The sequence below is a fragment of the Mycobacterium sp. SM1 genome, assembly GCF_018361265.1.
Taxonomy (GTDB): domain Bacteria; phylum Actinomycetota; class Actinomycetes; order Mycobacteriales; family Mycobacteriaceae; genus Mycobacterium.
This window is the reverse complement of record NZ_JAFLNH010000001.1, coordinates 2,009,564-2,065,934: the sequence shown is the minus strand read 5'-3', so window position 1 is coordinate 2,065,934 and position 56,371 is coordinate 2,009,564. Positions and strand designations below refer to the sequence as shown.

The 56,371-nt window shown below is 66.2% G+C and carries 52 protein-coding genes, 9 pseudogenes, 1 CRISPR repeat array and 1 other annotated feature (2 of these 63 cut by a window edge); of the genes and pseudogenes, 25 read left to right on the top strand and 36 right to left on the bottom strand.

Going from position 1 to position 56,371, the window contains the following annotated elements; translation table 11 throughout:
* Positions 1–1,465: the 5' portion of a site-specific integrase gene (locus tag MSM1_RS09495; protein WP_307857318.1), read on the bottom strand. 398 nt of this gene lie to the left of the window's left edge; only the first 1,465 of its 1,863 coding nucleotides appear in the window; its start codon is at positions 1,463–1,465; its stop codon lies beyond the left edge, outside the window.
* A 36-nt stretch (positions 1,466–1,501) separates the two neighbouring features.
* Between MSM1_RS09495 and MSM1_RS09490 the strand changes: the two genes are divergently transcribed.
* Positions 1,502–2,251, top strand: a complete 750-nt coding sequence (locus MSM1_RS09490) for a transposase (RefSeq protein ID WP_213441192.1) — start codon at positions 1,502–1,504, stop codon at positions 2,249–2,251.
* A 266-nt stretch (positions 2,252–2,517) separates the two neighbouring features.
* On the opposite strand, the gene MSM1_RS09485 is transcribed toward MSM1_RS09490, so the two are convergent.
* Complete coding sequence (locus tag MSM1_RS09485) at positions 2,518–3,339, bottom strand: site-specific integrase (RefSeq protein WP_307857317.1); 822 nt, start codon at positions 3,337–3,339, stop codon at positions 2,518–2,520.
* 87 nt (positions 3,340–3,426) lie between these two features.
* Here MSM1_RS09485 and MSM1_RS09480 point away from each other — a divergent pair.
* The 3 genes and pseudogenes from MSM1_RS09480 to MSM1_RS22695 form a co-directional block, all read left to right on the top strand.
* Positions 3,427–4,487: pseudogene (locus MSM1_RS09480) on the top strand (IS3 family transposase); the annotation flags it as partial.
* Positions 3,456–3,587, top strand: a sequence feature (AL1L pseudoknot). Its footprint overlaps the pseudogene before it by 132 nt.
* Before the next feature lie 22 nt (positions 4,488–4,509).
* Complete coding sequence (locus MSM1_RS09475) at positions 4,510–5,445, top strand: tyrosine-type recombinase/integrase (protein ID WP_236054838.1); 936 nt, start codon at positions 4,510–4,512, stop codon at positions 5,443–5,445.
* Positions 5,445–6,620 (top strand): annotated as a pseudogene (locus MSM1_RS22695) (tyrosine-type recombinase/integrase); the annotation flags it as partial. The gene MSM1_RS09475 and the pseudogene MSM1_RS22695, both read left to right, overlap by 1 nt.
* An 87-nt stretch (positions 6,621–6,707) precedes the next feature.
* Here MSM1_RS22695 and MSM1_RS09465 read toward each other — a convergent pair.
* Together MSM1_RS09465 and MSM1_RS09460 are read right to left on the bottom strand one after the other, a co-directional pair.
* Positions 6,708–8,534, bottom strand: a complete 1,827-nt coding sequence (locus MSM1_RS09465) for a site-specific integrase (RefSeq protein WP_213441017.1) — start codon at positions 8,532–8,534, stop codon at positions 6,708–6,710.
* Positions 8,531–9,571, bottom strand: coding sequence for a tyrosine-type recombinase/integrase (locus MSM1_RS09460; protein WP_213441190.1), 1,041 nt, complete (start codon positions 9,569–9,571; stop codon positions 8,531–8,533). The genes MSM1_RS09465 and MSM1_RS09460 overlap by 4 nt, the downstream gene beginning before the upstream one ends.
* A 99-nt stretch (positions 9,572–9,670) precedes the next feature.
* On the opposite strand from MSM1_RS09460, the gene MSM1_RS09455 reads away from it, so the two are divergent.
* The 3 genes and pseudogenes from MSM1_RS09455 to MSM1_RS22420 all read left to right on the top strand — a co-directional run bounded on the left by MSM1_RS09455 (position 9,671) and on the right by MSM1_RS22420 (position 10,630).
* Positions 9,671–10,036, top strand: coding sequence for a hypothetical protein (locus tag MSM1_RS09455; protein WP_236054835.1), 366 nt, complete (start codon positions 9,671–9,673; stop codon positions 10,034–10,036).
* Between the two features lie 171 nt (positions 10,037–10,207).
* Positions 10,208–10,411: pseudogene (locus MSM1_RS21750) on the top strand (FAD-dependent monooxygenase); the annotation flags it as partial.
* A gap of 84 nt (positions 10,412–10,495) precedes the next feature.
* Entirely contained in the window at positions 10,496–10,630 is a 135-nt protein-coding gene (locus tag MSM1_RS22420; protein WP_282100828.1) for a hypothetical protein, read from the top strand.
* A gap of 193 nt (positions 10,631–10,823) precedes the next feature.
* On the opposite strand, the gene MSM1_RS09450 is transcribed toward MSM1_RS22420, so the two are convergent.
* The 3 genes from MSM1_RS09450 to MSM1_RS09440 form a co-directional block, all read right to left on the bottom strand.
* On the bottom strand, positions 10,824–11,384 hold the full coding sequence (locus MSM1_RS09450) for a YbjN domain-containing protein (protein WP_213441189.1): 561 nt from the start codon (positions 11,382–11,384) through the stop codon (positions 10,824–10,826).
* A 164-nt stretch (positions 11,385–11,548) separates the two neighbouring features.
* Positions 11,549–12,910 carry a D-inositol-3-phosphate glycosyltransferase gene (gene mshA, locus MSM1_RS09445; RefSeq protein ID WP_307857316.1) on the bottom strand — a complete coding sequence of 454 codons (1,362 nt, stop codon included), beginning with the start codon at positions 12,908–12,910 and terminating at the stop codon, positions 11,549–11,551.
* A 47-nt stretch (positions 12,911–12,957) separates the two neighbouring features.
* Positions 12,958–14,274, bottom strand: coding sequence for an ROK family transcriptional regulator (locus tag MSM1_RS09440; RefSeq protein ID WP_213441187.1), 1,317 nt, complete (start codon positions 14,272–14,274; stop codon positions 12,958–12,960).
* 180 nt (positions 14,275–14,454) lie between these two features.
* On the opposite strand from MSM1_RS09440, the gene MSM1_RS09435 reads away from it, so the two are divergent.
* Complete coding sequence (locus MSM1_RS09435; protein ID WP_213441186.1) at positions 14,455–15,207, top strand: SDR family NAD(P)-dependent oxidoreductase; 753 nt, start codon at positions 14,455–14,457, stop codon at positions 15,205–15,207.
* Here MSM1_RS09435 and MSM1_RS09430 read toward each other — a convergent pair.
* Entirely contained in the window at positions 15,185–16,573 is a 1,389-nt protein-coding gene (locus tag MSM1_RS09430; protein WP_213441658.1) for an Ig-like domain-containing protein, read from the bottom strand. The genes MSM1_RS09435 and MSM1_RS09430 overlap by 23 nt on opposite strands.
* Positions 16,561–17,655 carry a UDP-N-acetylmuramate dehydrogenase gene (locus MSM1_RS09425; protein ID WP_213441185.1) on the bottom strand — a complete coding sequence of 365 codons (1,095 nt, stop codon included), beginning with the start codon at positions 17,653–17,655 and terminating at the stop codon, positions 16,561–16,563. The genes MSM1_RS09430 and MSM1_RS09425 overlap by 13 nt, the downstream gene beginning before the upstream one ends.
* Positions 17,656–17,681: 26 nt before the next feature.
* Between MSM1_RS09425 and MSM1_RS09420 the strand changes: the two genes are divergently transcribed.
* From MSM1_RS09420 to MSM1_RS22935, 3 genes and pseudogenes are all read left to right on the top strand, one after another.
* A complete protein-coding gene (locus MSM1_RS09420; RefSeq protein ID WP_213441184.1) occupies positions 17,682–18,194 on the top strand; it encodes a DUF2505 domain-containing protein in 513 nt (170 codons plus the stop codon).
* Between the two features lie 93 nt (positions 18,195–18,287).
* Complete coding sequence (locus MSM1_RS09415) at positions 18,288–18,659, top strand: hypothetical protein (protein ID WP_213441183.1); 372 nt, start codon at positions 18,288–18,290, stop codon at positions 18,657–18,659.
* Positions 18,660–18,868: 209 nt separating this feature from the next.
* Positions 18,869–20,234 (top strand): annotated as a pseudogene (locus tag MSM1_RS22935) (IS1380 family transposase); the annotation flags it as partial.
* Positions 20,235–20,312: 78 nt separating this feature from the next.
* On the opposite strand, the gene MSM1_RS09400 reads toward MSM1_RS22935, so the two are convergent.
* From MSM1_RS09400 to MSM1_RS09375, 6 genes and pseudogenes are all read right to left on the bottom strand, one after another.
* Complete coding sequence (locus MSM1_RS09400) at positions 20,313–20,630, bottom strand: hypothetical protein (protein ID WP_213441180.1); 318 nt, start codon at positions 20,628–20,630, stop codon at positions 20,313–20,315.
* Between the two features lie 237 nt (positions 20,631–20,867).
* Positions 20,868–21,695: pseudogene (locus MSM1_RS09395) on the bottom strand (transposase); the annotation flags it as partial.
* Between the two features lie 119 nt (positions 21,696–21,814).
* Positions 21,815–23,173: a terminase gene (locus tag MSM1_RS09390; RefSeq protein WP_213441178.1), complete on the bottom strand. Its 1,359-nt coding sequence runs from the start codon at positions 23,171–23,173 to the stop codon at positions 21,815–21,817.
* 175 nt (positions 23,174–23,348) lie between these two features.
* A complete protein-coding gene (locus MSM1_RS09385) occupies positions 23,349–24,242 on the bottom strand; it encodes an IS3 family transposase (protein WP_213441177.1) in 894 nt (297 codons plus the stop codon).
* On the bottom strand, positions 24,239–24,550 hold the full coding sequence (locus MSM1_RS09380) for a transposase (RefSeq protein ID WP_213441176.1): 312 nt from the start codon (positions 24,548–24,550) through the stop codon (positions 24,239–24,241). The genes MSM1_RS09385 and MSM1_RS09380 overlap by 4 nt, the downstream gene beginning before the upstream one ends.
* Positions 24,540–24,932, bottom strand: coding sequence for a hypothetical protein (locus MSM1_RS09375; RefSeq protein WP_213441175.1), 393 nt, complete (start codon positions 24,930–24,932; stop codon positions 24,540–24,542). Before MSM1_RS09375 ends, MSM1_RS09380 begins: the two co-directional genes overlap by 11 nt.
* 362 nt (positions 24,933–25,294) lie before the next feature.
* Here MSM1_RS09375 and MSM1_RS09370 point away from each other — a divergent pair, with 362 nt between their 5' ends.
* From MSM1_RS09370 to MSM1_RS09360, 3 genes are read left to right on the top strand one after another with little or no spacing between them, the layout of a single operon-like run.
* Positions 25,295–25,672, top strand: coding sequence for a hypothetical protein (locus tag MSM1_RS09370; protein ID WP_213441174.1), 378 nt, complete (start codon positions 25,295–25,297; stop codon positions 25,670–25,672).
* Entirely contained in the window at positions 25,656–26,384 is a 729-nt protein-coding gene (locus MSM1_RS09365) for a RelA/SpoT domain-containing protein (protein WP_213441173.1), read from the top strand. Before MSM1_RS09370 ends, MSM1_RS09365 begins: the two co-directional genes overlap by 17 nt.
* Positions 26,385–26,393: 9 nt before the next feature.
* Entirely contained in the window at positions 26,394–26,711 is a 318-nt protein-coding gene (locus MSM1_RS09360; RefSeq protein WP_213441172.1) for a hypothetical protein, read from the top strand.
* On the opposite strand, the gene MSM1_RS09355 is transcribed toward MSM1_RS09360, so the two are convergent.
* Positions 26,703–26,885, bottom strand: coding sequence for a hypothetical protein (locus MSM1_RS09355; protein ID WP_213441171.1), 183 nt, complete (start codon positions 26,883–26,885; stop codon positions 26,703–26,705). The two genes, MSM1_RS09360 and MSM1_RS09355, sit on opposite strands and share 9 nt — an antisense overlap.
* Before the next feature lie 121 nt (positions 26,886–27,006).
* On the opposite strand from MSM1_RS09355, the gene MSM1_RS09350 reads away from it, so the two are divergent.
* Entirely contained in the window at positions 27,007–27,222 is a 216-nt protein-coding gene (locus MSM1_RS09350) for a hypothetical protein (RefSeq protein ID WP_213441170.1), read from the top strand.
* Here MSM1_RS09350 and MSM1_RS09345 read toward each other — a convergent pair.
* Positions 27,219–27,452 (bottom strand): annotated as a pseudogene (locus MSM1_RS09345) (transposase); the annotation flags it as partial. The gene MSM1_RS09350 and the pseudogene MSM1_RS09345 overlap by 4 nt on opposite strands.
* A 49-nt stretch (positions 27,453–27,501) precedes the next feature.
* A pseudogene (locus tag MSM1_RS21745) lies at positions 27,502–27,915 on the bottom strand (integrase); the annotation flags it as partial.
* A gap of 84 nt (positions 27,916–27,999) precedes the next feature.
* Between MSM1_RS21745 and MSM1_RS09335 the strand changes: the two are divergent.
* Positions 28,000–29,040, top strand: a complete 1,041-nt coding sequence (locus MSM1_RS09335) for a tyrosine-type recombinase/integrase (RefSeq protein ID WP_213441018.1) — start codon at positions 28,000–28,002, stop codon at positions 29,038–29,040.
* Positions 29,037–30,863, top strand: a complete 1,827-nt coding sequence (locus tag MSM1_RS22690) for a tyrosine-type recombinase/integrase (RefSeq protein ID WP_213441654.1) — start codon at positions 29,037–29,039, stop codon at positions 30,861–30,863. Before MSM1_RS09335 ends, MSM1_RS22690 begins: the two co-directional genes overlap by 4 nt.
* 39 nt (positions 30,864–30,902) lie before the next feature.
* Here MSM1_RS22690 and MSM1_RS22685 read toward each other — a convergent pair.
* From MSM1_RS22685 to csm4, 7 genes and pseudogenes are all read right to left on the bottom strand, one after another.
* Positions 30,903–31,373, bottom strand: a pseudogene (locus MSM1_RS22685) (tyrosine-type recombinase/integrase); the annotation flags it as partial.
* 1,049 nt (positions 31,374–32,422) lie between these two features.
* Positions 32,423–32,704, bottom strand: coding sequence for a site-specific integrase (locus MSM1_RS09320; RefSeq protein ID WP_282100879.1), 282 nt, complete (start codon positions 32,702–32,704; stop codon positions 32,423–32,425).
* 52 nt (positions 32,705–32,756) lie between these two features.
* A CRISPR array of direct repeats spans positions 32,757–33,241; the repeat unit is 36 nt; unit sequence GTTTCCGTCCCCTCTCGGGGTGAATGGTTTGCCGAC.
* Between the two features lie 51 nt (positions 33,242–33,292).
* Positions 33,293–33,634 (bottom strand): CRISPR-associated endonuclease Cas2, encoded by a 342-nt coding sequence (gene cas2, locus MSM1_RS09315; protein ID WP_213441169.1) that lies wholly within the window; start codon positions 33,632–33,634, stop codon positions 33,293–33,295.
* A gap of 4 nt (positions 33,635–33,638) precedes the next feature.
* On the bottom strand, positions 33,639–34,652 hold the full coding sequence (gene cas1 / locus MSM1_RS09310) for a CRISPR-associated endonuclease Cas1 (protein WP_213441168.1): 1,014 nt from the start codon (positions 34,650–34,652) through the stop codon (positions 33,639–33,641).
* A gap of 14 nt (positions 34,653–34,666) precedes the next feature.
* The gene (gene csm6 / locus MSM1_RS09305; RefSeq protein WP_213441167.1) at positions 34,667–35,917 is read right to left on the bottom strand and encodes a type III-A CRISPR-associated CARF protein Csm6; all 1,251 of its coding nucleotides are present in this window, start codon (positions 35,915–35,917) and stop codon (positions 34,667–34,669) included.
* Positions 35,914–37,041 (bottom strand): type III-A CRISPR-associated RAMP protein Csm5, encoded by a 1,128-nt coding sequence (gene csm5 / locus MSM1_RS09300; RefSeq protein WP_213441166.1) that lies wholly within the window; start codon positions 37,039–37,041, stop codon positions 35,914–35,916. The genes csm6 and csm5 overlap by 4 nt, the downstream gene beginning before the upstream one ends.
* Positions 37,041–37,847, bottom strand: a complete 807-nt coding sequence (gene csm4, locus MSM1_RS09295; protein ID WP_213441165.1) for a type III-A CRISPR-associated RAMP protein Csm4 — start codon at positions 37,845–37,847, stop codon at positions 37,041–37,043. The genes csm5 and csm4 overlap by 1 nt, the downstream gene beginning before the upstream one ends.
* On the opposite strand from csm4, the gene MSM1_RS09290 reads away from it, so the two are divergent.
* Entirely contained in the window at positions 37,783–39,105 is a 1,323-nt protein-coding gene (locus MSM1_RS09290; protein ID WP_213440672.1) for an ISL3 family transposase, read from the top strand. The two genes, csm4 and MSM1_RS09290, sit on opposite strands and share 65 nt — an antisense overlap.
* A gap of 239 nt (positions 39,106–39,344) precedes the next feature.
* Here the strand turns inward: MSM1_RS09290 and cas10 are convergent.
* Positions 39,345–40,904 (bottom strand): annotated as a pseudogene (gene cas10 / locus MSM1_RS09285) (type III-A CRISPR-associated protein Cas10/Csm1); the annotation flags it as partial.
* Positions 40,904–41,689, bottom strand: coding sequence for a CRISPR-associated endoribonuclease Cas6 (cas6, locus tag MSM1_RS09280; protein ID WP_213441164.1), 786 nt, complete (start codon positions 41,687–41,689; stop codon positions 40,904–40,906). The pseudogene cas10 and the gene cas6, both read right to left, overlap by 1 nt.
* 405 nt (positions 41,690–42,094) lie before the next feature.
* Between cas6 and MSM1_RS09275 the strand changes: the two genes are divergently transcribed.
* The 3 genes from MSM1_RS09275 (at position 42,095) to MSM1_RS22680 (ending at position 45,181) form a co-directional block, all read left to right on the top strand.
* Complete coding sequence (locus MSM1_RS09275; protein WP_213441163.1) at positions 42,095–42,913, top strand: carbon-nitrogen hydrolase family protein; 819 nt, start codon at positions 42,095–42,097, stop codon at positions 42,911–42,913.
* 287 nt (positions 42,914–43,200) lie between these two features.
* Entirely contained in the window at positions 43,201–43,953 is a 753-nt protein-coding gene (locus tag MSM1_RS09270; protein ID WP_307857315.1) for a DUF2993 domain-containing protein, read from the top strand.
* Positions 43,954–44,032: 79 nt separating this feature from the next.
* On the top strand, positions 44,033–45,181 hold the full coding sequence (locus tag MSM1_RS22680) for a DUF2993 domain-containing protein (protein ID WP_213441162.1): 1,149 nt from the start codon (positions 44,033–44,035) through the stop codon (positions 45,179–45,181).
* Positions 45,182–45,231: 50 nt separating this feature from the next.
* Here the strand turns inward: MSM1_RS22680 and deoC are convergent, their stop codons facing one another.
* From deoC to MSM1_RS09235, 6 genes are all read right to left on the bottom strand, one after another.
* Complete coding sequence (deoC, locus tag MSM1_RS09260; RefSeq protein ID WP_213441161.1) at positions 45,232–45,909, bottom strand: deoxyribose-phosphate aldolase; 678 nt, start codon at positions 45,907–45,909, stop codon at positions 45,232–45,234.
* Positions 45,909–46,346, bottom strand: coding sequence for a DUF2599 domain-containing protein (locus MSM1_RS09255; RefSeq protein ID WP_236054831.1), 438 nt, complete (start codon positions 46,344–46,346; stop codon positions 45,909–45,911). Before MSM1_RS09255 ends, deoC begins: the two co-directional genes overlap by 1 nt.
* A 4-nt stretch (positions 46,347–46,350) precedes the next feature.
* Positions 46,351–46,641 (bottom strand): DUF2516 family protein, encoded by a 291-nt coding sequence (locus MSM1_RS09250; protein WP_213441644.1) that lies wholly within the window; start codon positions 46,639–46,641, stop codon positions 46,351–46,353.
* A 136-nt stretch (positions 46,642–46,777) separates the two neighbouring features.
* On the bottom strand, positions 46,778–47,392 hold the full coding sequence (locus MSM1_RS09245) for a heparin-binding hemagglutinin (protein WP_213441160.1): 615 nt from the start codon (positions 47,390–47,392) through the stop codon (positions 46,778–46,780).
* A 174-nt stretch (positions 47,393–47,566) separates the two neighbouring features.
* Positions 47,567–47,980, bottom strand: a complete 414-nt coding sequence (locus MSM1_RS09240) for a helix-turn-helix domain-containing protein (RefSeq protein ID WP_213441642.1) — start codon at positions 47,978–47,980, stop codon at positions 47,567–47,569.
* Positions 47,981–48,080: 100 nt separating this feature from the next.
* On the bottom strand, positions 48,081–49,421 hold the full coding sequence (locus tag MSM1_RS09235; RefSeq protein WP_236055861.1) for a DUF445 domain-containing protein: 1,341 nt from the start codon (positions 49,419–49,421) through the stop codon (positions 48,081–48,083).
* Between the two features lie 163 nt (positions 49,422–49,584).
* Between MSM1_RS09235 and MSM1_RS09230 the strand changes: the two genes are divergently transcribed.
* From MSM1_RS09230 to MSM1_RS09220, 3 genes are all read left to right on the top strand, one after another.
* The gene (locus tag MSM1_RS09230) at positions 49,585–50,286 is read left to right on the top strand and encodes a TetR/AcrR family transcriptional regulator (protein ID WP_213441158.1); all 702 of its coding nucleotides are present in this window, start codon (positions 49,585–49,587) and stop codon (positions 50,284–50,286) included.
* Positions 50,287–50,295: 9 nt separating this feature from the next.
* Positions 50,296–51,306 carry a prenyltransferase gene (locus MSM1_RS09225; RefSeq protein WP_213441157.1) on the top strand — a complete coding sequence of 337 codons (1,011 nt, stop codon included), beginning with the start codon at positions 50,296–50,298 and terminating at the stop codon, positions 51,304–51,306.
* 154 nt (positions 51,307–51,460) lie between these two features.
* Positions 51,461–52,324 carry a cyclopropane mycolic acid synthase family methyltransferase gene (locus MSM1_RS09220; protein ID WP_213441156.1) on the top strand — a complete coding sequence of 288 codons (864 nt, stop codon included), beginning with the start codon at positions 51,461–51,463 and terminating at the stop codon, positions 52,322–52,324.
* Between the two features lie 146 nt (positions 52,325–52,470).
* On the opposite strand, the gene MSM1_RS09215 is transcribed toward MSM1_RS09220, so the two are convergent.
* From MSM1_RS09215 to MSM1_RS09205, 3 genes are all read right to left on the bottom strand, one after another.
* Positions 52,471–53,334 (bottom strand): 3-hydroxybutyryl-CoA dehydrogenase, encoded by an 864-nt coding sequence (locus MSM1_RS09215; protein WP_213441155.1) that lies wholly within the window; start codon positions 53,332–53,334, stop codon positions 52,471–52,473.
* Positions 53,335–53,473: 139 nt separating this feature from the next.
* The gene (aceA, locus tag MSM1_RS09210; RefSeq protein WP_213441154.1) at positions 53,474–54,760 is read right to left on the bottom strand and encodes an isocitrate lyase; all 1,287 of its coding nucleotides are present in this window, start codon (positions 54,758–54,760) and stop codon (positions 53,474–53,476) included.
* Positions 54,761–55,052: 292 nt separating this feature from the next.
* Positions 55,053–55,847, bottom strand: coding sequence for an acyl-[acyl-carrier-protein] thioesterase (locus MSM1_RS09205; RefSeq protein WP_213441153.1), 795 nt, complete (start codon positions 55,845–55,847; stop codon positions 55,053–55,055).
* Positions 55,848–55,988: 141 nt separating this feature from the next.
* Here MSM1_RS09205 and ramB point away from each other — a divergent pair, with 141 nt between their 5' ends.
* On the top strand, positions 55,989–56,371 hold the 5' end (the start) of the coding sequence (gene ramB, locus MSM1_RS09200; protein WP_213441152.1) for an acetate metabolism transcriptional regulator RamB. 1,033 nt of this gene lie beyond the right edge of the window; the window shows 383 of its 1,416 coding nt (coding positions 1–383); the start codon lies at positions 55,989–55,991; its stop codon lies beyond the right edge, outside the window.

Below are 56,371 nucleotides of genomic sequence, written 5' to 3'. Positions count from 1 at the left end.
TGTTGACCTTCTGGGCGCGTTCCCACTGCTCGCGAATGGTGCTGTCGGCCAAGCGGGCATAGACAGCCGTCATGGTGTGGCTGGTGTGGTGAAGCAGCCGTCGGACCACTTCTTGCGGCACGTCATGGTCGATCCACCGAGTGGCCGCGGTGTGCCGGAACTGGTGAGCGGTCACATGCACTTTCTGACCGAGTTCGTCTGTAACGCCGCACTTTTCGAGCCACTGCCCGAGCTGAATGTGGAACGTCGCGGTCGGAATGGGCAGGTGGCCGTCGGGGTTGGCGCTGCTGCGCGGCAACAGCACGCCAGTGGTCGGGAACCGCTGCCGGGTGCGCGCCTGCTGCTCCTGGATCATGGTGGCCAGTTCGTCGTCGATGGGCACCACCGCCTCGCGGCGCAGCTTGTGATTGCGGTAGCGCAAATACACCGCGCCCCGCGGGTCGCGCACCAGACAGTCCATCTGAAGCCGGGTGGCGTCGCCGATGCGCAGTCCCGTGCGGATAAGGACCTCTACCAGCAGCCGGATCCGCGGGTCAGCGATCCGGTCGAGATTGGCGACGTTTTCCAGCTGGGCCATGACGAACTCAGGAATCGCCCGCGGTGCCGGCGTCTCGTCGCGGCGGGGAGGGTCGCTGGGATACAGCTGCGCCTCAGCCGGCAGCGATGCCCACCGGTGCTGGCGGACGGCATAAAGAAACCCCGTCACGCAGCCGATGTCGGTGCTGCGGGTCTTCGGGTGCGGGATTTCGACCGCGAGTCGGGCCAGATAGGCCTCCAACGCCGCCCGGTCGAGCACATTCGGGCCGGGCGAGCTCACCAATCCCGGGGTCAGCCGCGACAACCGCACCAGCGCAATGCGGTCCCGGCGCAGCTGCCCCAGCCCGACCCCGCACGACATTCGCCAGCGACACCACCGCTTGACCAGCTCTCGCAACCACGGTGGTTGCACCGCGGTGAAATCCAGGCGTGCCCCGTCATGACCGGAAACACCCAGCCGCCGCGGCCGCCACACGTCACGCTGGTATTCGCTGTCCCAGCCGGTCCCGTCGCGCAGGTCGAGCAGGCACTCGATCGCATAGGCGAGGAACGCGCGCGGCGTGTGCAGCGCGGCCGCTGCCGGCAGCCCGGCCAGCCAGTCATCGAGCGGACGCACCAGCAGTGACTCGGCCCCGGTTGCCGACAAGTGGTCCAGCAGCGGCTTAATCGATCGCGGCGTGGTGCGGGTCCGGTTCGCATCGACCCGGCATTGCAGCGCGTAGCCGATCTCCAGCCGCAACTGCGGCGCCAACGCCAGCAAGTCGAAGCGGTCCTCGCCGTAGCTGGCGCAGTAGGCGATGAACTCCGCCGTCGACGGGCGACCACGGCCCCGCCACCGCCTGTGGTGGGAATGACACCAGCCGGCGTCCAGTTCGGCCCACAACGCGCACCCCGGGATGGCGCACACCGCCGCCGGTGTGCCAGCCACCTGCGGCGTCCACTGCGCGGGGACACCGACTTCTCGTTGACCGCGCACTTCGACCGATGGGCCAAGCAGGTCGACTTCGTGTTCGGCATGGACGCCAGTGCCGCGCTGCGCTCGCGCGCCGAGGCGCTGGCCGAGGCCTGCTGGACACCGCTGCAGCGGCCCGCAGCCGCGCCGCCGCGCAGCGGGCAGCAGCGCCGGCGCGAGCCCAACCACAAGCGGCGCATCGTCGCTGAACGCGGCTATGTCAACCTTGAACTCAACGGCGAGGATGTCGCCGAGTTCACCTACCAGCCCGGCAAGTGTGGCCGACCCTACCGGGTGATCGCGCTGCGCAAGAACATCAGCAAGACCCGCGGTGAGCAGGCGCTCATCGACGAGGTCCGCTACTTCTTCTACATCACCACCCGCACCGATCTGACCCCCGCGCAGGTCGTGGCCTGCGCCAACGACCGCTGCGACCAGGAAAACGTCATCGAGCAGCTGAAAAACGGTGTCAACGCGCTGCGGGTGCCGCTTTATGACCTGGTCTCCAACTGGGCCCACATGGTCATCGCCGCCCTGGCCTGGAACATCAAGTCCTGGTTTGCGATGATGCTGCACCACAAGGCCGACCGGCGCGACTGGATCAACATGGAGTTCCGCCGCTTTTGCACCCAGGTGATCCTCATCCCCGCCATGATCATCCGCCGCGCCCGTGCCATTACCGTCCGGATCATCGGCTACCACCCCAGCCTGGACCGATTCTTCAGCGCCTACAACACCATTGAGCGCACTCGCTTCGGCTGACACCCACACCCGCCACTCGCCTACGGCCCTGCCGCACCCCACAGCACGCCAGCCCTGTCTCCGTTGTCCAAACCAGCGCACCTCGCGGCGTCCCCGCATGCCCTCACACCCGAACAACCCACGCAGAAGCAATAATCCAGCCAATCGACGACCGCTCACCCATCCGAAAACAGTCATCGACGCCCCAGACACCGCCCGACCGCCAAACCAAATCGAGTTCCCGCACAATCCTGCAATCCGCTGGCAGCGACTCGCTTATTTAAGGCCTAGTCGCTGTCCAACTCGCCGTACTCTCCGTGCAGGTAATCCGCATACAGCCGGATCACCGTGGCTGGCACCGGCACCTGCCGACCTCCGCCCTTGGCTCGAGCCCGGTTCGTATTCACCCGCGGCACCACCGACACCAGCCGAGCCGCGGCGTCGACGTCGCTGTGGCGCAACCCCAATGCCTCACCAACCCGCAGCCCGGAGGAAGCCAGCAGGGAAAACAGGAACCGATCCCGCAGCCGATCACAGGCCGCCACGATCGCCGCGACCTGTTCCGCGCCCAACGTGTCTACGATGCGCCGCTCGGCGCGCAACCGAATCCGCCTGGCACGTTCTGGCCGAGACCCCAGGTGCGCCAGCAACGGTCGCCACGACCCACCATGCGCCGTGCGCCGCTGCCAGGTCGTCAGCAGATCCCCCAGATCCACGCCGTGACGCTGATGGAACTCATAAAACGCCGAGATCGCCGACAGCTTCCGGTTCACCGTCGCCTCCGAGCACACGCTCTCCGCGCTCGGCAACACCGCGACATCCCCTACCCGCGCCGACGCTGGCAACCGCAGCCAGGCCACGAACCAGCCCACGTCGTCCAGCCGCACCCGCGACCACACCACGCCGCGCTGATCGAGGAACTCGAACCAATCCCGCAAATCATGGGCGTAGGCCTTCACCCAGTTGGGTGAGCGCTCGATGGCGTGCAGATGCGCCAAGAATCCCTCGACCGGCTCCACCACCACCGAATCGCGATCGACCAGCGTCCACGACTGCGGATCACCGAACGGCATCACCACCGGCTGCATCCGCAGCCCAGGACACGTCACAGACACCGAAGATAACCAGTCCACAACGCATTTCCCGGTACCCCAGACGGCATGTCGTCTACATCGTGGACAGTCTCCTTAGGGCCTCAGATAACTATCGAAATACTCAAGGCCGCAACGAGTTTCTTCGCGCGGGAGTGCGACCCGCTACACCGCTGATCTGTGCGTTCATCGACGAACATCGTAAGGAATTCGGGGTCGTACCGATCTGCCGCGCCCTGGGTATCCAGGGCGTGGCGATCGCCCCGCGCACCTACTGGGCGCACCGCTCGTCGGCGCCGTCGAAACGGGCCCTGTGGGACACCACGATCACCGAGATCCTGGCCGGCTACTACGAGCCTGACGCCGACGGGAAACGCCCACCGGAGAGCCTCTACGGCAGCCTGAAGATGTGGGCGCATCTGCAGCGGCAGGGCATCCCGGTGGCCCGGCGCACGGTGGAACGGATCATGCGCCGCAACGGTTGGCGGGGTGTCACCCGTGCTCGCCGCCCGCCGCGTACCACCGAGCGCGACTCGGCCGCGGCCCGAGCGCCGGACCTGGTGGGCCGGCGGTGGCGCGTTGCCGCACCCAACCTACTGGAGGTAGCTGACTTCACCTACGTCGCGCTCGACACCGGCGGGTTCGGCTACACCGCGTTCGTCGTCGACGCCTACGCCGGGCTGATCCCCGGCTGGGAGTGCTCGATGACCAAAGACACCGGCTTCGTCGAGCGCGCCCTGCGCCACGCCGCGGCGTTCCGCGCCCGTCAAGGCTATCCGTTCAACGACACGATCCATCATAGCGACGCCGGAAGCCAGTACACCGCAATACATTACGGTGAGACGCTGATGCTTGAGGGGCTGATACCGTCGATCGGTACCGTCGGCGACGCCCTGGACAACGCGCTCTGCGAAACCACGATCGGGCTCTACAAAACCGAGTGCCTACGCCCAGGCTCCCCGTTTCGCACCGGCCCGATCCGCACCCTCTCCGACCTGCAGAACATGACCTCGGCGTGGGTCAGCTGGTTTGGATATGCGGGTGATCTTCGGCGTGTCTGCCGCTGTCCCGCGGGGCGGGCGCGGATGCTGTGGGCGGGAGGTTGTCGTGTTCGTGCCTTGCCTGGTTCACCCGGTTGGCGGTGGCGTTCCTCGGCTGGGGCATGAGTTGGTCGACGACTATTTGGGGATGGTCGCAGCCCGGGCGCGCCCGAACACGGTGCTGGCTGCCGCGTTCGATCTGAATGTTTTCTTCACTGAGGTCGCCAAGACGCCAGAGGAGGTCACCGATGCCGACGTGTTGTCATTCATCGCCGCCCAGCGCCAGCCGAGGCGTGGCGCGGAAGTGGTGCGGATTGACGACGGTGAGGCCGGGCTGTCGGCGCGCACGATCAAGCGGCGGCTGGCCTCAGTCGCCGGGCTGTTCGAGTATCTGATCATTCGTGGCGTTGTTTCTAGAAATCCAGTGCCGCAGGGATTGTCGACGCGGACTCCGAGTCGGGTGGTACGTGGCGTGCCGTTGATTCGCACCCCGCGAACCCTGCCGCGGGTGATCGACTCCGACCAGGCCGACGCCTTGATGAGGGCGCTACGCACCCACCGGGACCGGGCGATGGTACAGGCGATGCTGCTGGGTGGGCTGCGTCGGTGCGAGGTGCTCGGGCTGCGGCTGGGTGACGTGCGTCCCGGTGAGAAGCGGTTGTTCATCGCCGACGGCAAGGGCGGTCACCAGCGCATCGTGCCGGTGTCACCGCGCTTTTTCACCACTTTGGCCAGTTACCTGGAGGCGGAGCGGCCGCATACCGCGTCAACCGATCACGTGTTCGTGGTGCTCAAGGGCCAACGTCGGGGTCGGCCGCTCAGCGCGGCCGGGCTCGATGAGATCATCGCTGGTGCTCGGCGTCGAGCCGGCATCGAGCACCTGACCTGTCATCAACTGCGGCACACCTGTTTTACCCGGCTGCGTGAGGCCGGGATGGCGCTGGAGGCGATCCAGGCCCAGGCCGGGCACCGCTCGCTGGAATCGACCCGCATTTACTTGCACTTGGCCAACGACTGGCTCGCCGGCGAATACCGGCGAGCGGTCGAGGCGATCGATGCGCAAGCGATGCAGGCACCTGGCTGATGGTCACTGGCCGCATCACCGTGGACGCCGAGCTGCTCAGCCGCACCGACCTGCGGCCGGGCCTGCCGGCGCGGTCGTTTTGTCCCGCCGACTACCACTGGTTCAACGAAGCCTGTTCTCGCATCGGCGTTTCGGCTAGGGACACCGCGGCGCAGTGGAACATCCTGGCGAAGGTTACTGCCATCACTGGTGTGTCACCGCGCGCGATCACCGACGAGCATTTCGACGCCGCCCGTGTGGCGATGCTCACCTCCTATGCTCGCCGCGGCAAGCCCACCGCGGGCAAGAACGTGGCCGCGGTTCTTCACCGCCTGCGGCTGACGCCCTTCCACGCTGGCCAGATTTCTACGCTGCGCCCACCGGCGGTGCAACACCAATCCTCGGACACCGGATGGGACACGGCGCCAATAAAGTTTGTCGAAACCGCGCAGCGATACCTCACACAAGTCGCGCTGAGTCTGCGACCGAGCACCGTCCGACACATAGACCTGGACCTGCGCCGATTCGCAGTCTGGCTGGCCGACACCCACCCCGACGTCACCGGCTGCGCTGATCTCCGGCGCGAACACATCGAGGCATTCAAGGCGTGGCTGTGCACGCACCCCAGGCCATCCACCGGCAAGCCGCTCAACCGGGTCAGCATCAAGAACACGCTGATCAACCTGCACTGCTTTCTCACCCGAATCGCCGAATGGGGCTACCCGGACGCGCCGACCAGGACACTGATGTTCCCCGGCGATCTGCCCATCATCGACAAGCCGTTGCCGCGGTTCCTCGACGACGCCGCAGCAGCCAAGCTGCTGCGCGCCACCCGCAGCGACGCCGATCCGCTGTCTCGGCTGATCGTTGAATTGCTTGCCCGCACCGGGATACGCCGCAGCGAGCTGCTGGCCCTCACCGTCGACGCCGTCGTGCAGATCGGATCCGCCTACTGGCTGCGCATCCCGATCGGCAAGTTGCACAACGACCGCTACATCCCGCTGCACCCACAGCTCAAAGAACTCCTTGATGACTGGATCGCCAACCATAGACCCAATGGGTTGCGCACCAATCACCTTCTGATCGAACACAGAAGGCCGATTAGCCATCACCGCGTCACTTCGGCGTTGCGCCGCGTCGCCGGCGCGGCCGGCATCGGCAACGTCACCGCGCATCAGCTGCGACACACGCTAGCCACCCAGGCGGTGAATCGGGGCATGAGCCTGGATGCGATCGCAGCGCTGCTCGGACATTATGCGGGTGATCTTGTCAAGTGGGTGCGGTCAGGAGGCGGCATCGTCGAGGCGGGCGAGCAGTCCGTCGAACACTTTCTGGCGGCCGAGTTGTCCTTTCTCGGCGGCGTCGTCGCGTTGAGCCTGCAGAGTCGGGCGGAATTCGATGGTGGTCTGGAAGAAAGTGCAGGATTCGCAGATGGATTCGAAGTGGCAGTCCAGGCCGACGGGTCGGGCGCAGTAGCCGTTGCCGAGCATGCGGCGGTGCATCTCGGCACGGAGCTTGCGCATTTCAGCGCCTTCGGCGTCGGCGGGAAGTGCGCGCGGCTGATCGTAGAGGGCTTCGACTTTTTCACTGACGGAGAAGTATTCGTCGGCGACAGTGCGATCGGCGATTCGGGCGTAAACGAGCGTCATACGCATAGATCGGTGGCCCAACAGCGCGGCCAGCGCTTCCAGGGACATGCCGCGGTTGATCGCCTGGGTCGCCAAGGTATGCCTGAGACGATGCGGCGAAACACGGCCGATGCCAGCCGCTTTCGCGGCTTCAGCGACTGCCCGATCGACGCGGCCCTCGCCGATGCGTTGGCCGTATTCGATAAACAGGTAGGGGCTGCGCAAGCTGGTGGGTCGGTTGGCGATCCAGGCGTCGAGGAGGTCCTTGAGTTGGGGGTGCAAGGGGATGTAGCGGTCGGTGCGCAGTTTCCCCAGCGGCACGTGCAACCAGTATGCCGCCCCGATCTGCACCACGGAATCAACTGTGAGATCGAGGAATTCGCCCTTGCGCAGCCCAGTGCGGGCCAGAAACTCCACACACAGTCGAACGAACGGATCATCAGCGGTGCGCGCGGCCTGCAGCAGCTTGGTGAACGCGGCGTCGTCGAGGAAGCGGGGCAGCGGGTCGTCGCGCAGCGGCAGGTCGCCGGTGAACATGAGCACGCGGGCGGGAATGTCGTCGCCGCACCATTCGGTGAGCCGGTCGAAGCAGGTGCGCAGGGTACCGAGGTGTTCGGCGAGACTGATCTTGGACAACCGCCCACCGCGGGCCGAGGGCCGGGTGCTCAGGTGCAGCTTGTAGGCCTCGATGTGTGTCCGACGCAGGTCGGCGACGCAGACCACCTCGGGGGCGTTCGCGGCCAGCCAACCGGCGAACTCCCGCAGCACGCCTTCGACGCGCACCATCGTCGACGCCCGCAGCGACAGCCGTGTCTGGGCGATGTAACCGGTCAGGGTGGCCGCCAGCCGCGGCGGGACCGCCGCCCACTGGGCGGCCCGTTCAGCCGAGCGGTTTGGGCTGGTCTTGCGGGGCGCGGTGTCCAGGACGCCGAGGTGGAACAGGGTGGTCTGCGCACCGAACAGCGCCGCGCTCAGTGCCTTGGCGCCGTGGCTGCCGGGTCGGTGGCGAGTTATCGCGCTGATCAACGCTTTTCGCTGCGTATCGATCACCGGCTGGGTCAGCTTCTCGGGAGTCAGCCCGGCCAGCGCGGCCACCTTGGCCAGGGCGGACCACTGCAGGCGGGTCACGACGGGACCGAACCCGAGCTCAGTGGAGGTCGCCACGAACCGTTGGTGGAACCTGCGGTGATGGTGAGCGGCGACTTCGCCGAGGTAGGGCCGGCACGCCACGAGATAGTCCGGGCTGGGCCGCAGCCGTCCCGTCACGATCAGCCAACCGACCACCCGTCGATCCTTCAGCGGCAAAGCGCACTGGGTTGCCAGCGGCAACGCAGACCAGCCCGCCACACCCACGCGGGTGAAGAACGTGCGGGCCACCGAGGTCACCGGGTGTCCCGCGAACATCCTGGCCGCAACGAGGTCGGCCCTATACGCCTCGACGAGCTCCTCGATGTCGGGGCGAGGTGCCGGTGACCGGTTCATTTCTCGGCCGCCTCACCGGACGCGACGACCTGCGCCTCGATCGCCTCGGCGGCCCGCAGGTACTCCCGTTCCAGCCAGTCGTTGGCCAGATGCAGATAGATGCGGGTCGAGTCGATCGATGCGTGGCCGGCCTGAGCCTGGATCGCCTCCAGCGCCATCCCCGCCTCCCGCAGCCGGGTGAAACAGGTGTGCCGCAGCTGATGGCACGTCGCCTGGGTCAGCCCGGCGCGACCGCGCGCACCCTCGAGGATCTCGTCCAGACCGGCAGCCGACAACGGCTCGCCACGCCGGGATCCCTTCAACACCACGAACACTCGATCGGTCGACGTCTGCGGGCGCTCCTGATCCAGATAGTCCCCCAGCGATGCGAAGAACCGCGCCGATACCGGCACCATCCGCTGCCGACCGCCCTTGCCTTCGGCCACGAACACCCGCCGCTCGCCGGTGTTGACATCGTCGAGGCGCAGTCCCAGCACCTCACAGCGTCGCAGACCACCCAGCAGCATCGCCTCGACCATGGCCCGGTCGCGGTGGGTGCGCAGCGCCGCCCGCAACGCGTCGACCTCGCTTGGCGCCAGCACCCGGGGCAGCGTGCGCGGGGTGCGGATCAACGGCACGCCGCCCTTGCCGCGCCGAGCACCGGGGCGACGCGCCGCCAGGCTTGTCGGGACGGGGTTGCAGGTGACGCCGGTATCACCGCGGGCCGCGAGGTAGGCATACAGGCCACGCACCCTGGACAACCGGCGGGCGATCGTGCGCGACGCCAACCCTGGCTCGCCGTCCTCCAACCGCACCACCTGCTCGCCCAAGCGGGCAGTGCGTTGAGAAGCCAAGAACGCGAAGACATCTGCGGCGTTCACCTGAGCCGGTTGCTTGGCAACTACACCGAAGAAGATCTTCAAATCCGACGCCACCGCCAGCCATGTGTTGGTCCGGGCTCGCGCCGCAACGAAGGCCAGGTAGTCATCCAGCAGCGAATGCCCCAGGGTGATCGCGACCAGTTCCGCCCCACGATGGTGACGAACCAGGCACGGCATGAACACGACAACCTCCCGCCGCCAGCATCCGCGTCAGCCCCGCTGGATCACGGCAGACACGCCGAATATCACCCGTATATCAAACACAAAACCTTAGCCATGACAATGGTTTACGCACGAACTGCTGATAAGACCGTCGCCGAGGAGTACTTCGCCGTCACCGAGAAAGTGGAACTACTCTACGCCCAGCCCAATCAACTCGCCGGCGACGACGAAGGCCGCGAAATGCGCAAACTGCGCAACGAGATGCACCGCCGCATGCTGGGCAACGGCTACTGCGCACGACCGGTCGAGATGGACTGCCACTTCGAGTCCATCTGCGAATCCTGCAGCTTCTTCGTTACCACCCTCGAGTTCCGGCCCACGCTGCAACGTCAGCGCGACGATGCCGCCAACAAGGGCCAACTCGGCCGCCAGAAGATCTTCGACGACATCCTCGACCGCCTCGATACCACCGCCTCGTGACCGCCCTACTTGACTCGATCACCCGCATAAGTACAACGACCGCAGGCTGATGCACCGCCTGGGCCGCATCCCGCCCGCGGAAGCCGAGGCCGAGCACTACGCTCGACTCCAGGCCGGAAAGCACACCGGTCACACGTAACCAGGTGTGCATGAAACCGGGGATGCTTCAAACCGGTCGTACTCGTGGGCGACGCAGCGCATCCGATGCGTCCGCACCTAGGCCAAGGCGGCTGCCAGGGGCTAGAAGACGCCGCGATCCTGGCCGCGTTTATCAGCAAGAACCAAGATCTGGCAACGTCTTTCGCGCAATTCACAGCGTTCCGTCGGCCCCGTATCACGTTGATTACTCGAACGTCAAAGTTGATCGGCAAGGTCGGCGCTGGTGTTTCCGGCGAGCGGTGACACCCGCACGCTGTGATCCGGTAAGCCAATCCAAGTCCGGGGTAAAGGGTTCGGCTCATGGCTCCTGCCACGGCGGCGGTGCGGCCCTGGCCCGACCATCGCGTGTCGTCGACGGTGGTGTGGGCGGTGCTCGATCGCGCCAGCGCCGGATGGCGCGAGTTCACCACGCCCCGGGCGGGGCGCGGCTGCTGACCGATCTGCGCAAATCGGCGCGCCGTCCACCAATACTCACCAATACTATTGCCCGCAATGAATCCGAAAATCAGCACCGAAACCGCCTCAGCGCCAATCGAATCTGTCAGCTACACCGATAGGCTCATGAACGCAGGGCGGGCGGACGCTAACTCAAACCACTTGGGCGCGGTCCTGGTGGCCCCTCGCGGGCTCAAATCTGATTGCCGCCCTCCTCCGATCGTTTGGCGGCCCGCATCGTTGCCGAGCGGTCCTCCTCGTCGATCAGGTGGGCGAACGCCCGAAGGTTCTTCAGCGACGCGCCGCGGGACACCCGCCACTCCCACTCCTTTTGGATCGACGAGCGAAAACCCAACTCCAGCAACGTGTTGAAATCCGAGTCCACCGCTTCCAGCACTTGGCCGAGCACCCGGTCGATCTCGGCGGCGTTGACCGAGGCCAACGACATGCGGCCCACCAGGTAGATGTCGCCGACATTGTCCAGCGTGTAGGCGACACCGTAAAGACGGCGGTTGCGGTTGAGCAGAAACCGGTAAACACCCTCGTGGTTCTCGTCGGGTTTACGGCACACGAACGCCTCGATGCGCACCGAGTGCTCACCGATACTGAGGATCGTGTTGGTTTTGAGCTTGCGCTCGCCGGGTAACTCCACGATCAATCCCGGTGGCCCCCCGTGGGCGCCCCGGTGCCGCGAGTAGGCCAGCCCACTGGCCTGCAACGCTTCCTCGATAGCCCGCTGCACAGCTGATGTCATCGGCGCCACTCCTCGACCCCGGCTCCGCCGGGTTCATCGTCGTCGGCGCGGGTCATCGGCGCCACTCCTCGACCCCGGCTCCGCCGGGTTCATCGTCGTCGCGGGTCATCGGCGCCACTCCTCGACCCCGGCTCCGCCGGGATCATCGTCGTCGGCGCAGAGCGTCACGCCCCCACCTCCCGATGGGCCGCCCAGCGCCGGGATTTGCGTGCCAATGCCAGGTCTCGCACCCGGCGCTGACGTCGGCCGGTGAAATCGGCGATCGCGCGCCGGTAGCTGGCCAGCAACGCGTCGACGGTGTTCTCCCAGGAAAACGCCGCTGCGTGCGTGGCCGCCGAGCGGCTCATCGCCCATCCCCGCGGCCCGGAACCCAGCCGCAGCAACTCCTCGATGGCAGCAGCCCACCTGCCGACGTCATGGCCGGACACCAGCATGCCGCTGACCCCGTCACGCACCACCACCGGCAGCCCGCCCACCGCGGCGGCTACCACCGGCGTCCCGCACGCCTGGGCCTCCACCGCCACCAGACCGAAGGACTCCGAATAGCTGGGCACGGCAACCAGGTCGGCGGCCCGAAACAGGGTGGCGAGATCTTCGCGGGACTGCGGCGGCAGGAATGTCACCCGTGCGGCGATACCCAGCTCCTCGGCCAGCCGAGCCAGCCCGTCTGGGGCGACGCGGCCGCTGCCCGACGGTCCGCCGGCCACCACGATGTGCACCCGCGCCAGTCTGGCAGCCGCTCGCAGCACAATGTCGGGCGCCTTCAGCGGCTGGATGCGCCCGACGAAGACCACCACGTGCCGATCCGGCGGCAGTCCCAAAGCCGCCCGGGCAGCACGGCGATCCCCGGGATGAAACACCTCGAGGTCGACCCCCGGGTGGGCCACGTCGATCCTGGCGGGATCGGCACTGTGCAGCGAAACCAGTTGCGCGGCTTCCTCGGCGGTGTTGACGATCAGCCGGTCGGCCTCGTCGACGACCTGCTGCTCGCCGACCGTGCGCAATGGTGGCTCGGGGGTGTCTCCGTCGGCCAGCGCCGCGTTTTTCACCGCCGCCAGGGTGTGCGCGGTGTGCACCAGCGGGACCGCCCAGCGGTCCCGCGCCAGCCAACCGACCTGGCCGGAGAGCCAGTAGTGCGAGTGCACGATGTCGTAATAGCCGGGTTCGTGCGCGGCTTCGGCACGCAACACCCCCGCGGCGAACGCGCACAGCTGGGTAGGCAGGTCGTATTTGTCGAGACCTTCGAAAGGCCCGGCGACCACGTTACGCACCAGCACCCCCGGCGCCACCTGCACGGTCGGCGGATCGGTCGATGCGGTGGCCCGGGTGAAGATCTCCACCTCGATGCCCCGCCGGGCCAGGTGCAGCGCGGTCTGCAGCACGTAGACGTTCATGCCGCCGGCGTCGCCGACACCCGGCTGGGCCAGCGGTGAGGTGTGCACCGACAACACTGCCACCCGGCGCGGGTCGCTCAACCCGGCTGGATCAAGGCCGCAAGCATCAAGGCGAGAAATGTCGATATGCACACCGCCATCTTGGCAGGGCCCGCCACGGTGCCCGCGGCGCACTCACGTCACGTCAACGGTCTCCGCGCCGGGCCGTCAAGCGCCCGCAGCGGTGTCCCGAGCGCGCCGGCGCGCCGCATCGCGCCCAGCGGATCGGCGTAGAGCCCGTCCAGCGACACGATTCCCGCACCCGCCTCCTGCACCCGGTTGCCGAACACGGTCACCCTGATCTCCCGCGGCGGCAGCACCGAGCGGGCGGCGAACGCGGCTTTCACCTGCGCCATCCCCTCCGGGTATTCCGTGAACGCCTGGCCGCCAACCACCAGATCCTCAGGATTGAGAAGGTCCCGCAGCAGCGCGACGGCCTCACCGAGCACACGAGCCCGCTCCGCCAGCAGGTCGTTGGCCAGCTGGTTGCCGTTGCGGGCGGCATGCAGCAGCTCGGCGATGGCGGGCCGGGGCCCGGGTGTGCGGCCGTCAGGCAGGATACGCAGCCGCCGCGCCGCGGCCAGCACCGCCTCATCGCTGACGGTGGACTCCAGCTGCCCGGAACCGCCCAGCAGCTCCGAGGCCGCGGGCAGGGTGGCCATGGTGCCGGGACCGCCGGCCGGGCTGTGCACCCTGCCGCCGATCACCAGGGCATAGCCCACGGTTTCGCGGGCGTAGACGTAAAGACCGCTCGACGGGCTGGGTGCCGGCCGCCGCCCGAGCAGCAACTCCGCCCCGGCCATGGCATGCACCGCCGACGCCACCGACACCGGCAGGCCCAGCGCGTTGGCCAGCACCGGCCCGACCGGTGCCTGCCGCCAGCCCAGCCGGGGATGGTCGATGTGGCCGCTGGCGCCGTGGACCACTCCGCCGATCGCGACCCCCACCCACAGCGGCCGGCGCCGACGCCAGCGCCGCAGGTATCGACGGGCGGTGTCGGCCAGTGACGCCAACGCGGGCCCCTGGGCGCTGCGCGGGGTTGGCGCCTCGGCCACGTCAAGCGCACGGCCGAGTAGGTCGGTGGCCACGATGCTGGTGCTTCGTGCCCCGATGTGCAGGCCCAGCGTCAGGAACGGTTCGTGATTGACCTCGACGGGCACCCGTGGGCGCCCGATCGCCCCGGTGACCGCAAGGTCGGCGCGCTCGCGCAGCAGGCCGGCCTCCAGCAGCGCATTGACCTGCCGGTTCACCGTCGCGACGCTCAGCGACGTGGCATCGGCGATGGCGTCACGGCCGACCGGACCGTGCAGCCGCACGGCCCGGAAGACCGACGCCGCGGCGGTGTCCGACAGATGCAGCGACGGCTCGACGACCCGGTGGTGCGAACGTGGTCGCCGATTCCCGCCCCCGCCGCGATGGGTGAAGTGGTTGGTGTTGGTGAGTGTCGTTGAGCGCATGGGTGTCCTTGTCCGAGTTCCTGGGTTCCGACAACAGGCCCGGCCACCCCGGCGCGGGGCTTGGCTCAGGCAGGGCAGACCGCGCGGCAACAACACACGCGGTCCGCGATCGGACACAGGCCGAGCAAGGCGCTCAGGTACACGCGAGGGAATCTAGCACGCTTGGCTAGAGTTGGTGAGATGACAACGCCAGCACCGCAGCCGCGCGAACGCATCGCGGTGGTCACCGGGGCCAGCTCCGGCATTGGCGAAGCAACCGCGAGAACCCTTGCCGAGCAGGGTTTTCACGTGGTCGCGGTGGCGCGCCGGGCGGAGCGGATCACGGCGTTGGCCGATGAGATCGGCGGAACCGCCGTGGTGACCGACGTCACAGACGGTGCCGCTGTGGAAGCACTGGCAAGCGGATTGAGCCGGGTCGACGTGCTGGTCAACAACGCCGGGGGCGCCAAGGGCCTGGAACCGGTCGCCGAGGCCGACCTGGACCACTGGCGCTGGATGTGGGAGACCAACGTGCTGGGCACGCTGCGGGTCACCCGGGCGCTGTTGCCCAAGTTGATCGCCTCCGGCGACGGGCTGATCGTGACGGTCACCTCGATCGCGGCGTTCGAGATCTACGACGGCGGCTCGGGCTACACCTCGGCCAAGCACGCCCAAAGCGCGCTGCACCGCACCCTGCGCGGTGAGTTATTGGGAAAACCCGTGCGGCTCACCGAGATTGCGCCGGGCATGGTGCACACGGAATTCTCCCTGGTGCGCTTCGACGGCGACCAGCGGCGAGCCGACGCGGTGTATGCGGGAATGACCCCGCTGGTGGCCGCCGACATCGCCGAGGTAATCGGATTCGTGGCCAGCCGCCCATCTCACGTCAACCTGGACCAGATCGTCATCCGGCCGCGCGACCAAGCCTCGGCTACCCGCCGGGTCGCGCGCTAGGCGTGCGGGCCGACGTGGTGGGTGTGCCCGATAACGTGGGCGCGCCGGGCGGGGTGATGGGCGCGGTGACCGGGATGGGCTTAGCGGGCTTGGGCCCCTCGCCCGCCAGCGCCGACATCGACTTCCAGGTGTCCCAGTCCACCGCCCAGTCCCAGATATCCCCGTCGGCGTAGGACAGCTGGATCGAGCTGCCGGTCACCTCCACGGGGTCGCCGTAAAGCGCGCTGTTGTAGTACTGCTCGGCGTCGGCCGTGGACAAATTGATACAGCCGTTGGTGACGTTGGTGTTGCCCTGCGCGCCGGCGCTGGCGGGGTTGGCGTGGATGAATTCGCCGTTGTTGGAAATCCTCACCGCCCAGCGCTCGTGGACGTTGCTGTAGCCGGCGGCGGGGTTGGACATGTAAAAGTCGGCGTATTTCTCGGTGACCACGTGGATGCCGTTGCGGGTGACGTTGCGGGGCTTGTCGGCCTCCCCGTAGCTACAGGGAAAATCCATGACCACCCCCTCGTCGCGAACGACCTGGATGCGGTGCGAGGTGACCTCGGCCTTGACCACCTGGCGCCGGCCGACCTGGAAGTTCAGGCTCATATCCTGCTTGCCGTAGGCGCCGTCGCCGAACGCGAGCCCGTAGAGCTTGGCGTCGACGGTGACTTTGGCGCCCGCGGGGTAGTACTCGCGGCTTCGCCAGTGCACCCGCGAGCCCTGCGCCTCGTCGGGCAGCCATGCCCAGCTGCCCTCGACGGGCGGGTCGGTGGTGACGGTGAGCGCCCGTTCGACGGCGGCTTTGTCGGCGATCGGCGAGTCGAACTGGATGATGATCGGGGCCGCCACGCCGACGGTCTGGCCGTCGGCGAGCTGGAACCGGCCATTGACCACCTTTTTGGGCGTCAGGGTGGTAAGCCGGCCGTCGACCGCCACCGCCCGGCCGTCACGGCCGATCACCGAACCGCTCCAGGTGTAGACGGCGCCGTAGCCCAGCGGCTCGGTGATCGTGTAGACGGTGCGATCCTGGTTGAACGTCCCGGCTACCACCTTGCCGTTGGGATTGGTCAAGGCCACGTGCTGGAAGACGCCGTCGCTGACCTCGACGCTGACCGGTGCGGTGGGCGCCACGTTCTCGGCGGCCGGGGTGCCGACGGCCGGCCGGAACGTCACCCTGGGCACCGGTGGTGGCGGTGGCGCCGCCGCATGTTTGCTGGGTTTGCCGACACAGGCGGCCAGCGCGTTCGGTGCGAACACCCCCACCGCCAGCGCCCACAACGCCCGGCGCCGGCAGATCGGCAATGGGCCGCTGGCGGTGTTCACGACAGACAAAGATACCGGGCCGAACGCGCTGGCCCGGAAATCAACAGCTACAACACGCAGCCCACCAGCACGGGCTCGGGTTGCAGCGTGATTCCAAACACGTCGCGCACTCCGTCGCGCACCGTGCGGGCGAGGGCCACCACGTCGGCGGCGGTGGCCCTGCCGCGGTTCGTCAGCGCCAGCGCATGCTTGGTCGACAGCCGGCAGGGAGCGCTGCCGGTGCCCGGGTAGCCTTTGCCGAAGCCGGCCCGCTCCACCAGCCAGCCCGCCGCCAGTTTGACGCCGTCCGGCGCCGGCCAGTGCGGCACCGGGCCGCCGCACTGGCTCACCAGACGCCGGTAAACGGCCGGCGTCACGACCGGGTTGGTGAAAAACGACCCCACGCTCCAGGTGTCGTGGTCGGCCGCATCGAGCACCATGCCCTTGCGCGCGCGCAGGGCCAGCACCGCCTCTCGGACGGTTGCCGGGTCGGCGCGCTGGCCGGTCGTCGCGTCCAGCGCGGCGACCAGCTCGTCATAGCGCAGCGGCGCGCTGCGGCCGGACGCGTCCAGCGTGAATTCCACCTCCAAGACCACGATGGGCGCCCGCAGCCCGTCGCCGCCGGCATGCTTGAGCACGCTGGTGCGGTAGCCAAAGCCCAACTCGGACGGCGAAACCCAGCGCAGCTCGCCGCTGCGCCGGTCCAGCAGCCGCACCCCGGTGATGGCGTCGGCCACTTCCACACCATAGGCGCCCACGTTCTGCACCGGGGTGGCACCGGCCGAGCCGGGGATGCCGGACAGGCATTCCAGTCCGCCGAGGCCGTGTTCGACGGCGGCGACGACGACGTCGTCCCAGACCGCGCCGGCCTCCGCACGCAGGATGTTGCCGTCGATGCTGATTCTGGTGTTGGCCAGCCGCACCACGGTCAGGTCGGTCAGGGTTTCGGAGATCACCACGTTGGAGCCGCCGGCCAACACCAGCAGCGGTCGGCACCGCTGGGCGTCCAGCTGACGCAACACCGCGACCACCTGCTCGGTAGCGGTGCACGTGATGACACGCCGCGCCGCAGGGCCGATCCGCAACGTGGTCAGGGGGGCCAGCGGCACATTCTCGGCCACGTGCGCCCCGGCGAACAGCGTTGCCGCGCCACCCTGCCCCATGAGCCGTAACGGTAGCCTGACCTGCTATGCCGCGCTCATTCGACATGTCCGCCGACTATGGGGGCACCGTCGAACAGGTTCATCGCACCTTCAGCGACGAGGACTACTGGCTAGCCCGGCTGGCCAATTCCGGGGCCGACGAAGCGACCCTGGCGTCGATGCAGATCGGGGGCGACGGCAGCATCGACGTGGTCACCGTGCAGGTGCTGCGCGGCGACCGGCTTCCCCCGTTGGTCACCCAGTTGCATCGCGGGGATCTGTGTATCCGGCGCGACGAGAGATGGAGCCCGGTCATCGACGGCGTCGCTAACGTCACCGTCGCCGGGTCCATCCCGAATCTCCCGGTGGGCCTTACCGGGACGGGGGTGCTGGCTCCGGTCAGCGGCTCCGGTGGCGCCCGGTTGACATTTCGGGCCACCGTGGAGGTTCGGGTGCCGCTGGTCGGCGGCAGGATCGAGAATCTGATCGGCAGCCAGCTCGTCGAGCTGCTGATCGCCGAGCAGCGTTTTACCACCACCTGGATCGCCGAGAACGCCTGAGGGTGCCGCAGGCCCGCCCCTCCTCGATGTCGTGCGCGACACCGCCGGCCGCGCCCTGCAAGGCCGGAAGCGGCCGGCGCCCATCGCGCCGCCTTGGCCGCGCCGGCGATACCCGGCGTGATCGCGGTGCGCGCCAACGGGTATCTCGCCGCAGCCGGGCTACCGATCTGGGCGCAGCACAGCACCTACGTCACCTACGTCGCCGGATCGGAACGAAGCGGGCAGGGCCGCCTGATCGCGCACGCCATCTCCATCGAGGCGGGTTCCCGCGCCCAGCTCAACGACGAGATCACCATGCTCAGCGACACCGTCCACCACGCTTTTCTGCCCCATGCCGGCCACCCACCTCAGTTGAGTACGACGGCGGCATACTCGTTGCTCAAATCTCAAGCCGTGTCGGTGTTTACGACTTCGACAACCCGTTGCATCGGTTCAACGGGGTCAAACCGTGGGCTCTTGTACTAGCACCTCTGCCGTCCGGGATGGAGTACGCCGACATGGTGGAGGCCGGGTGGATTCGACTGACTGCATTCAGGCGGCCGGCTGTGACCCTAAGCCTGAATCCGTGGAACAACCTGCGGGGTGATCGGCGTGTAAACAACGAAAATGCCTTCTGGACTGGGGCAATCGTGATTGATAGGTCGCGATTGTCGGTGCGTCGGAAGGCATTTTCAGTGCACTCATCGCATACGTTCAGCGTCGAGTCGGCGGTGTTCGACGAAGAGAATTTGGTGTCGGCGGCGGGTTTGGTGCCGGTGCTGGAATTGGCTGAGCAGACCGGCCTTTCGCGGTTGATCGGCGAGCACGTCAGGCTGCCGTCCACGAGGGTGGCTTCGGGCGCGGTGAATCCGGCCGGCAAGCTGACCACGATCATCGCGGGCATGATGTGCGGGGCGGACAGCATCGATGATGCGGGCGTGCTGCGCGCCGGCGGCACACGCCGGGTGTTTCACGAGGTGTATGCCCCCTCGACGGTGGGGATCTTCCTGCGCGAGGTCAGCTTCGGGCACGCCAACCAGATCGCTGCGGTGGCCCGCGAGCATCTGATCGCCCTCGCGGCCCGCACACCGCTTTTGCCCGCAGCCACGAGCGGATGTTTGTAGACATCGACTCGCTGTTGCGCCCGGTCTACGGGCACCACAAACAAGGCGCCTCGTTCGGGCACGCCAAGATCGCCGGACGCGCGCTGCCGCGGCGGGGACTGTCCCCGCTGATCACCACGCTGTCGGTGCCGGGTGCGGCGCCGGTGATCGCCCAGGCGTGGCTGCGCAGCGACAAGACCGGCTCCAGCCGTGGTGCGGCCCGCCAGCTCAAACAAGCGATCGCCACCGCTCGTGTGATCGACCCGAACGCGGCGATCATGGCCCGCGCCGATACGGCGTTTGGCACCAAAAAGATGATCGGCGCTTGCCTGGATGAGCAGATCGAATTCTCGCTGACCCTCAGCCGTAACAGTCGGGTCAGCGCCGCGATCGAGGCCATCGACGAGGCCGCGTTCACCTCGGTGCACTACCCGGGCGCCGTGCACGACCCCCACACCGGCGCGCTGATCTCCGAGGCCGAGGTCGCCGAAACCCCCTACACCCTCAGCGTGCGCGGGCATGGCCGGGTCACTGCCCGGCTGGTGGTGCGCCGGGTCAAAACACCCGCTACCCCGACGCGTTGCTCCCGGTGTGGCGCTATCACCCGTTTCTGACCAACTCCACCCTGCCCCCCACCGAGGCCGATCTGACCCACCGCAAACACGCCATCATCTAGACCACCTTCGCCGATTTGATGGACGGCCCGTTGGCTCACCTACCGTCGGGGCTGTTTGCCCTGGGCCTCGCAGCTGGCTCGTCGTATCTCAAATCTGGCCCCGCCCCTATCCAGGGGATTCTGGCGCACCCAGACACCCCGTCACCGCTCAGCCCACGGGGCCGACCGCCGCGGCGGCTGCGCCTGGCCAGGGAGGCTGGGTGCGCGCCACTCGCATCTGCGGGGGCAGGGTGTCCCACCGCACTTGGTTCTGGCACACTGCTGGTAGCGTATCGGCGCACGTCGCACCAGAACGCTGAAAGTGTTCCAATAACAATCGTTTTCGACGCACCTGCTGGTGCTCCCGATTCGCGGATGTGGTTAGCGATTCCAGTCGACGATCCTCATACGCACGTCGATGTCCGGTCCGAGCTTGTTTTTCAAACCATGAAGAAAACCCCACTGGTGCAGCGCCTCGGCCGCCAAACGGCGACACACTTGCTCCACCGCGTCCAGGTGTTGGTAGGCATAGTCGAGTTCGGTGTCTCGCTCCAGGCTCTCGGTCGCAGAAGCGACCGCCATCTCATTCTTCAACAGCATCACCGCGATCTGCCGTTTGTCTACCAGCACCACCCAGCGCATCCCCTCCGGCAGCTCCGGCAGCGCCGAGGCGGCTTCACCGTTGGGCGCGTAGGTCATGTGCGCTGCCGTTTGAGTTCTTTTATCCCTACGACCAAGCCCCATATCCCTAAACCGAATATGGGGAGGGCGACAAGCAGATAGAAGATATCCGCCGACCGCGAAAAGAACCACAGCTCAACGGCAGCCAGCCCGATGGGGAACAGGCTCAGCGCGATGGTTGAGCGCGGATAGCGCGTGGTTGTCGGTGCGCGCATGCGGTTTCGGCGCACGATGGCTGCGACGCCCGCAGCAAGTGGCGTCCATGCCGAACACGAAGTCGACCTGCTTGGCCCATCGGTCGAAGTGCGCGGTCAACGAGAAGTCGGTGTCCCCGCGCAAACACACCCGTGCGGCGTGCGGGGTGACCAGCTCGATGGCCTTGTCGATCCACTCCGCCGCGCCGGCGTGGCTGGGCGCGTTGCCGGGCCGGTTGACCAGGTAGAGCACTTCCTTGGTGTTGGCCAGCGACACGATCAGCGGCGCGTAGCCCCAGATGCTCTTGTAGGACATGTCCATCCCGGCCTTGTGTTGGCCGTAGGTGGGTGCGATGGTGCCGTCCACGTCAAGGTAGGCGATCGGGCCCAGCAGCTCAGCGCCCCGGCCCGCCCACAGCTGCGGGCGCACCGCGTTGATGGCCTCCATCAACGTGGCCACGTCGGCCTCGCTGAACCGGCGGCAGAAATCGCCGGCCGTGGTCGGATCCGGGATCAGCTGCGCGCCCAAAGCGTTCATGTAGGCGCTGTCGTGGCGCAGCCGCTCGATGTCTTCAAGGCGGGTGCCGCCACAGGCCACGTTGTAGGCCAAGTTCAACACATGGTCGGATTCGTGATAGGGCAGGTGCACCTTCAACAACTGCAGATCCTCGTCGATCCGCTCGACCAGCCCCAGCTTGGTCACCAGCCGGTGCACCGCGGCGATCCCCCCGAAGGCGGTGGCGTCGATGTTGGCGCCAACCTCGTAGCGCACCGGACCCGAGTTCAGCATCGGCTTGGGCCGCGCGCCCCAACGCCCCGCCCGCGCGTGCCGCGCCACCACCCGACGCCGCCGCCGCGCAATGTTTCGCCGACTCTGCTCATGCGGTATCGTCTTCCACAAAGGCCTTTCTTGCTGGGCTGCGTTGATGTCGCAAACCCAGTCAGGGTAAGGCCTTTGCCCTATCCACCCCAGCCGACACGCTTACTGAGGGACTAGTCACCGATCTCCTACCTGACCCGCGCGATCACGCGCCGCTTGCGTTTCACCGTCGGCAGCACATCCATGCGCGCTTGCCACGACAGAATCGCTGCCATGCAGGCGTCGAATCTGCGGTCTGGGTGCAGCTTGCCGAGAATCCACAACTGCTCACCTGTTTCCTCATCCACCAGATTCGTGTGATGGCGGCCGGCGTTGCCGACATGTCGAGTGAAGTCGCCGTCCTCGGGGCTGTTGTGTGCGATGCTGCCGGATGCGATCGCGTCCTCAAACGCTTGGATCGCTTTGATCATGCGCCGCTTCTGGTTGGTCCAGAACTCCTCGACGACGCCCGGCCACCGCGCCGCCCACGCCCCCACCGTGTAGTTCCAGTGCGGCGGGTCGCAATACATCTTCACCACCCGATACCGGCGGAACAGCTCAAAGACTTTCTCGTTGACCTCGTCCTCGGGGACTTCCCAATCGTCGGGGGCGCTGATCGGCTTCTCCCACAACCCTTCCAATGACTGCAGCCCGGAAAACACGTCGGTGGCCACGATCGCCGTCGCGTCCCGCATCCGGGCGCCGTCGAAACCCAGCGTGACGTAGGCTCGGCGCGGAATATGCTCACCTTCAAGCTCAAGCGCTTTCCAACGTTTGAGGTTGAACGCCTGCATCGCCGACTGGCCCCACCGGTTACACCACACCCGCTCGAGGTAAGCCCTGTCGACTTTAGGGCGGTCCCACTGTGCGGCGATCCGGTCAATATCCGACCATTGCGCGACGTCCGGACCACTAGCCTCCGTGATCGCGGCGACGCGATCCTCCCAGACGTCCATGTTGTAGCCGTCGGATGCCTGCCGGTGAAAGAAGAACAGCGTTGGCCGCTCAATCTCCCCACGCGCGATCGCCTGCGCCTCGAAAAACTCATCCTGGGCGACAGAACCCTGCCCCGGCTCACCGGCGGTGGTTGTCGACAACGTCCACGGGTCTTCCTCGGGCCGCTTCGGCAGGTTCGCGTTCATCGTCTCCACCGCCGCTTTGTGATTCGGCAAATAGAGCCGGTGCGTCTCATCGAACATCTGAAACGTGGTGCGCGCACCGTCACGCGCATTCGGGGCACCCGAGATCGGCACCGCCTTACCGTCAGCCTCACCGCTGATCCCGATCCGCACGATGCGGTCCAAGCCGACGTCGAACAGCTCGGGGTCCATGCCCAGCTCGCACACCACCATCAGCGCCCCATATGCGAGCTCGGCGACCTGCTCCTGGGTGTTGGCGAGCATCGGAATGTAGGGATCCGCGACCGGACGGCCCTGCTTCAGTGACCCGTCACGGTTGTAGCCAGCGAACCGCACCGGCGACTCCGGGTGCAGCTCCGCATACGCCACCCAAGCACCAAACTCGGTTTTCGCGCTGCCTTTGCGGCACGACCAGCCGCCCCGATCGAACCGGCGCCGGCCAGCCCGCGGATGCCCGCGAGGAAAGTGCTCGTAGGCGCGATACAGGATCACTAGCCGGCAACGCGCAAACCATGGGTTTCCCCTGAAAACGTGGAGGTTTCCGTTATGCGGCCTGCGGTTGGATGGCCGTGATTTTTTCGTATTCGACGGGTGGCAGCAACCCGGCTGAGCTGTGCCGACGTCGGGTGTTGTAGAACTCGTAGCACCAGGTGGTGATGGCCTCGCGTGCCTGTGCCTTGGTGGCGAAGTGGTGGCGGGACAGCACCTCGTGTTCGAGGGTGGAAAAGAACGCCTCGCTGGCGGCGTTGTCGAAGCACGACCCGACACGTCCCATCGATTGGCGCACCCCGAGCTTGCGGCACAGCTTAGTGAAATCATTGGCGGTGTAGGTAGATCCGCGATCAGTGTGAAAGATCACGCCAGCGATCGCTGCGCGCCCGCCACGTACTGCGACGGCCATCTTGATCGCGTCGCTGGCCAGCTCGGCATCGGGGTGCTCCGACATCGGGCAAGCCAGCAAACGTCGCCCGCACAGCTCCAGGACCGAAGCCAAAGACAGTTTGGCCTCATCGGTGGGGATTTCGGTGATATCACCGCACCACGCCCGGTTGGGCGCTGCGGCGGTGGCGTCCCGTTTGAGCAGGTCGGGGAACTTAGGTGCCTTCTTGTCCTGGCGGGTCAACCCCCTGGGGCGCTTAGGCTTGCGCCCGGCCAGCCCGTGCCGGCGCATCGAGTCGGCCACCGTGTTCACGCTGACCTTCCAGCCTTCAGCGAGCAGGTCGGCGTGGATCCGCGGCGAGCCGTACGTGCGCTGGGAGCGCTCCAACAGCTCCGCCACTCGCGCATCCAGCCGCGCGCGGCGTCGCTGCCGCTCAGTGGGCTCGCGGTCCAGCCACTTATAGAACCAGGAAACGCTGACCCCCAAAAGCGCGCAGCACACCGTGTGTGGCACCCGATGCACGGTCCTCTGGTCGGCGATAAAGCGGGCCACACTCACCTGCTCGCCTCCTTGACCCAGCCGACCACGGATCGCTTGAGCACATCACGCTCCATGCGCAGCTCGGCGACCTCGGCGCGCAGCCGCTTCAACTCGGCGATATCAGCGGTGGAAAGCCCCTGGGCGCCTTCCCTTTCAGCACGATCTTTGGCAACCCAATTACCCAGGGTGCCCGGATGGATCCCGAGGTCTCGGGCCACCTGCGCGATCGGCTTACCGGTATCCCGGACTATCCGTACCGCTCCCTCCCCGAAACTCCCGGTCGAACTTCCTGCGCGTCTCTGACATGTCCTTACCTCATAGGGCATGCCTCCACACTTTCGGGGGATTTCCCCCACGCCGCGGATCTTTGGCCTGCTGTTCAGCCTTCGTCGCCGTCCGCTTCTCCGCTCGGCGAGCATTACCCCGATCAGTCGCCTCATCGGAACGCTCGATCTCAATCTGCAACGTGCGCCGCGACATCGGCGTCAACCCACACTCACGCAGCAGCAGCCGCCACTCGGCCATCGCCGCCGACCTAGCCGTCGGCCGCGTCTCAGAATCCCACGCCATCTGCATAGCCCGCGCCGCCATCAGCACGTTATGCCGATCCGACTCATCCCACTCCTGCGGCATCGGCGACCGCCACGCCGACTCCCAGAAATCGACAACCGCGGGATGCCAATCGCAATACGCAGGCAACGGCGGCACGGTCGGATTCTGCACTGCCTGCAAAACGCGTCTCGGCGCGTGCGAGCGGTGCCCACGCCGCAACGACGCCGGATTCGGAGTCGGCGGCATCACGCCACCACCAATCCGGTTGCGCTGTAACCGCTCTCAGCCATATCGGCCTCCTTCAACACAAACCCATAACAGGCACGACAGCAAACGATTTTCAGCGCCAGCGGCAAAAATCCGGGGTTGCGGGCAGGCCGAAATCCACAGAACCGCGCGGCGAGGGTGGCCAGGTGGGGGCGGGGTGGTGGGCCTCCCCTGGTTTACTGATATGGCCTTCGAGCTGCGGTGCCCAAACTGCATCCGTCCTGGTGACGAACTGTGAGAGGCGTAAAGCCATGACGAAGTACCACTGTCCGCGCTGCGGCTACGAAACCCGCTGCACGCGCGCCGCCTGGCCGGACAGGCATCCCGCCGCGGCAGTAACGGCGGGACTGTTCGCTCTCGCGCTGCTGTGCATGATGCTGAGCGTTCATCCTGTCGCGGCGCTGGCTGTGATCGCGCTGGCCAGCGTCGGCGGCGCCGTCTGGATGCTGAACGGCGAGCGGCAGCGGCGCCAGGCGCTCGCCGCCCGAGCCGACTACGAGCACGCGGCGCTCATGGCGGCGCCAGTGCGGCCGCTGCCGCAGCGGCAGACACACTCGCTGCCGTGGCAGATGGTCAGGCTGCTACGCACGGAGCCGCTTCGGACGGGGCGCCATGTCGGAACCCAGTAAATCCGAGATCAATCGCTGCGGCGAGTTAATCAGAAAGGTCCGCTTTGAGGGCCTCGTCGCGACGCTCGACGAGATCGACCATGCCATCGAGGTCATATCTGCCTTCCGCGCCGCGCATGCCTATCCGATGGTAAAGGTCCGCTTGGGGCTTCGAAGCATGGTGCGGACAGAAGGGGCCGACGAAGTCATCAGCCAGCGACTAAAGCGTGTGCCCCGTATCATCCGAAAGCTACAGCGGACAGTAGGCAGCCCTACAGGCAGAACGGCGCTCGCGCGTCTAGAAGACATCGGCGGAGTGCGGGCGATTTTGCGTGACGGCGGAGAACTAGACCGAGTTCGTCGGCGAGTCGAAAAGAGATGGAAGCCTGATTTTTGTCGGCCGGCACGCGATTACATTGCCGCACCCAAGCCTATTGGGTATCGCGCTGTCCATTTCGTAGTCAGGCGAGATGGCCGCGCCATCGAGGTTCAGCTGAGGACGCGGGGTCAACAGCAGTGGGCCGACGCCGCCGAGGCAGCAGACGCTCGCCACGGTGACCGTGGCGTCAACCTCAAGGACAGCGAAGGTCCAGCAGAGATGCTCGAGTACTTCAGCGCGGCAGGAGAGGTAATTTACAGACGCGAGTACGGTATCCCGATATCGTTTGAGTTGACGCGGCGGTTCAACGCTGCCCGGCGCGCCGTCATAGAGGCCCGTTACTACAATGAGTAGTGGTGATCAGTGGCGAAGTCACAGCAAAACGCCGAAACCGAGGAGAACGCAGGGATGAGCAGAGACGATGCTGTTTACTTCCTGTTGGTCTACAGCTTCGACCAAGGTCTACTCGTGCACCAGGAAGAGTTCTCGGATCGCGACGTCGCGATCCAGGCTTATGACGCGATGGAGCGCAAGTACCGCGGCTGCCTCGACGGTTACGAAGTCGTGCTGATCGGCGCCGACAGCATCGAGACTGTGATGAAGACGCACGGCCACTACTTCCACAGGTCTGAGACCTCAATGTTCTCCGAGTTCCTGACCGAGACGCAGCCCCTAGTCTGAGATCGCCAGGCGCGGCGTCTCCGCGACGAGCGTGTAAATCCGAGCAATACGTTCAAGCTCCTGCAGCCGGTAGCCTTGGTCCTCGTTTTTGGAAACCAGCTCCTCGAGTTCCTTTCCCAGCTGCGTGTAGAGCGCGGCGGCGGTCTTGTTCTTTTCGTTGACTGCAGCGGGCATCTAACAACCCTCCCTATCGAACTTCGTCACGCCGAGCATTACGTCGACGGGGCACACGATAGCGGGGCGCCGCCAGCTCGGGTGAAGTGCCGCCGGCAGCCTGCGGCCATAAGGTCTGCGCATGCGCGACTTCGAGGTCATCGACTCAGAACTTCGGCTGCTGGCGGCTGTGCGTCGCACAGCACGCGAACTAAGCGGCTGCAGGCCGAGCAGTGCGCTGCTCGACGACTTGCTTGATGAGCGGCTAGCGCGCAGCGGCTGGGCCAGCCAGTGGGCCAAGTCCGGAGTGGTGGTGTATGAGTTCGCTCGATGCGTGACCCTTCGGGTGGGAGTTTAGGCCGTCAATGCCGGGGTGGTGGTGCCGGACTGGTCATCGACCGGTTGGTCGGTGGTGGCCAGCACTGCGCGGGATCGGGTGAGCACGTCGAGGCCAAGGTAGCGGCGGCCTTCGATCCATTCGTCGTGCTGTTCAGCTAACACCGCGCCGACGAGGCGGATGATCGCACTGCGATCGGGGAAGATGCCCACCACGTCGGCTCGCCGCTTGATCTCTTTGTTCAACCGTTCGATTATCCGGCCCTCGGGGGTGGGTCAACCCGGTGGCTGGTTCGGGGTTTCAGCGGTCGAGGCGCTGCAGGTGGTCCGTGAGGGCGTGCGCGACGTGGGCGTGGCGGGCGGCTTCGTCGGTCCAGCCGCGGGTCTCGGCGTCGGTCTTGAGGACCTGGATGTCGGCGAGTTGATCGGTGAGGGCGCCGCGAAATTCGGGTGCGGTGATGTAGTTGTCGCAGGTTTCGCAGATGTTGGCATACGGGCAGGCGCCGGCGGCCGGGTGGCGGGCGCAGTAGCCGTGCGCCACACGGGTTTTCAGCATCTCGCTGTTCAGCCAGCTGACCTTGTCGGGCAGGATGGGTTTGCCGACCGGGGTGAGGGTGAACTGGCGGCGCATCTTGCCCATGGCCTCGTCGTAAGCGGCGCGCAGAGTGGGCGAGGCGAGTGTGGCGTAGCGGATCGTCATCTGCGGCGTGACATGTTTGATATACGGGTGATATTCGGCGTGTCTGCCGTGATCCAGCGGGGCTGACGCGGATGCTGGCGGCGGGAGGTTGTCGTGTTCATGCCGTGCCTGGTTCGTCACCATCGTGGGGCGGAACTGGTCGCGATCACCCTGGGGCATTCGCTGCTGGATGACTACCTGGCCTTCGTTGCGGCGCGAGCCCGGACCAACACATGGCTGGCGGTGGCGTCGGATTTGAAGATCTTCTTCGGTGTAGTTGCCAAGCAACCGGCTCAGGTGAACGCCGCAGATGTCTTCGCGTTCTTGGCTTCTCAACGCACTGCCCGCTTGGGCGAGCAGGTGGTGCGGTTGGAGGACGGCGAGCCAGGGTTGGCGTCGCGCACGATCGCCCGCCGGTTGTCCAGTGTGCGTGGCCTGTATGCCTACCTCGCGGCCCGCGGTGATACCGGCGTCACCTGCAACCCCGTCCCGACAAGCCTGGCGGCGCGTCGCCCCGGTGCTCGGCGCGGCAAGGGCGGCGTGCCGTTGATCCGCACCCCGCGCACGCTGCCCCGGGTGCTGGTGCCAAGCGAGGTCGACGCGTTGCGGGCGGCGCTGCGCACCCACCGCGACCGGGCCATGGTCGAGGCGATGCTGCTGGGTGGTCTGCGACGCTGTGAGGTGCTGGGACTGCGCCTCGACGATGTCAACGCCGGCGAGCGGCGGGTGTTCGTGGCCGAAGGCAAGGGCGGTCGGCAGCGGATGGTGCCGGTATCGGCGCGGTTCTTCGCATCGCTGGGGGACTATCTGGATCAGGAGCGCCCGCAGACGTCGACCGATCGAGTGTTCGTGGTGTTGAAGGGATCCCGGCGTGGCGAGCCGTTGTCGGCTGCCGGTCTGGACGAGATCCTCGAGGGTGCGCGCGGTCGCGCCGGGCTGACCCAGGCGACGTGCCATCAGCTGCGGCACACCTGTTTCACCCGGCTGCGGGAGGCGGGGATGGCGCTGGAGGCGATCCAGGCTCAGGCCGGCCACGCATCGATCGACTCGACCCGCATCTATCTGCATCTGGCCAACGACTGGCTGGAACGGGAGTACCTGCGGGCCGCCGAGGCGATCGAGGCGCAGGTCGTCGCGTCCGGTGAGGCGGCCGAGAAATGAACCGGTCACCGGCACCTCGCCCCGACATCGAGGAGCTCGTCGAGGCGTATAGGGCCGACCTCGTTGCGGCCAGGATGTTCGCGGGACACCCGGTGACCTCGGTGGCCCGCACGTTCTTCACCCGCGTGGGTGTGGCGGGCTGGTCTGCGTTGCCGCTGGCAACCCAGTGCGCTTTGCCGCTGAAGGATCGACGGGTGGTCGGTTGGCTGATCGTGACGGGACGGCTGCGGCCCAGCCCGGACTATCTCGTGGCGTGCCGGCCCTACCTCGGCGAAGTCGCCGCTCACCATCACCGCAGGTTCCACCAACGGTTCGTGGCGACCTCCACTGAGCTCGGGTTCGGTCCCGTCGTGACCCGCCTGCAGTGGTCCGCCCTGGCCAAGGTGGCCGCGCTGGCCGGGCTGACTCCCGAGAAGCTGACCCAGCCGGTGATCGATACGCAGCGAAAAGCGTTGATCAGCGCGATAACTCGCCACCGACCCGGCAGCCACGGCGCCAAGGCACTGAGCGCGGCGCTGTTCGGTGCGCAGACCACCCTGTTCCACCTCGGCGTCCTGGACACCGCGCCCCGCAAGACCAGCCCAAACCGCTCGGCTGAACGGGCCGCCCAGTGGGCGGCGGTCCCGCCGCGGCTGGCGGCCACCCTGACCGGTTACATCGCCCAGACACGGCTGTCGCTGCGGGCGTCGACGATGGTGCGCGTCGAAGGCGTGCTGCGGGAGTTCGCCGGTTGGCTCGCCGCGAACGCCCCCGAGGTGGTCTGCGTCGCCGACCTGCGTCGGACACACATCGAGGCCTACAAGCTGCACCTGAGCACCCGGCCCTCGGCCCGCGGTGGGCGGTTGTCCAAGATCAGTCTCGCCGAACACCTCGGTACCCTGCGCACCTGCTTCGACCGGCTCACCGAATGGTGCGGCGACGACATTCCCGCCCGCGTGCTCATGTTCACCGGCGACCTGCCGCTGCGCGACGACCCGCTGCCCCGCTTCCTCGACGACGCCGCGTTCACCAAGCTGCTGCAGGCCGCGCGCACCGCTGATGATCCGTTCGTTCGACTGTGTGTGGAGTTTCTGGCCCGCACTGGGCTGCGCAAGGGCGAATTCCTCGATCTCACAGTTGATTCCGTGGTGCAGATCGGGGCGGCATACTGGTTGCACGTGCCGCTGGGGAAACTGCGCACCGACCGCTACATCCCCTTGCACCCCCAACTCAAGGACCTCCTCGACGCCTGGATCGCCAACCGACCCACCAGCTTGCGCAGCCCCTACCTGTTTATCGAATACGGCCAACGCATCGGCGAGGGCCGCGTCGATCGGGCAGTCGCTGAAGCCGCGAAAGCGGCTGGCATCGGCCGTGTTTCGCCGCATCGTCTCAGGCATACCTTGGCGACCCAGGCGATCAACCGCGGCATGTCCCTGGAAGCGCTGCCCGCGCTGTTGGGTCACCGATCTATGCGTATGACGCTCGTTTACGCCCGAATCGCCGATCGCACTGTCGCCGACGAATACTTCTCCGTCAGTGAAAAAGTCGAAGCCCTCTACGATCAGCCGCGCGCACTTCCCGCCGACGCCGAAGGCGCTGAAATGCGCAAGCTCCGTGCCGAGATGCACCGCCGCATGCTCGGCAACGGCTACTGCGCCCGACCCGTCGGCCTGGACTGCCACTTCGAATCCATCTGCGAATCCTGCACTTTCTTCCAGACCACCATCGAATTCCGCCCGACTCTGCAGGCACAACGCGACGACGCCGCCGAGAAAGGACAACTCGGCCGCCAGAAAGTGTTCGACGGACTGCTCGCCCGCCTCGACGATGCCGCCTCCTGACCGCACCCACTTGACAAGATCACCCGCATAATGCCCGAGCAACGCCATCAACGCTTGTAGGCTCATGCCGGCATTCGCCAGTTCTGTGGCCCAAGTGTGGCGCAGCTGATGAGGAGTGACGACGAGTGCGCCGCCGTGGGGTGCGCGTAGCCCGGCGGCTTTGGCGGCGGCGAGCAGCCCATTGCGAAGCCGGGTATAGCCGAGGCGACGCCCGCGCTGGGTGAACAGAAAGTCGGTGAGCACACCGGTGCGTGGGTGCGGCAACGGCCGGTGCGCACCACGGTAGCTGACCCACTCATCGAGGACGGCGACGGTGGCCGCCGACAGCGGCACCATGCGTTCGGTGGCCAGCTTGCCCAGCGGCACTTTCAACCAGGTGCCGGCGGGTCCGTAATCGATGATGCTGCCCAGTTCCAGGTCGAGCAGTTCGCCGACCCGCAGCCCGGCACCGCGCAGCACGGTCAGCCCGACGCGGGTGAACGGATCATCCAGGTCGGCAATGGCGTTCATCACCGCCGCATCGACGTCGGGGGCCAGGGCACGCGGCAGCGGCTGGTCGAGTTTGGGGACATCGGCGGCGAAGACCAGCCGCCGCGGTGGTGCCTGCTGCCAGCCCCAGGCGGTGATGTCGTCGAGCAGGTTGCGCAGGCTCAGCACCGCCGATTGGGCGACCGCGGCCGAGATGGTGCGCCGCGCGCCGGCGGCGGCGCGTTGCCCGCGCCAGCCCCGGGTGCGGTTCCAGGTGAGGTAGCCCTCGATGCAGGCCCGGTCCAGCTGGCTCAAACAGGTGATATCGGGGTGGTGGGTGGTGAGGTATTCGGCGAACGGCAGCAGATCGTTGATCAGCGACTCCACCGACTTCGGGCGCAGCACCGCTGCGCGCACCCGGACATAGCGCAACAACGTGTCCCGGATCGGTTCGGCCATCGCCACGTCGGCGAAGCGCTGCTCGAGGCTGCGCGCCCAGACTCGCCGCCGCGGTGCGGTGTCGACCACACCGGTCTCGAACAGCAGCTGGCGCAGGCTGGCCAGCCGTGCCCGGTAGGCGCGCCGCGACGAGGGTGGGATCGAGCTGACCGATAGCGCGGCATCGAACTCGTCGATGCCCTGCACGGTGAGGTCGGCAACCAGCCCTCCGCGGCAGGCCAGCAGCACCGCCAGGCACTCACCGAGCACCGTTTCGACCCAGGAGCTGGTCCAGCCCAACCGGTTTCCCGCATCTCGTATCGCCGCGAACCCACCCGGATCACGCGCCGCGACGGCGTGGCCGAGCCCGGTCAGCTGCTTGACCGCGGCCAGCTCGACATCCAGCCGGATCCGGTCGGTGCCAATCGCGTAGCACACCAGCGGCCAGGCTCTGCTCGACTGCAGCTCGGCGGCCCGCACGGTGGCGGGCAGAGTCATCCACGCGGCAAGATTCCGGTGGCGGGAGAGGAAGTCGCGCGCGATGCGAATGCGGTCGCGCACCGCCCGCTCACCGAGGCCCAGGCCCGCGACGTAATCGAAGTAGCCGCCCAGCAGTGCATCGGTGTCGACACCCCGGTCGACTGCCGGCGCGGTCATCGCAGTGCTCCAGCCAGACTCGCGCGCGCGGCGCAATATTCGGCGGCGAGTTGTTCCACCGACAGGTGCACGTAGCGGGCCGTGGTCTCCGGCGAGACATGCCCCATCAACGCCCGCAATGCGAGCAGATCAATTCCCCCGGAAGCCAATTCGGTGCCGTAGGTGTGGCGCAGCCGATGCGGACGCACCCGGGTCGCGCCGGAGAGCTCCCGGTGGCGGCGAAATAGGCTGCGCAGCCCTGCCTCGCTGACCGGTGCGCCGGCGGTCGGGCCCCGCAGTACTACGAAACACTGCGGTGCCGCCAGGCCCGGTGGGCGCTCCCACCGCAGATACGCTGCGACCTCTCGGGGTGAATGGTTTGCCGACTCTGTGGCTAGGTTGGTGACGGCTTGGGCTTGTGAGGGGGTTTCCGTCCCCTCTCGGGGTGAATGGTTTGCCCACACGGATATGACGACCTAAAAATCACGTCCCTCGAGTTTCCGTCCCCTCTCGGGGTGAATGGTTTGCCGACCTGAGGAAAGGAAGTGACATGACCGAGCACATCATCGAGATTGTTTCCGTCCCCTCTCGGGGTGAATGGTTTGCCGACCCGAAGCCGCGCGACGCTCCAAAACCACGACCGCCCCACGCTCGTTTCCGTCCCCTCTCGGGGTGAATGGTTTGCCGACGTGACGTGACGGGAGGCAAAATTGAAGGCCAATGTTCCGGTTTCCGTCCCCTCTCGGGGTGAATGGTTTGCCGACCCGCAAATTGTCCCGCGCATCCAGGAGCTCGGCCAAGTTTCCGTCCCCTCTCGGGGTGAATGGTTTGCCGACTCTATTGCCAAACCGCCTCACATGTGGTAAGAGAGACAAGCCTGAGGTCGGTCATATGAAGTCGTAATCCTGCGCGCTCACGAGCTGACCCTCCCCATAGAACGTCACCGCGGCGTCGCCTCTGATCTTGTAGATTCGGATGTTATCTCCCTCCTTGCTGAACCGGTCGATTTTCTTCACAAGCCTCACAAGCTGAGCTTTCGTCAGCATCGCTTCGAATGCCGATCGCTGAACACGGTACCCGAAGCCGGACAAAATTTTCGCCAGACAGGTTCGCCGCTTGTCGTCGACAATATCGTAGATGACAAGTACGAACGTCTTTCCGACCACACCTCCGGCCTCGTCGACATGCAGGGGGAGGTTGAAATATTCTTCCCGGCTCGCCAGCGCCATCGACTTACCGTGCGCTGCCCGCGCTAATTTCGATGTCGGCGAACAGCGACGGCGATCGCGCCTCGATTGCCCGGACCAGGCTCTGCAATTGAAGGTCGAGGGCGTATTGAAAAGTGTACCGGTGGGGATCACCTCCGATGTACGTCGCCGTCCGAGCGATCCGATTCCCAAACGCTCTGACAATAGAACGTATTGCGGTGCGGGCCGCGTACACTGCGCCGGTTTCGGGATTTTTCGTGAAATCGTCAGCATGGACCAGTCTTTCGGCAATCAACCGTAAAACAGTGTCGTCGACGACTGGCGCACGCCAGACTTCCATCAGGTCGCTCGCCAGGGTGGCGTGACCACGCGAATCTTGATGCAGGAAACCGATGTAAGCGTTGAGACTATGCCGCTCGATTGCGCCGATTATATTCTTGTACAGCAGCGAATAACCGAGACTGAGCATCGAGTTGAACGCGTCGGCCGGCGGGCGGGTTGATCGCCCGTTGAACGCGAACTCCTCGGGCACCACTAGCTGCAGTCCGGCGAAATACGCCTTCGCGGCATTGCCCTCGAACCCGTTCAGTTCCGCAAGCGAACCACACCGGCCGACCCATCGCAAAGAATGGCGAATTGGCTGGACATATTCCTGTAGTCGCTGGTCAGCTGGAGCATATGCGGCCAAAAGCGCTTCCTGATGCCGAATCTTCGTGGCAACGATCCTTTTGCCCATGTGCAGACAAAACGCCGGATCGTCGGCACAATAGACCTGGGCGCGAAGCCGGGGTGCTTGAGTCACGGTGGGCGCGGCGATTCGGCCTTTATAGTGTCCGTCGGTACCAAACAGCTGTATGTCGATATCACGCTTCAACATTTCCAGGATGAACGGCGTTGTCATAGTGGGTCGGCCGAACAGGGTGACGCCGTCGAGAGTTTCGATTGGGTAATGCTTCTCGCCGTGCTCGTCGCTCCAGACGACGACTTGGCCGTCAACGAAGCTGACCCGCGACACGGTGTCTGAGACGTACAGCTGCATCGTCGTGGCTGGCCCTAGTCTATTGCCGCGGTGTCGATCAGCCGTTTGGCTTCGGCATTCAACCGGTCGTATAAGGTGAGGTCGGCATCTGTCTCGCGAGCCAATATGTCGAGCAACTCTTGCGCGCTGAGCCCCCCATCCCTCTTCAGCTTGGCGTGGTCAATGGCGACAATCTCGTGTGCGGCCGTGTTCCTAACGCGAGTGGCAAAGTCGCCCAGTGGCTTAAGGCGCCGGTAACTCTCAGGAGAAAACTCTTCCAGAAGCTTGAGCCAATCCTTTGTGAACAGGTACATATAGCGATGCTTCGGCTGCGCCTTCAGGCGGTGGTCAAGAATGGTTCTAATTTCCGGTTCGCGATCCAGTTTTTCACGATCGAGTCGTCCGTCAGGGCTGAGGTAGCGGTCCTCGCGCAAATAGCCAGCCAGCGTGGACTTTAGAGCAGCGTCGATCGCCGGTGTCGCCGCCCGTGCAAAGTCGGCCCACTGCTTGCGTCTCCTGAGAAGGTCGAGTGCGGTCACGTACTCGGCTGCTGCATTGGCGAGGTATTTGAATTTTGTGTTTTCCAGCAGCCTTTCGGACGTGTCGTGGTCGAGGCTCGCTCGGCACCTGAGGGCCCTGATGAACTCTTGTGCAGGCCGTGGCAAACGCGCATGCGGGATGAGTGCCAGGGCCGCCGCGTAGTCGTATGAGTCGATGAGCTGCTTGAGGTTTTCCCGTTCGAGCATGACCCCCAGCGCCTCGGACGAGACTTCGATGCAACGGTTCGTGGCCCCTGGTCGATTGTCGTCGTTGGCCTCCCATAGCAAGTCGAGGTCGTAGTCTGCTGGGTCCTCGCGATCACCGGGGCTGCTCATTGCGTTTTTCGGCGTGTGGACCTGTATGGCCTTGGTGGCGGGAATGCCGAAGGCATTGATCGCGACGAGCGCGCTCTGCATCGCCGGAGTTCCCGAACTGGTGTTAAGTAGAATCTCCTGGCCGGGAAATTCTTCCGCTAACCTAGTAAGTTGCGCACGAAACTCGGGTATGAAAACGTCGAAGCGGTGGACTTGGCCCTCCGCCGACTCTACTTTACGAACCTCAATGGCAGAAGCAAGCCGTTGGATTGCCGCGGTGTAACGCCGATCTTTTTGCTCGTAGCCCGCTAGTTGTGGGCTGAGGAACAGAACCACCACTGCCGGCTGGTAGTGGCGGACAATGTGCAGCATCGGACCGTCGCCCAGCGCGGTGATAGGGTCAGCGGCACCCACCGGAGAGAACAGGATCATCCGCCGGCCCGCTTGATTGACAGCTCGCACATACCCATCTCATAGTGCGTTTCACCGATCTTGGTCAGTTTGAGGACAAGCGGTGAGACGCCCAGCTCTCGGGTTTTTTCGGCGTGTTTGATCTTGGGAAACTGCAGGTCTAGCACCGTCGCCATGTCGTCCTGTTCGGTGACGAACGTCTTGCTGCGGTAGCCCGCGCCGCCGCCTAGATAGACGATGGGGCCTTGCTGCGGTTGATCGTCCCAGAATTTCGCGGCGTAGCCCGCGTAACGCTCTTTGTTGACGTAGCCGGCTTGCCGTTCGAGCGAATCCAGGAACCGTTCGCCATCGGGCCAGCCGCCCTGCTGGGGTGGTCTGGTGTCGACGGTTAGCCGCACCGCGATGGTCGCACCGGCTGTTAAGCACTCACGAAATAGCGGAAGGCCGCCAACATCGCCGTGGACGTTCATGTCAATCTTTTGACAGATCACTAGGTCGCTTGTGCCTAGCGGGGCTGAGTCGCCGACACGGATCGCCTGGAACAGGTCGTTGACCGCGTCCTGCGGACGGTCGGGCAGCCGACCGGCTTTCCGCAGCATCGATCGTTCTGCACGCTCGCCGGATTGGCCCTGTTCCCCCTTGGTCGACCCCTTTACCCGCAGCGGCTGGGGCCTGCGGTGCAACTCGGCTTGCAAGTAGAGGCTGCGCAGCAGTCCTTTGATGCTCGACCCAGGCACATAGGGTTTCCCGTAGGCGTTCTTGATGAACGCGTGGATCTCGTTGAGCGGATGCTGCTCCCGGATGCGCTGGCCGCCCGGGCCTCGTCGCTCACGCCCGGGCGCAAGCGTTCCGATCCTCACCCAGTACCCGCCATGCTTGGCGAGACTTGGTTGAATCCCGTTGCGGCTCAGCCAATCTCCTAGTCGCGACGCGGCCTGGGCGCCACCGGTGTTCATCACGAACTCCTCGAACGACGCCGCCTTGCCCTGTGCGGCGATGTCGGCGTAAAGCCTGTGCATGTCGGGAAAATAGACGATCTGCTTGCCGAGCACGTACTCCTTCGAAGTGCGTTTCTCACCGGAGCCGATAAAGACCGGGCCCAGACATTTCAGGGTCAGTTCGAACGTTTTGAGGTACGCGCTCATCAGGCGATCTCCGGCAGGGCGAGGAACAACGGGCGGGCGTAGCTGTACACCGGGTGGGCTCCGCCCCGGCCGACGTCGGCGATCACACCCTCGAACGGGCGGGTGAAGACCGAGCCCGCCGCCATCTTGTACAGATCGCGCTTGCGGCGCGGCGTCTCGGCGTAAGTGGCCGATGAAATGAACCCGCTGCGCCTGACCAGGCGATAGGTCGCTCCGGCGAGGGCGGGCTCCAGTTCGTGGTCGGCGGGCAGCGCGGTGGACAGTGTCATCAGCAATGCGGCCTCGGTGGTGATTGCCAGCTGTGCCGGGGTTTCGGCTTCGGTGATGGTGAACGTGCCGAAGCCGCTGGTTCGTTCACCACCCAGGCCGGCCAGGCCGTGCAGCAGCCCGCTAAGCAAAGCCAGTTCGGATTCGGTTCCAGTCGCCACCAGCCACAGGCCGGCGTCATCGTTGAAACGGAAATAGGTCACGCGGTAGGGTTCGGCGTCGGCTTTTCCGGTGCGGATCGCGGCCTTGGCCGCCACCGCGTACTCGCCGATCTTGTTTTGCACCTCGGCGAGCTTATCGAGATCGGCCCTGCCGCTCAGGAACGCTCCGAGCTGCTCGACGGGCACGAAGCCGAGCTTTTTTGGGCTCTTCTGACGCTTCCGTGGGCCGGTTGTTGATGTAAGGGGCGCACGTCGTTGTGGCTTAAGGTTTCTGGCTTGTGGAAGGTCAGGAACCAAAGGAGCCAACAACGACGTGCGCAATGTGAGGCTATGGCGTGCGCTGCTGGGTGTCGACCAGCGCACCGTGATCGAAGACATCGAGTTCGAGGAGTTCGGGCAGGAAGACGCCGACGGCGACACGCTGGTGGTGGCGCGGGTGCGGCCGCGAAGTGGTGTTTCGCGCCGTTGTGGCCGCTGCGGTCGCAGGGCGCCCTGGTATGACCGGGGTGAGGGTCGGCGCCGGTGGCGGGGCCTGGATTGGGGCACGATGCAGGTGGTGCTGGAGGCCGATGCGCCGCGGGTGAACTGCCCCGCCCATGGGCCTACGGTGGTGGCGGTGCCGTGGGCGCGCCACCATGCCGGGCACACTTTGGCCTTTGATGACACGGTGGCCTGGCTGGCGGTGGCGTGTTCGAAAACCGCGGTGTGCGAGTTGATGCGGGTCGCCTGGCGCACCGTAGGGGCGATCGTGGCGAGGGTGTGGGCCGACACGGAGAAGAGGATCGACCGGTTTGCGGGTCTGCGTCGGATCGGCATCGATGAGATCTCCTATAAGCGTCACCACAAGTACCTCACGGTGGTGGTTGACCACGACAGCGGCCGGCTGGTGTGGGCCGCCCCGGGCCGCGACACCAAGACGCTGCGGCGGTTTTTCGACGCTCTGGGCGCCCAGCGGTGCGCGCTGATCACCCATGTGTCCGCCGATGCGGCGGAGTGGATTGCCGATGTGGTCGCCGAGCGCTGCCCGGGCGCGATCCGCTGCGCAGATCCGTTTCATGTGGTGGCCTGGGCCACCGAGGCGCTGGATGCCGAGCGGCGCCGGGCCTGGAACGACGCGCGAGCGATCGCGCGCGGCGAGGCCAAATGGGGCTGTGGTCGGCCCAGCAGGAACACCGCGCCGCGGCCGGGTCATGAACGAGCACGGCGGCTCAAAGCCGCCCGCTACGCGCTGTGGAAAAACCCCGAAGACCTCACCGAACGCCAAACCGCCAAACTGGCCTGGATCGCCAAGACCGACACCCGGCTCTACCGCGCGTACCTGCTCAAAGAGGGCCTGCGGCATGTGTTTTCGGTCAAAGGCCAGGACGGCAAAGACGCCCTCGACAAGTGGATCTCCTGGGCGCGGCGCTGCCGCATCCCGGTCTTCGTCGAGCTGGCCCGCCGCATCAAACGCCACCGCGAGGCCATCGACGCCGCCCTCGACCACGGCCTGTCCCAAGGATTGATCGAATCCACCAACACCAAGATCCGCCTGCTCACCCGCATCGCATTCGGATTCCACAACCCCGCCGCGCTGATCGCCCTGGCCATGCTCGCCCTCGGCGGGCACCGCCCCACCCTGCCCGGCCGCGGCTAACACCCCTCCACCAGGGCACCCCTCGGGTTTCCCCTCTCAGACGTCGCCGATTCTGCGCTACCCGCTCGTCGGTGTCCATGTCGTTCCGCCTCGCTGCGCTCGGGGGCTCCACATGGACACCTCCCACCCGGGCAGCGCTACAGGCAACTATCGCGGAAGGGAGCACAAACGAATTCAACCATCAGATCACGGCCCCGAATCGGCCCCACCCACCCACGGATACGTCAGGAGGGCCGGTTTTCTCCGATATAGTATTTGTTTTTGGCGTACAGGCGGCGAGTCTGCGGTTGATCGACCGCCTGCTCGGCGTCGGCCTTGATGAGAAAGTCCAGCCCGGCCCCGAAGGGAAGCGGTAAATCCGCTGATGCGCCGTTACCAATGCGCACGAACTGTCGGGTTTTGTCCTGTATGCGCGGTGAGGCCTCGGTGAGCGCCCGGCAAAGGCTGCACAAGCTGTCGTCGTCAATGGTGCGGTCGACGGTGTGGCAGACCCGGCATTCGCGCTCGCCCGTCTGGCCGTCGTAGTCGTCGGCGTTGAGTCTGCGCAACTGCTGTGCGCTGTAGCGGGCGAGCTTCTTCTGCGACAACTGCGTGCTCATCGTTTTGTAGTAGCCGCTGTAGCGTTGGGCGCGCTCGCGGGCCTGGTCCGCGCTTTCGTTCGGGCGGCGCATCAGATCGTTTGCGCTCAGCGCGATCGATCCCGTCGCCAAAAACAGCCGGGTGGTGAAATTCTTTAACAGCCAGTCGTTGGTCGCACGCTCGAAGCCCACCAGCGCCTGGCGTGCCGCCGCGGTGTGCGGCAACAGCAGATAGGCGTGCCCACCGCCGGAATAGGTCAGGTTTGCCCGGCTCACTTGCGCCCGGTCTAGCAGCTCATCGACAAGATGCTCGGTCAGCAGCTCCAGGTAAAACGACCGCGCGCGCAGCATCTTGGCCGCACCGTCGGAGTGGATGGTGTAGATGAAATCCTGGATGCCTGAAATATCGAAGGTGGCAAGCAGAAACGCCGTGACGCCGTAAAAGGTCTCCTCGTTGTCGAACAGCGCCACCTTGTAGTCGGTTTGGCCGGACTCCCGTAAGTGATGCCAAATGCAGCTGCCGACCGCTGCCGTCAGTTTCATGTGGTCAAACAGCGACACGTCGACAACTTCAGATGCGTCGGTCGACGAGGGCACAAAGGACAGCGTCGCCTCCAGAACGTTCAGCAGGCTGGTCAGGAACGCCTCAGACCTGTCAAGACCCGCCAGAACACTTTCCAATTTGCGGACGATGTCGGGGTAGCGATGCTTGTCGAACTCAATTCTGCGATCGCTCGCAATGTTGATCGGTTCACGATCATCGAGCATCTTTGGGGCGAACGCGAGATTGGCGGGCTCAGGGCCGAACCGGTTGAACACCGAATACAGCGGAGAGTCCGGGTCCCAGGTGCTGGACCCGGCTCCGTCGTCGGATGCGGCCTTGCGGCGATCGGCGCCCGCTGCGATGTTGTCGGCGAGATAGGCGATATACGCTGGGGAATCGACGGCCAAGGCGCCATGCTGGGTCGCAGAACGCAGCGCCTCGGCGTGGTGGTAGCTGATGGCGTCGAGAATGTTGCGGTCGGCGGCGCTGATATGGGGTTCACCCAACTCCTCGCCGAACTCCGCAGGATTGCGATTGTCGCGCAGCCACACCTTCTTCATGAAGGCCCGCCCGATCGCGCTGTGCTTGCCGCGGTAACCGAGCGCGGCGCGTTGGACCGGTTTCCCGATGTCGTGAAGGAGACAACCAATGATGGTCTCGATCAAAGCCGGATCAATCACTGCGGCAGGTCCTTCCGTGATCGAGGCAGTGCATCGACCTGCATTGCCCCCATACCCAGAGACGATTTGATTCCGCAGCCAGAGAACTCTCCAAACCGCAACAGCACCGCAACGTAGCTCGTAAAACAGTCCGCCCCTTTGATAGTGAACGTGGCATATCCAGTGAAGCCCGGGACGCGCGCTGCGCCGATGATAAATTGCTGCGACATCACCCGGTAGGAGGTCAGACGAATGGCCCGCCCAAATTCGTCGATAAGCCCTTCTTCGGGCTCGTCGTCATCGACGATTGCACAGTACTTCTGGGCAAGACTTTGAAACACCAGCCGCGGGTCGGGCCAGAATACGTACTCACCGGCCTGCTTGAAAGCGGTCGGCGTCAGAAAGCTCACGCGGAACCGATTGGTCTCCGGCGGCGCGTAGAACGCCCGTGATAGTTCGCTCAGCGGCACTTTTTCCACCGTGCGCCGAGTAACCGTGATCGAGAGCCCGACGCTGCGCAAGCGGAACCCGGAGAAACTATCCCGAACCAGCGGTTCCACGATATGCGTACCCGCCTCACTGGTCAGGGTGCGGACGTGCCAGTCCAGCACAGTGCTGGAACGGCCCAGCGCACACTGGCTATACGGGTTCACCTTGCAGTTATGCAGTGTCTCGGCATAATCGCCGGAGATCGCATCCATTAGCACGCCGTGCAAGTGCGGCCCGAGCCTCGCGGTCTGCGTCCGGTCCACCGGCGCGTCAGACTGCAACGCGAGTGTCAACCGCGACAACTGCTTCGTCACAACCTACTCCTCGACAAACACAAAGCCGGACATAGTAACTCACAGATCGCCGCCGGTCAAGAGTGAGTCTCGATGTTCCGCAACGGTTCCGCACGGTGGCTCAAGCCGCGCACATTGCGGCCACTGGTGACGGGAAGGGCCAGAGCAACACCTTCCATTCCGCTGCGCTCGGCGCAGCCTTTAGGTCCCGAAGGCCCACTGCCGCGGCCGCTAAAGCGGCCGCGGGACACCACCGGGGTGTCGGTCAACCGGTGGCAGCCTGGCGCGGTCGCAACGCAGCGGCCGACCGTGGCTATCACCGCCTGCCTTTGGCTCACGCTGACAGCACCGCATCCATCGGCCGACGGTGCCGCGCGCCGGCCGCGAGCCGTTCGGCCCGTTAGGCTGGCCCTTTAGGCTGGCGCTATGCGGATAGCGTTGGCGCAAATCCTCAGCGGCACCGACCCGGCGGCGAACCTGCGCCAGCTGCGCGACTACACCACCCGGGCGGCCAACGCCGGGGCTCAGCTGGTGGTGTTCCCGGAGGCGGCCATGTGCCGGTTCGGCGTTCCGCTGGCCTCGATCGCCGAGCCCCTCGACGGGCCCTGGGCCAACGGGGTGCGGCGGATCGCCGCCGAAACCGGGACCACCGTGATCGCCGGGATGTTCACCCCCGCCGGCGACGGACGGGTGAGCAACACGCTCATCGCGGTCGGAGCCGGCGTCGACGCGCACTACCGCAAGATCTATCTCTACGACGCGTTCGGCTTCGCCGAATCGCGCACCGTCGCCCCCGGACGCGAGCCGGTGGTGATCACGGTCGACGGCGTCGGGGTGGGCTTGACCATCTGTTATGACATCCGGTTCCCGGAGCTGTACGTCGAGCTGGCTCGCCGCGGGGCCCAGCTGATCGTGGTCTGCGCGTCGTGGGCCGGCGGGCCGGGCAAGCTCGACCAGTGGACGCTGCTGGCCCGCGCCCGGGCCCTGGACTCGACGAGCTACATTGCCGCGGCGGGTCAGGCCGACCCCGGCGAGAGGCTGCCGGCCTCCGGCGCACCCACCGGCGTGGGCGGCAGCCTGGTGGTCTCGCCGTTCGGCCAGGTGGTGGCCTCAGCGGGCGTGGACCCGCAGCTGGTGGTCGCCGAGATCAACGTCGCCACCGTGACCGCCGCCCGCGACACGATCGCGGTGCTGCGCAACCGTCGCGACTTCACCCGCGCCGATGAGGCAGAATCGCGCAGGTGACAAACCCGCCCGGCCCACCCGGCCCGCTCGGCCCACCCGGCGACGACCAGACGGTGTGGGCTCGCCCTGAGGGGCAGCCGCCCGCGGCGCGGCCGCAGCCACCCCCTGAACCGCCGACCACGCGGATGCCCGCCGGCCAGGCCGAGGGTGCTCTCGCGTCCCAGCCACCACCGCCGCCGCAGCCCCCAGCGTCGGGTTACCCACCACCGCCACCCGGCCGGCCCGCGGGGCCGCAGGCGCCAGCGGGCGTTGAACTCCCCGGCCGGCCGCCCACGAAAGACGCCCGGGTGAAGACCAAACGCCGCCTCCTTCGTGACCCGCTGTCCGTCGCGCTGATCCTCATCACCGTGGCCGCGCTCACCGTCGCCGCGCTGATCGGCGCCGACCTGTACGCCCAGCGCATCGCGGACAACAAGGTGGCTCAGGCGGCGCAATGCGTCACCCGCGACAAGGTGAGCGTGGCCTTCGGCCCGCTGCCGCCGTTTTTATGGCAGCACATCACCGGCCACTACACCGACATCGCCATCAAGACCGCGGGCAACCAAATCAAGGAAGCCAAGGGCATGGCCGCGGACGTGAACATCTACGACGTCGACTTGCACGGCACCACCACCTCGAAGGGCACGATCGGCGCCCTGGACGCCACCCTCACCTGGTCGGCGCAGGGCATCCAGGAGACCGTGCAGGACACGCTTCCGGTGGTCGGTCAGCTGGTCAGCAGCGTCACCACCAACCCCGGCAACGGCACGATCGAGCTGAAAGGCCCGCTCGGGCTGGGCAGTGTCACCGTCAGGCCGCAAGTCGTCGACCAGCGTCTTACGCTGCAGGTGGTGGACCTCAGCGGGCTGGGCCTGCCGTTTCCCAGGGAGAGCGTGCAACCGGCCCTGGACACCTTCACCAGTCAGCTGCTGAGCAGATTTCCCCTCGGGATTCACCCGGACAGCGTGCAGGTCACCCCGACCGGTGTGGTGGGCCGCTTCTCCGCCCGCAACGCGACCATCCCTGCCCAGAGCCAGGATCCCTGCTTCGCGAAATTGTGAGAACCCCGAGGCCCGTGACTCCGCGGATCGGTCCAACCCCACCGCGTCGACGTCGCCGTCATGAGGCAGAATCGCGCAGATGACGACTCCGCAGGGCCCTTCGCCGCACGACCCGTCGAAACGGACTCGACCCGGCCAAAGCCCTCCGCGGCGGCCCGAGCGGCCCTCGGAGTCCCCCACCACCCGGATGCGTCCCGGCCAGTGGCCAGAGGATCGCCCGCAGCAGCCGCCTCCCGGTCCGCAGCAACCGCCTCCCGGCCCGCCGCGACCGGTGCGCCCGCCGGGCGCGCCACCGCAGCGGGGCCCCCGTGACACCGGCTATCCGCCGGGGCAGCGCAGCGGCTCACCGCGCCCCCGGCAACGGCCGGGCGCACCGCCGGTGCCGTCGGGCCAACCCCCCACCCCGCCGGAGCCGGCCACAACGCGGCTGTCCACGCGGTCACCGGCCCCCGGCTCGCCCGCAAAGGGCGCCAAAGACAAGCGTCGCTTCGCGGGCAATCGGCTCTCCCTCGTGTTGGTCCTGGTGATTGTGGTGCTGTCCGTCGTGGCCGGCCTGATCGGCGCCGAACTGTACGTTCGCAACCTTGCGAACAGCAAGGTTGCCCACGCGGTGCAGTGCGAGGTGCAAGACAGCGCCAACGTGTCGTTCGCCTTTCCCCCGCCAGTGCTGTGGCAGTACCTCACCCGCCATTACCCCGACATCTCCATCCAGACCGCCGGGAATCAGATCCGCGACGCCAAGCGCATGGCGATCAGCATCGACATCCGAGACGTTGCGCTGCGCAATGCGAAGAACTCCAAGGGCACGATCGGGGCGCTCACCGGCACCATCACCTGGTCGGCGGAAGGCATCAAGCAGTCGATCCAAGACGCCATCCCGGTTCTTGGCAGCTTTGTCACCAGTCAGGTCACCACCAACCCGGGTGAGGGGACCGTCGAGTTGCAGGGCCTTTTGGATAAGGCGACGGTCAAGCCACAGATCGTCAACAACGGACTGTCGCTGCAAGTGATCAGCTTGACGGCGCTGGGCAGCAAGTTGTCGACGGACACGGTGCAAAAAAACCTCGACGACCTGACCTCCAAGGCGACCCAGAACTACCCCCTGGGCATTCATGCCGACGGCGTGAAGGTCACCAGCACCGGGGTGGAGGCCACGTTTTCGACCAGCAACGCCACTATCCCCTCCGGAGGTGGCGGCGGCCAGAACCCGTGCTTCGCCGGCCTCTGAAGTAGGAAGTAGGGCGCAGCGGTCGGACCGCGTCGCAGCCCGGCCCGCTTTCAGCCCAGCCCGTCGAGCACTGCGCGCGTGGCGGAAAGCCCCAGTCGTGTCGCGCCCGCGTCGAGCATCGCGACAGCGTCGGCCGCGGTGCGGATCCCGCCACTGGCCTTGACCCCGAGCCGGCCGGCGACGGTCTCGGCCATCACCGCGACGGCACGCACAGACGCCCCGCCCGCTGGATGAAACCCGGTTGACGTCTTGACGAAGTCCGCGCCCGCGTCCTCGGCGACCCGGCAGACCACGCTCAGCGTGCCCGCGTCGGCCCGGCTGAGCAGCAATGCAGACTCCACGATCACCTTGAGCACAGCCGTGGGCACCGCGGCGCGTACCGCCGCGATGTCGGACCGCACGGCGTCGAGGTCTTTAGCTAGCGCAGCGCCCACGTCGATGACCATGTCAATCTCGCTGGCACCGCAAGCGACGGCCAACGCGGCTTCGTGCGCCTTGACCGCGGACGTATGCTTTCCCGACGGAAAACCCGCCACCGCGGCGATCCGCATTCCAGCGGCGGCCGCCGCGGCGATCGGCACCATTGACGGGGAGACGCACACGGCGTGAACCCCCAGCTGGGCGGCTTCGACAGCCACCGCAGCCACGTCGGCGGCGGTGGCCTCCGGTTGGAGCAGGGTGTGGTCTACCAGCGCCGCCAGCTGCTCCCTGGTTGGCCGGCGTGTCACTAGAACGGCTCTTGCCAGCCGCCGGGGTTGCAGCCCGACGCGATCATCGCGGCATCGTCGACGAGCGGGCGCCAGGGCTCCAGGTTCCAGCTGGGCTTGCCGGGTTGCACGAGCTCGGCCAGCTGCCAATGGCAGATGAACTGCTCGCGCATGCCCGCGGTGTCGGCACCGGGAGACAGGGTGAGCACCTCGGCCCAGGCCTCGTCGACTTCAGCGCCGGTCCCCGGCTGCCTGGACGCCGATCGTCCGGCCGGTGTCGGATAGACCCGCAGGCTGGTCGAACGGCCCGATCCCACCCACTCGACGTGATCCACAAAAGGGGGCGTGAATGCTGTCGACGCCTCGGCGCCGGGATCCGCCGACGCCGTGGCCGCTGTCAGTGCGGCAACGACCGCCGCCAGCGGCATCATGGCCAGGGCTCGCCCGCTCCGCCGCATGGCCCTAGCGCGACTTACCCTGAATCTCGAGAAGTTTGGGCCGCACGTCGACCAAATACACCCCCGCTGCGCAGGCGGCGATCACCACGCCCAGCACACCGAATACGTAACTCAGGATCGAGGCCATCGCCACGCCGCCGCCGAGGATCATCAACCACAGCGGCTTGGTCAACTTCTCGGCGGCGGTGTACGCGTCGGCGCGCTGCAGCGCCGCGTGCACGAGCGCATACACCGACGTCAAGAGTACGGCGATCTGAACGATGAGCAGGACATCACCCGCCAAGCCTTGAAGCATCACGCTGTAAGCCTAGGCTGGCGCCACCGGCGGCGTCGACTCCCGGTTACCGAAGGGCAACCGGTGTCGAGCGGTCAGCGGTGGTAAACCGAGAAGCCGCTTGCTTTCGGGCTTACTTTCGGGTTTACTTTCGGGCTTACTTTTGGGTGATCTTCTTGGCCGGGGCCTTCTTCGCAGGGGCCTTTTTGGCCGGGGTTTTCGCGGCAGCGTTCGCGGCGGCAGCCTTTTTCGCCGGGGCGCTCTTTGCGGGCGATCCCTTGGGCAGCTCGATGCCGACCAGCTTGGCCGCGCGCTCACCGACCGCGCGGGTCTGCGCCGCGACCGTGCCCAGCGCCTCCTGGGTCAACTCGACGGCGTGTTCGACGTAGCCCTCGGCGCGCGCGGACACGTCCTCCAAGCCCGCCTGGCTGCGCAGCCGCTCCAGGGCGGCCTCGCCGCGCTCAACCAGCTCGTTATAGCGGGTGGTGGCGGCCTCCAGGTAGCCATCGGCAGCCTCGCGCAGTTCCTCGGCGGTGAACCGCTGGCGCAACTCACGCAACTGCTCGCGCAGCTGCTCCGGCAGATCCTCGCGCAGCTTGGTCAGGCGTGCCCGGCTCTCCTCGACCCGTCCGCGGGTGTCACTGCGGGTCTCTTCCAGACGTTCGCGGAGCTCAGCCAGCAGCTCGTTGACGGTGGCCAACGCCAGATCGGCGGCTCCCAGCGCTGCCAGCAACGGGGCCCTCAGGTCCTCGACGGTCGGGGTTTCCGGCATGGTGTGGTTCCTTTCTTTTTGTCGGGGATTTTTGTTTTTGCCCGGGATTTTTGTCGGGGATCTTTGGAGGTCCTGGTCGTCGAGATTGCTTGGAGGGCCCTGGTGGTCGGGGACCGTTCGTCGGGGGTGGGTGTTGTCGATCGCTTGGTCACGTGAGGACGCCCATCGAGCGGCTCAGGCAGGGGCCGGCTCGTCGCCTCTAGCAGACTCGTCACCTCTAGCAGATTTGCTTTGGTGGACAAATGAGGCGTAGACGTCCAGCAGAACCTGCTTCTGCCGCTCGGTTATCGCCGTGTCGGCGATGATGGCGTCACGCACCTGGCTGCGCTCGCCGGGCTCGAGGATCCCGGCCCGGACGTAGAGCACCTCGGCGGAAACCCGCAGCGCCTTGGCAATCTGGTTGAGCACCTCAGCGGAGGGCTTACGCAGGCCGCGCTCGATCTGGGAGAGATACGGGTTGCTGACACCGGCCTTTTCGGCCAGTTGCCGCACCGACACCTGCGCGGCTTCACGCTGCGCCCTGATGAAGCTACCGATGTCTGATGCCGCGCTGGACACCACTGCGGCCAGCTTGTCCTCCTGCGGCAATGGCATTGGCAACCCCTGAGTGTCTGCAGTGTCGGCGCGGACGTGAACCAGGGTACGGCCTTGCGCTAACTATTGCAAGCGCAAGTTAGCGCAGTTCGGCTCAGACCAGTAGCTGCGCGACGGTGTGGATCGCCAACCCGGCCAACGCGCCGACCACGGTGCCGTTGATCCGGATGAACTGCAAATCGCGACCGACGTGCAACTCGATGCGGCGGCTGGCCTCCCGGGCATCCCAGCGCTCGATCGTGTCGGTGATGATCGTGGTGATCTCCGACCCATAGTGGGACACCAGGTGCTGGGCGGCCCGGATGATCCACTCGTCGGTCTTATCCCGCAGCTCGGCATCGTCGCGCAGGGACTCCCCGACCCGGATCACGGTGTCGGCGATGCGGGCGCGCAACGCGCTGGCGGGGTCGTCGACTCCCTCGATCACCAGTCGTTTGAGGGTCGTCCACGCGGTAGCGGCGGCGTTGGTGATCTCGTCGCGGGCCATCAGCTGGTCTTTAACGCGTTCGGCGCGGGCGATGGTGGCCGGATCGTGCTGCAGGTCGGCGGCGAATTCGAACAGAAAGCGCGTGGCCGAGCGGCGCAGTTCGTGGCCGGGGTTGCGGCGCACCTTGTCGGTGAAGTCCATCAGCTCGCGGTGAATACGGTCGCCGACGAGATGGTCGATGAAGCGTGGCGACCAGCTCGGCGAGTCGCGTTCCACCACCCTCTGGATCACCTCACCGGCGCTCAGCGACCACTGAAATGCACGGTCTGCGAGCAACTGGATCAAGGCCTCCTGGCGATTCTCGGCCAGCACGGTGGCCAATACCCGGCCAACCGGGGGGCCCCACTGGGGTTCGGCGAGGCGCTTGATGATCGTGCGGTCGATCACATGCAGGACATCCTCGTCACGCAGCAGCTCCACCAGCACGCGCAACACCGTCGCCGCCTCGGCGGCGACCCGCTGCGCATGCCGGGTATCGGAGAGCCACCTGCCCAACCTCACGGCGATTTGCGCGTCCCGCAGCTTGGTCCCCACCACCGGTGGCGACAGGAAATTCTCCCGGACAAAAGTGCCCAGACCCGCGCCGAGCTGGTCTTTTTTACGCTCGATGATCGCGGTGTGCGGGATCGGCAGGCCCAGTGGATGCTTGAACAACGCGGTGACCGCAAACCAGTCCGCGAGCGCGCCGACCATGCCCGCTTCTGCGGCCGCACCCACGTAACCCGCCCACGCGGGAGCCGAACCTTCGGCTTGCAACCACCGGCAGCCGACAAACAGCGCGCTGGCACCGGCCAGGAAGGCCAAGGCCACCACTTTCATCCGGCGCACCGCCCGGCGCCGCTCGGCGTCGGCCTTCGGATCCGCCCCGGCAAACGATTCGGCGAAGGAAGCGGGTGCTCGATGCCGACCAGCGGGCACGGTCACCGGGTCACCGGTCGGTGCCGGCAGGGCCGACGGTGAGGTTTTCACGGCCACGGCACCATCATCCGCCACCGTCCTGCGCGCCCGGTGTGACCGGCGGCCCAGGCCCGTAGCGGGTCGCGTCACATGCGGCACGAGGCGCCCAACGGGCCGTACTATCGAGGGGTCAAGTGAATGGGATTTCGCGAGAGTGGCAGAGCATCTCCTGGCTGGGACAGTAAAGACCGATGGTCGCAAGCGGCGTTGGCATAAGCACAAGGTCGAGCGCCGCAATGAGCTGGTCGACGGCACCATCGAAGCGATCCGCCGGCACGGTCGCTTCCTGAGCATGGACGAGATCGCCGCCGAGATCGGGGTCTCCAAGACGGTGCTCTACCGCTACTTCGTCGACAAAAACGATCTGACGACCGCGGTGCTGATGCGGTTCGCTCAGACCACGCTGATCCCCAACATGGCCGCTGCGCTGTCATCCGACCTCGACGGTTTCGACCTGACCCGCGAAATCATCCGGGTCTACGTGGAAACGGTCACCGAAGAGCCCGAGCCGTATCGGTTCGTGATGGCCAACAGCACCCCGACCAAGAGCAAGGTCATCGCCGATTCCGAGCGCATCATCGCCCGGATGCTCGCGATGATGCTGCGTCGGCGCATGGAAGAGGCCGGGATGGACACCGGCGGGGTGGAGCCGTGGGCGTACATGATCGTCGGCGGTGTGCAGTTGGCCACCCACTCGTGGATCTCCGATCCCCGGATGAGTGCCGACGACCTGATCGACTATCTGACCATGCTGTCGTGGAGCGCAATCTGCGGGATTGTCGAGGCCGGCGGGTCGCTGGAGAAATTCCGGGAACAACCGCACCCGTCACCGATCGTGCCGCCGCGCGAGCGATGAGGCCCGGGTATGGCTGAGCTGACCGCCCGGTCCCGGTTGCGGTCGTGGGGGTATGCCCTGCGCACCACCAACCCGCCGCCCGGTCAGCCGATCGACAGCGTCACCCGCTGGCTGGTGGTCACTCGCGCGGCGGTGCTGCCGATGACCCTGTTCGCCGGGCTGATCGCCGCGCTGCTGGCGCTGGGCAAGCCCGGCCTGGACGGGCGCTGGCTGGCGCTGGCCATCGCAGGAATCATCTGCGCGCATATCGCCAACAACTTGATGAACGACCTGTATGACACCCAGGCCGGCACCGACAGCGCCACCTACCCGCGGGCGCTCTACGCCCCGCACCCGGTGCTTTCCGGGCTGGTCAGCCGCCGGACGTTGGTGGGGGCGATTCTCCGGGTGAACCTGGCCGACCTGGCGATTCTGGTGGTGCTGACGGTGGCCCGCGGCTGGCCGGTGGTGGCTTTTGCGCTCGGGGGATTCGTGCTGAGCGTGGCCTACGCGGCACCCCCGCTGCGGCTGAAGAAGCACGGCCTGGGCGAACCCGATGTCTTCGTCGTGTGGGGCCCGCTGATGGTGTGCGGAACCTACTATGCCGCGGTCGGCTCGGTCGGCTGGGATGTTGTCCTGGCGTCGCTCCCTTACGGTCTGCTGTGCACTACGGTGCTGATGGGCAAGCACATCGACAAAATCCCCTATGACTCGCCGCTGGGCATCCGCACACTGCCGGTGATTATCGGCGCCACCCGCGCCCGCGCCGTGACACTGGCGCTGATGGTCGGGTTCTACCTGTTGGTCGGCCTGGCCGTGCTGGCCGGGGCGATGCCGTGGCCCGCATTGGTGGTCCTCGCGGCGTTGCCCCGGCTGGTGCGAATCTGGCCGCATTTTCGCCGCCCGCCGCCCGACCGGCCGCCACCCGGCTATCCGGTGTGGCCGCTGTGGTATGCCGCCCTGGCCTGGGTGCATGTCCGGCAGGCCGGCGCACTGCTGGTTGTGGGCCTCGCGATCGCCGCCGTGCTGCGTGCGATGTGACCCGGCCCTGTTGCGTGCGCGCCGCCGGCGAATACAATGCCACAACTCACGACAGCTAGCACGCGACGGCTGCATCTCGGTGGCTGCGGGGGTTTTGGCAACCCCTCCAGATACCCGATGACGGCGTTGGACGCGCAGGAAGGCCCAGGTCGGCATGGCGCAGCAACTCACCCCATATTTCCAGCAGGTGCAGGCCCACTATGACCTCTCCGACGACTTCTACCGCCTTTTTCTCGACCCGACACGGACCTACAGCTGCGCCTACTTCGAGCGCGACGACATGACCTTGGAAGAAGCGCAGATCGCCAAGATCGATCTGGCGTTGGGGAAGCTGAGCCTGGCGCCCGGGATGACGCTGCTGGACATCGGATGCGGTTGGGGCGCCACCATGAGACGGGCGATCGAGAAGTACGGTGTCAACGTCATCGGCCTCACGCTGTCGAGAAACCAGGCCGGATACGTCCAGCGGATGTTCGACCGAATGGACACCTCCTGCGGCAGGCGGGTATTGCTGGCGGGTTGGGAGCAATTTCACGAGCCCGTCGACCGCATCGTCTCCATCGGCGCGTTCGAGCACTTCGGCCTGCAACGCTACCCAGCCTTTTTCAGGATGGCCCACGAGGTGCTGGTGGCGGGCGGCGTGATGCTGCTGCACACCATCGTTCGGTTGACCTTCAGGGAGGCCAGGCGGCTGGGGCTGTCGCTGACGCGCGAACTGGTCGAGTTCTGCAAGTTCATTCTGGCGGAGATATTTCCGGGCGGCTGGCTGCCGTCAAGCCCGATGGTCGAGGAATTCGCCCTGGCGACGGGGTTCCGCGTGACCCAAATCCAAGCGTTGCAACCCCACTACGTGCGGACCCTGGAAGCCTGGGCGGCCAACTTGGAGGCCAACAAGGACCGAGCCATCAAGACTCAGTCCCCAGAGACCTACGACCGCTACCTGCGCTACCTGACGGGCTGCGCGAAGCTGTTCCGTGAGGGGTACATCGACGTGCGGCAGTTCACGCTGCAGAAATAGGCTCCGGAATAGATTCCCGCCCCATCACCGCAGAAACCGGTTGCGTCGCACCACTTTCAGAAAATTCCAGCCCGCACAACGCCGGCCGTGGCTTCGTGGCCAGGAGATGGTCCGTGCCAGTCGGCCCGTTCGTGCCCGTAGGGGTATCAGTAGGAGTAAAAGCCCCGGCCGGATTTCTTGCCCAGAAAGCCCGCATCGACCATGCGCGCCAATAGTGGCGGCGCACCGTATTGCGGCTCTTTGAACTCCTCGAACATGGTGTCTGCGATCAGCTTCAGGGTGTCCAGGCCCACCAGGTCGGATAACCGCAGCGGTCCCATCGGATGGGAAAGACCGGCCACCACCGCCCTATCGATGTCTTCGACGGTGGCGAACTTGGACTCGACCATCCGGATCGCCGAGAGGAGGTAGGGCACCAGCAGCCGGTTCACCACAAAGCCCGACTGGTCGGGGCAGCGCACCACCTGCTTACCCAGCACGCTACCGGCGAATTCCTCGACACGATCGGCCGCGGCGCGGTCGGTGACCAGTGTGGAAACCAGCTCGACCAGCGGAAGCGCCGGAACCGGGTTAAAGAAATGCAGACCCAGCACCCGCTGCGGGTTTTGGGTCGCCGCGGCGATCCTCATGATGGGGATGCTGGAGGTGTTGGACGCCAGCACCGCATCGGGGCCGGTGATGATCCGGTCCAGGTCGGCGAAGATCTTGGTCTTGACCGCTTCGTCTTCGACCACCGCCTCGACCACCAGTTGACGGTCGGCGAAGTCTTTCAGGTCGGTGGTGAAGGTCAGCTTGCTCAGGGCACCGTCACGCTCCGGCTCCGTCACCTTGCCCGCGCTGACGGCGCGCTCGAGCGACTTCACGATCCGCGCGCGCCCCGCCGCGAGCAGCGTGTCCGTGATCTCGAACACCACCACATCGACACCTGCGCGTGCGCAGACCTCGGCGATACCCGCGCCCATCTGCCCCGCTCCGACAACCCCGACCCGCTGGATCGCTACCTCGCCCACTGTCACTCCAGTCGTCTTGTCATGCACCGCTACCGGCCCCGCCAGCTTGGCTGGGCGGGGCCGGTGCTGTCAACTTCAGGCGCCCGAGGGTTGCGGGCCGCCGGCGCCGCCGCGACGGCAGCTTTGCCGGGCGTGGCACTCAGTGGAACTGGGCCTCCTCGGTGGAGCCGGCCAGCGCGGTCGTCGACGACGCCGGGTCCACGGTAGTGGCAATGCGGTCGAAATAGCCGGCGCCCACCTCGCGCTGATGCTTGGTTGCGGTGTAACCGCGCTCCTCGGCAGCGAACTCGCGTTCCTGCAACTCGACGTAGGCGGTCATCTGGTTGCGGGCATACCCATAGGCCAGGTCGAACATCGAGTAGTTCAGCGCGTGGAATCCGGCCAGCGTGATGAACTGGAACTTGAACCCCATTGCAGCCAGCTCTTTTTGGAACTTGGCAATGGTGGAATCATCCAGGTGCTTGCGCCAGTTGAACGATGGCGAGCAGTTGTAGGCCAGCATCTGGTCCGGGTACTCGGCTTTGACCGCCTCGGAGAATCGCTTGGCAAGGTCGAGATCCGGAGTGCCCGTCTCCATCCAGATCAGATCGGCGAACGGCGCGTAAGCCTTGGCCCGCGCGATGCAGGGCTCGATGCCGTTGTGGGTGCGGTAAAAGCCTTCCCGGGTGCGCTCGCCGGTGATGAACGGCCGGTCACGTTCGTCGATATCCGACGTGATGAGCGTGGCCGCTTCGGCGTCGGTGCGGGCGATCACGACGGTCGGGACGTCGCACACGTCGGCGGCCAGCCGGGCGGACGTGAGCGTGCGGATGTGCTGGTGGGTCGGGACGAGCACCTTTCCGCCCAGGTGACCGCACTTCTTCTCCGAGGCCAGCTGGTCTTCCCAGTGGGTGCCGGCCGCGCCGGCGGCGATCATCGCCTTTTGCAGCTCGAAGACGTTCAGCGCGCCACCAAAGCCGGCCTCGGCGTCGGCGACGATGGGCGCCAGCCAGTTTTTCACCGACGTGTCGCCCTCAACGTGGGCGATCTGGTCGGCGCGCAGCAGCGCGTTGTTGATACGGCGCACCACCTGGGGCACCGAGTTGGCCGGATACAAGCTCTGGTCGGGATAGGTGTGACCCGACAAGTTAGCGTCCCCGGCGACCTGCCAGCCCGACAGGTAGATGGCCTGCAGGCCGGCGCGCACCTGCTGAACGGCCTGGTTACCGGTCAGTGCGCCCAGCGCGTTGACCCACTCCAGGTCGTGCAGCTGCTCCCACAGCGCCTCCGCGCCGCGCCGGGCCAACGTGTGCTCTTCGACCACGCTGCCCTGCAAAGCGACCACATCGGCGGCGGTATAGGTACGGGTGACGTCCTTCCAGCGCGGATTGGTATCCCAGTCGTGCTGGATCTGCTCGGCGCTTTTCGGCTTGCCCACAGTAGACACTCGGCTGCTCCTCCACGGTCCGTCGTTGCTAAGTTGCAAAGCATCACCGCCTCTTGACGGTGTTGCCGGAACGGCACTTCACTCATGTGTTAAGCCGACAATGGCACAGCTATTCCGTGTGATCTAGCCGTTTCACGTGCCAATTTGGGCGACGATTCGCCCGGATTTTGCAAATTTTGCAAATCTTGACAATCCACGGCGCGGCTCGTGTCGTCGCACGGCTTACCCGTCGGTAACCACAAATCGCTGGTCAACGCGCGCGTTTCGGGTCACGCACCACGTGACCGGATCGCTACCGGGCGAATATGCACGCGACGGCTTTCGACTCGTCGCCGACGGCGTATGTGAGCGTCGTAACGGTGCGATCCGCAAGGCCGGGACCGAATCGATCGGTCGTGCCGGGTGGAAACACCTGCGAGATGATCTCCAGCTTGTCGCCGAGAGCGACCGGCGCCTCGTGCTCGATAACCGCCCGCAGCGGAGCCGTGAGCATCTCGGGATGGGAAGCCAGATAGTCCTCGATGACCGCCCAGTAGACCGCGTTGTTCACGTGGTCGAAGAGGTCGATGTCGGTGACGCGGATCGGAAACTCGTGAATCTCCGCTGCCTCGTCGCGGCTGCCCGCCGTCAGATATGCCTGCCACCGCAGCCGAGTGATGCTGGTGGTGCGATGCAGGCCGGCCAAGAAGTCGTCGGCGATGCGCGCCGGCATCTGGGTCTGCCGATTGATGTTGATCCAGAACGCCTCGGACTCGATCAATCCGCCTCGGCGTCCATCAATGCGCACCCGCATCTCACACCAGCGGTTCGAGGCGCCCGAGCACCAGCGCCGCAACCGCAACATGTCGCCGAACTCGATCGGGCGGATCAGGTCGATCATGGTGCGCCGGACAATCCAGAGCGGATGGGTCTCCTCAAAGCCCATCTCACGCAGCTGGTCTTGGCCGATGTCCTGGATGTGCCGGGCGGCCGCGTCCAGCCGCAGCCGCCCACCGCGATCGATGTCGGCGACCCGCAGCGGCCACTCGCGATCGAAAACGTCGGGATGGCCGTCGGGCACCGGCATCATCACCTTGTCCAGGCTCACGGCGTCACTCCCCGTTTCGTTCCCGTTTACTGCTTTGCCATACTCCCGCGGATCATGCCAAACGGTCCGGCGACACACCAGCCGGGCGGCGGCTTGCCAACTCTGCGAACCATCCCTTCGCACTCGGGTAGGCTCGGTCGGATGGCCAAGACGTTTGTCGGCTCCCGCGTTCGCCAGCTGCGCAGCGAGCGCGGGTTCAGCCAGGCGGCCCTGGCGCAAATGCTGGGCATCTCACCCAGTTACCTCAACCAAATCGAACACGATGTCCGCCCGTTGACGGTGGCGGTGCTGCTGCGAATCACCGAGGTGTTCGGGGTGGACGCGACGTTTTTCGCCTCCCAGGACGACACCCGGCTGGTCGCCGAGCTGCGGGAGGTGACGATGGACCGCGACCTGGGCATCGACGTCACTTTGCCGGAGGTCGCCGACATGGTGGGCGCGCACCCCGCGCTGGCCCGCGCCATGGTCAATTTGCACCGCCGCTACCGGATCACCACCGCCCAACTGGCCGCCGCGACCGAACA

Bases quoted from the DNA above. Each gene is read 5' to 3' on its own strand.
- MSM1_RS09475 (WP_236054838.1), top strand. From the start codon at position 4,510: ATGGTCGCAGCCCGGGCGCGCCCGAACACGGTGCTGGCTGCCGCGTTC.
- MSM1_RS09465 (WP_213441017.1), bottom strand. From the start codon at position 8,534: ATGAACCGGTCACCGGCACCTCGCCCCGACATCGAGGAGCTCGTCGAG.
- MSM1_RS09460 (WP_213441190.1), bottom strand. From the start codon at position 9,571: ATGCCGTGCCTGGTTCGTCACCATCGTGGGGCGGAACTGGTCGCGATC.
- MSM1_RS09455 (WP_236054835.1), top strand. From the start codon at position 9,671: ATGACAATGGTTTACGCACGAACTGCTGATAAGACCGTCGCCGAGGAG.
- MSM1_RS22420 (WP_282100828.1), top strand. From the start codon at position 10,496: ATGGCTCCTGCCACGGCGGCGGTGCGGCCCTGGCCCGACCATCGCGTG.
- MSM1_RS09450 (WP_213441189.1), bottom strand. From the start codon at position 11,384: ATGACATCAGCTGTGCAGCGGGCTATCGAGGAAGCGTTGCAGGCCAGT.
- MSM1_RS09440 (WP_213441187.1), bottom strand. From the start codon at position 14,274: ATGCGCTCAACGACACTCACCAACACCAACCACTTCACCCATCGCGGC.
- MSM1_RS09435 (WP_213441186.1), top strand. From the start codon at position 14,455: ATGACAACGCCAGCACCGCAGCCGCGCGAACGCATCGCGGTGGTCACC.
- MSM1_RS09425 (WP_213441185.1), bottom strand. From the start codon at position 17,655: ATGGGGCAGGGTGGCGCGGCAACGCTGTTCGCCGGGGCGCACGTGGCC.
- MSM1_RS09420 (WP_213441184.1), top strand. From the start codon at position 17,682: ATGCCGCGCTCATTCGACATGTCCGCCGACTATGGGGGCACCGTCGAA.
- MSM1_RS09400 (WP_213441180.1), bottom strand. From the start codon at position 20,630: ATGACCTACGCGCCCAACGGTGAAGCCGCCTCGGCGCTGCCGGAGCTG.
- MSM1_RS09380 (WP_213441176.1), bottom strand. From the start codon at position 24,550: ATGCCCTATGAGGTAAGGACATGTCAGAGACGCGCAGGAAGTTCGACC.
- MSM1_RS09370 (WP_213441174.1), top strand. From the start codon at position 25,295: ATGACGAAGTACCACTGTCCGCGCTGCGGCTACGAAACCCGCTGCACG.
- MSM1_RS09365 (WP_213441173.1), top strand. From the start codon at position 25,656: ATGTCGGAACCCAGTAAATCCGAGATCAATCGCTGCGGCGAGTTAATC.
- MSM1_RS09355 (WP_213441171.1), bottom strand. From the start codon at position 26,885: ATGCCCGCTGCAGTCAACGAAAAGAACAAGACCGCCGCCGCGCTCTAC.
- MSM1_RS09350 (WP_213441170.1), top strand. From the start codon at position 27,007: ATGCGCGACTTCGAGGTCATCGACTCAGAACTTCGGCTGCTGGCGGCT.
- MSM1_RS09335 (WP_213441018.1), top strand. From the start codon at position 28,000: ATGCCGTGCCTGGTTCGTCACCATCGTGGGGCGGAACTGGTCGCGATC.
- MSM1_RS22690 (WP_213441654.1), top strand. From the start codon at position 29,037: ATGAACCGGTCACCGGCACCTCGCCCCGACATCGAGGAGCTCGTCGAG.
- cas2 (WP_213441169.1), bottom strand. From the start codon at position 33,634: ATGGCGCTGGCGAGCCGGGAAGAATATTTCAACCTCCCCCTGCATGTC.
- cas1 (WP_213441168.1), bottom strand. From the start codon at position 34,652: ATGCAGCTGTACGTCTCAGACACCGTGTCGCGGGTCAGCTTCGTTGAC.
- csm6 (WP_213441167.1), bottom strand. From the start codon at position 35,917: ATGATCCTGTTCTCTCCGGTGGGTGCCGCTGACCCTATCACCGCGCTG.
- csm5 (WP_213441166.1), bottom strand. From the start codon at position 37,041: ATGAGCGCGTACCTCAAAACGTTCGAACTGACCCTGAAATGTCTGGGC.
- csm4 (WP_213441165.1), bottom strand. From the start codon at position 37,847: ATGTCTTCGATCACGGTGCGCTGGTCGACACCCAGCAGCGCACGCCAT.
- MSM1_RS09275 (WP_213441163.1), top strand. From the start codon at position 42,095: ATGCGGATAGCGTTGGCGCAAATCCTCAGCGGCACCGACCCGGCGGCG.
- MSM1_RS22680 (WP_213441162.1), top strand. From the start codon at position 44,033: ATGACGACTCCGCAGGGCCCTTCGCCGCACGACCCGTCGAAACGGACT.
- MSM1_RS09255 (WP_236054831.1), bottom strand. From the start codon at position 46,346: ATGCGGCGGAGCGGGCGAGCCCTGGCCATGATGCCGCTGGCGGCGGTC.
- MSM1_RS09250 (WP_213441644.1), bottom strand. From the start codon at position 46,641: ATGCTTCAAGGCTTGGCGGGTGATGTCCTGCTCATCGTTCAGATCGCC.
- MSM1_RS09245 (WP_213441160.1), bottom strand. From the start codon at position 47,392: ATGCCGGAAACCCCGACCGTCGAGGACCTGAGGGCCCCGTTGCTGGCA.
- MSM1_RS09225 (WP_213441157.1), top strand. From the start codon at position 50,296: ATGGCTGAGCTGACCGCCCGGTCCCGGTTGCGGTCGTGGGGGTATGCC.
- MSM1_RS09220 (WP_213441156.1), top strand. From the start codon at position 51,461: ATGGCGCAGCAACTCACCCCATATTTCCAGCAGGTGCAGGCCCACTAT.